Annotated in this window: 73 protein-coding genes and 2 pseudogenes (1 of these 75 running past the window's edge); 6 read left to right on the top strand and 69 right to left on the bottom strand. The window is 39.8% G+C overall.

What is annotated here, in order from left to right; genetic code table 11:
* The 15 genes from O2942_09395 to O2942_09325 form a co-directional block, all read right to left on the bottom strand.
* Positions 1-63, bottom strand: the start of a protein-coding gene (locus O2942_09395; GenBank protein ID MDA0782462.1) for a GNAT family N-acetyltransferase. The gene continues 444 nt to the left of window position 1, outside the view; the window shows 63 of its 507 coding nt (coding positions 1-63); the start codon lies at positions 61-63; its stop codon lies off the left edge, out of view.
* On the bottom strand, positions 60-1,040 hold the full coding sequence (locus O2942_09390) for an aminoglycoside phosphotransferase family protein (GenBank protein ID MDA0782461.1): 981 nt from the start codon (positions 1,038-1,040) through the stop codon (positions 60-62). Before O2942_09390 ends, O2942_09395 begins: the two co-directional genes overlap by 4 nt.
* A gap of 8 nt (positions 1,041-1,048) precedes the next feature.
* Positions 1,049-1,252, bottom strand: coding sequence for a hypothetical protein (locus O2942_09385; protein ID MDA0782460.1), 204 nt, complete (start codon positions 1,250-1,252; stop codon positions 1,049-1,051).
* Between the two features lie 264 nt (positions 1,253-1,516).
* A protein-coding gene (locus O2942_09380; protein MDA0782459.1) for an IS3 family transposase occupies positions 1,517-2,637 on the bottom strand; the annotation gives its coding sequence in 2 pieces (ribosomal slippage) (positions 1,517-2,382 and positions 2,382-2,637; 1,122 coding nt in all).
* 37 nt (positions 2,638-2,674) lie between these two features.
* Positions 2,675-2,881 carry a nuclear transport factor 2 family protein gene (locus O2942_09375; protein ID MDA0782458.1) on the bottom strand — a complete coding sequence of 69 codons (207 nt, stop codon included), beginning with the start codon at positions 2,879-2,881 and terminating at the stop codon, positions 2,675-2,677.
* Between the two features lie 2 nt (positions 2,882-2,883).
* The gene (locus O2942_09370) at positions 2,884-3,795 is read right to left on the bottom strand and encodes an LD-carboxypeptidase (GenBank protein ID MDA0782457.1); all 912 of its coding nucleotides are present in this window, start codon (positions 3,793-3,795) and stop codon (positions 2,884-2,886) included.
* A complete protein-coding gene (locus O2942_09365; GenBank protein ID MDA0782456.1) occupies positions 3,792-4,310 on the bottom strand; it encodes a GNAT family N-acetyltransferase in 519 nt (172 codons plus the stop codon). The genes O2942_09370 and O2942_09365 overlap by 4 nt, the downstream gene beginning before the upstream one ends.
* The gene (locus O2942_09360) at positions 4,300-4,878 is read right to left on the bottom strand and encodes a GNAT family N-acetyltransferase (protein MDA0782455.1); all 579 of its coding nucleotides are present in this window, start codon (positions 4,876-4,878) and stop codon (positions 4,300-4,302) included. Before O2942_09360 ends, O2942_09365 begins: the two co-directional genes overlap by 11 nt.
* The gene (locus O2942_09355; GenBank protein MDA0782454.1) at positions 4,875-5,303 is read right to left on the bottom strand and encodes a GNAT family N-acetyltransferase; all 429 of its coding nucleotides are present in this window, start codon (positions 5,301-5,303) and stop codon (positions 4,875-4,877) included. Before O2942_09355 ends, O2942_09360 begins: the two co-directional genes overlap by 4 nt.
* Entirely contained in the window at positions 5,300-5,773 is a 474-nt protein-coding gene (locus tag O2942_09350; protein MDA0782453.1) for a GNAT family N-acetyltransferase, read from the bottom strand. Before O2942_09350 ends, O2942_09355 begins: the two co-directional genes overlap by 4 nt.
* Positions 5,774-5,787: 14 nt before the next feature.
* Positions 5,788-6,687, bottom strand: coding sequence for an EamA family transporter (locus tag O2942_09345; protein MDA0782452.1), 900 nt, complete (start codon positions 6,685-6,687; stop codon positions 5,788-5,790).
* Positions 6,688-6,996 carry an antibiotic biosynthesis monooxygenase gene (locus O2942_09340; GenBank protein ID MDA0782451.1) on the bottom strand — a complete coding sequence of 103 codons (309 nt, stop codon included), beginning with the start codon at positions 6,994-6,996 and terminating at the stop codon, positions 6,688-6,690.
* The gene (locus O2942_09335) at positions 6,993-7,778 is read right to left on the bottom strand and encodes a class I SAM-dependent methyltransferase (GenBank protein ID MDA0782450.1); all 786 of its coding nucleotides are present in this window, start codon (positions 7,776-7,778) and stop codon (positions 6,993-6,995) included. The genes O2942_09340 and O2942_09335 overlap by 4 nt, the downstream gene beginning before the upstream one ends.
* Positions 7,753-8,454: an HAD family phosphatase gene (locus O2942_09330; GenBank protein ID MDA0782449.1), complete on the bottom strand. Its 702-nt coding sequence runs from the start codon at positions 8,452-8,454 to the stop codon at positions 7,753-7,755. The genes O2942_09335 and O2942_09330 overlap by 26 nt, the downstream gene beginning before the upstream one ends.
* Positions 8,447-10,216, bottom strand: a complete 1,770-nt coding sequence (locus tag O2942_09325) for an ABC transporter ATP-binding protein (GenBank protein MDA0782448.1) — start codon at positions 10,214-10,216, stop codon at positions 8,447-8,449. Before O2942_09325 ends, O2942_09330 begins: the two co-directional genes overlap by 8 nt.
* Before the next feature lie 398 nt (positions 10,217-10,614).
* Here O2942_09325 and O2942_09320 point away from each other — a divergent pair, with 398 nt between their 5' ends.
* Genes O2942_09320 through O2942_09310 form a run of 3 tightly spaced genes read left to right on the top strand, consistent with a single transcriptional unit; the run spans position 10,615 to position 11,905 of the window.
* Positions 10,615-11,268: a YfiR family protein gene (locus O2942_09320; protein MDA0782447.1), complete on the top strand. Its 654-nt coding sequence runs from the start codon at positions 10,615-10,617 to the stop codon at positions 11,266-11,268.
* Positions 11,265-11,534 carry a hypothetical protein gene (locus O2942_09315; GenBank protein MDA0782446.1) on the top strand — a complete coding sequence of 90 codons (270 nt, stop codon included), beginning with the start codon at positions 11,265-11,267 and terminating at the stop codon, positions 11,532-11,534. Before O2942_09320 ends, O2942_09315 begins: the two co-directional genes overlap by 4 nt.
* On the top strand, positions 11,534-11,905 hold the full coding sequence (locus O2942_09310) for a hypothetical protein (GenBank protein MDA0782445.1): 372 nt from the start codon (positions 11,534-11,536) through the stop codon (positions 11,903-11,905). Before O2942_09315 ends, O2942_09310 begins: the two co-directional genes overlap by 1 nt.
* Before the next feature lie 9 nt (positions 11,906-11,914).
* On the opposite strand, the gene O2942_09305 is transcribed toward O2942_09310, so the two are convergent.
* The 11 genes from O2942_09305 to O2942_09255 form a co-directional block, all read right to left on the bottom strand.
* Positions 11,915-12,418, bottom strand: coding sequence for a lysozyme (locus tag O2942_09305; protein MDA0782444.1), 504 nt, complete (start codon positions 12,416-12,418; stop codon positions 11,915-11,917).
* Between the two features lie 2 nt (positions 12,419-12,420).
* The gene (locus O2942_09300) at positions 12,421-12,882 is read right to left on the bottom strand and encodes a hypothetical protein (GenBank protein ID MDA0782443.1); all 462 of its coding nucleotides are present in this window, start codon (positions 12,880-12,882) and stop codon (positions 12,421-12,423) included.
* Positions 12,882-13,172 (bottom strand): DUF6127 family protein, encoded by a 291-nt coding sequence (locus O2942_09295; GenBank protein MDA0782442.1) that lies wholly within the window; start codon positions 13,170-13,172, stop codon positions 12,882-12,884. The genes O2942_09300 and O2942_09295 overlap by 1 nt, the downstream gene beginning before the upstream one ends.
* Before the next feature lie 21 nt (positions 13,173-13,193).
* The gene (locus O2942_09290; GenBank protein ID MDA0782441.1) at positions 13,194-13,664 is read right to left on the bottom strand and encodes a hypothetical protein; all 471 of its coding nucleotides are present in this window, start codon (positions 13,662-13,664) and stop codon (positions 13,194-13,196) included.
* Between the two features lie 26 nt (positions 13,665-13,690).
* Positions 13,691-14,734, bottom strand: coding sequence for an IS3 family transposase (locus O2942_09285; GenBank protein ID MDA0782440.1), 1,044 nt, complete (start codon positions 14,732-14,734; stop codon positions 13,691-13,693).
* On the bottom strand, positions 14,734-15,225 hold the full coding sequence (locus O2942_09280; GenBank protein MDA0782439.1) for a hypothetical protein: 492 nt from the start codon (positions 15,223-15,225) through the stop codon (positions 14,734-14,736). Before O2942_09280 ends, O2942_09285 begins: the two co-directional genes overlap by 1 nt.
* 63 nt (positions 15,226-15,288) lie before the next feature.
* Positions 15,289-15,828, bottom strand: coding sequence for a hypothetical protein (locus O2942_09275; GenBank protein MDA0782438.1), 540 nt, complete (start codon positions 15,826-15,828; stop codon positions 15,289-15,291).
* Positions 15,829-16,038 (bottom strand): tail protein X, encoded by a 210-nt coding sequence (locus tag O2942_09270; protein MDA0782437.1) that lies wholly within the window; start codon positions 16,036-16,038, stop codon positions 15,829-15,831. It lies immediately after the preceding gene.
* Positions 16,039-16,425, bottom strand: a complete 387-nt coding sequence (locus O2942_09265; GenBank protein MDA0782436.1) for a phage tail protein — start codon at positions 16,423-16,425, stop codon at positions 16,039-16,041.
* Positions 16,422-19,073: a phage tail tape measure protein gene (locus O2942_09260; GenBank protein ID MDA0782435.1), complete on the bottom strand. Its 2,652-nt coding sequence runs from the start codon at positions 19,071-19,073 to the stop codon at positions 16,422-16,424. The genes O2942_09265 and O2942_09260 overlap by 4 nt, the downstream gene beginning before the upstream one ends.
* A 115-nt stretch (positions 19,074-19,188) precedes the next feature.
* Entirely contained in the window at positions 19,189-19,449 is a 261-nt protein-coding gene (locus O2942_09255) for a phage tail assembly protein (GenBank protein MDA0782434.1), read from the bottom strand.
* A gap of 72 nt (positions 19,450-19,521) precedes the next feature.
* On the opposite strand from O2942_09255, the gene O2942_09250 reads away from it, so the two are divergent.
* Complete coding sequence (locus tag O2942_09250) at positions 19,522-19,950, top strand: hypothetical protein (GenBank protein ID MDA0782433.1); 429 nt, start codon at positions 19,522-19,524, stop codon at positions 19,948-19,950.
* Here O2942_09250 and O2942_09245 read toward each other — a convergent pair.
* From O2942_09245 to O2942_09185, 13 genes are all read right to left on the bottom strand, one after another.
* Positions 19,947-20,447, bottom strand: coding sequence for a phage major tail tube protein (locus O2942_09245; protein MDA0782432.1), 501 nt, complete (start codon positions 20,445-20,447; stop codon positions 19,947-19,949). The genes O2942_09250 and O2942_09245 overlap by 4 nt on opposite strands.
* Complete coding sequence (locus O2942_09240) at positions 20,447-21,625, bottom strand: phage tail sheath subtilisin-like domain-containing protein (GenBank protein ID MDA0782431.1); 1,179 nt, start codon at positions 21,623-21,625, stop codon at positions 20,447-20,449. Before O2942_09240 ends, O2942_09245 begins: the two co-directional genes overlap by 1 nt.
* A gap of 91 nt (positions 21,626-21,716) precedes the next feature.
* Positions 21,717-22,199 carry a DUF4376 domain-containing protein gene (locus O2942_09235; GenBank protein ID MDA0782430.1) on the bottom strand — a complete coding sequence of 161 codons (483 nt, stop codon included), beginning with the start codon at positions 22,197-22,199 and terminating at the stop codon, positions 21,717-21,719.
* Between the two features lie 98 nt (positions 22,200-22,297).
* Positions 22,298-23,020 (bottom strand): hypothetical protein, encoded by a 723-nt coding sequence (locus O2942_09230; protein ID MDA0782429.1) that lies wholly within the window; start codon positions 23,018-23,020, stop codon positions 22,298-22,300.
* A gap of 8 nt (positions 23,021-23,028) precedes the next feature.
* On the bottom strand, positions 23,029-23,745 hold the full coding sequence (locus tag O2942_09225) for a hypothetical protein (GenBank protein ID MDA0782428.1): 717 nt from the start codon (positions 23,743-23,745) through the stop codon (positions 23,029-23,031).
* A gap of 10 nt (positions 23,746-23,755) precedes the next feature.
* Positions 23,756-24,403, bottom strand: a complete 648-nt coding sequence (locus O2942_09220; protein ID MDA0782427.1) for a hypothetical protein — start codon at positions 24,401-24,403, stop codon at positions 23,756-23,758.
* Between the two features lie 74 nt (positions 24,404-24,477).
* Entirely contained in the window at positions 24,478-26,094 is a 1,617-nt protein-coding gene (locus O2942_09215; GenBank protein MDA0782426.1) for a hypothetical protein, read from the bottom strand.
* Positions 26,095-26,184: 90 nt separating this feature from the next.
* Positions 26,185-26,580, bottom strand: coding sequence for a phage tail assembly chaperone (locus O2942_09210; protein ID MDA0782425.1), 396 nt, complete (start codon positions 26,578-26,580; stop codon positions 26,185-26,187).
* 40 nt (positions 26,581-26,620) lie between these two features.
* Positions 26,621-28,300: a hypothetical protein gene (locus tag O2942_09205; GenBank protein MDA0782424.1), complete on the bottom strand. Its 1,680-nt coding sequence runs from the start codon at positions 28,298-28,300 to the stop codon at positions 26,621-26,623.
* Entirely contained in the window at positions 28,300-28,809 is a 510-nt protein-coding gene (locus O2942_09200; GenBank protein ID MDA0782423.1) for a phage tail protein, read from the bottom strand. Before O2942_09200 ends, O2942_09205 begins: the two co-directional genes overlap by 1 nt.
* Entirely contained in the window at positions 28,810-29,802 is a 993-nt protein-coding gene (locus O2942_09195) for a phage tail protein I (GenBank protein ID MDA0782422.1), read from the bottom strand. It lies immediately after the preceding gene.
* The gene (locus O2942_09190) at positions 29,795-30,694 is read right to left on the bottom strand and encodes a baseplate J/gp47 family protein (protein ID MDA0782421.1); all 900 of its coding nucleotides are present in this window, start codon (positions 30,692-30,694) and stop codon (positions 29,795-29,797) included. The genes O2942_09195 and O2942_09190 overlap by 8 nt, the downstream gene beginning before the upstream one ends.
* 10 nt (positions 30,695-30,704) lie before the next feature.
* Positions 30,705-31,046, bottom strand: a complete 342-nt coding sequence (locus tag O2942_09185; GenBank protein MDA0782420.1) for a GPW/gp25 family protein — start codon at positions 31,044-31,046, stop codon at positions 30,705-30,707.
* A 111-nt stretch (positions 31,047-31,157) separates the two neighbouring features.
* Between O2942_09185 and O2942_09180 the strand changes: the two genes are divergently transcribed.
* On the top strand, positions 31,158-31,430 hold the full coding sequence (locus O2942_09180) for an HU family DNA-binding protein (protein MDA0782419.1): 273 nt from the start codon (positions 31,158-31,160) through the stop codon (positions 31,428-31,430).
* Here the strand turns inward: O2942_09180 and O2942_09175 are convergent.
* The 15 genes from O2942_09175 to O2942_09105 all read right to left on the bottom strand — a co-directional run bounded on the left by O2942_09175 (position 31,427) and on the right by O2942_09105 (position 43,112).
* Positions 31,427-31,711 carry a PAAR domain-containing protein gene (locus tag O2942_09175; protein MDA0782418.1) on the bottom strand — a complete coding sequence of 95 codons (285 nt, stop codon included), beginning with the start codon at positions 31,709-31,711 and terminating at the stop codon, positions 31,427-31,429. The genes O2942_09180 and O2942_09175 overlap by 4 nt on opposite strands.
* Before the next feature lie 15 nt (positions 31,712-31,726).
* On the bottom strand, positions 31,727-32,275 hold the full coding sequence (locus O2942_09170) for a DUF924 domain-containing protein (protein MDA0782417.1): 549 nt from the start codon (positions 32,273-32,275) through the stop codon (positions 31,727-31,729).
* 11 nt (positions 32,276-32,286) lie between these two features.
* Positions 32,287-32,802 carry a phage baseplate assembly protein V gene (locus O2942_09165; GenBank protein ID MDA0782416.1) on the bottom strand — a complete coding sequence of 172 codons (516 nt, stop codon included), beginning with the start codon at positions 32,800-32,802 and terminating at the stop codon, positions 32,287-32,289.
* Positions 32,799-33,329, bottom strand: a complete 531-nt coding sequence (locus O2942_09160; GenBank protein ID MDA0782415.1) for a hypothetical protein — start codon at positions 33,327-33,329, stop codon at positions 32,799-32,801. The genes O2942_09165 and O2942_09160 overlap by 4 nt, the downstream gene beginning before the upstream one ends.
* Before the next feature lie 13 nt (positions 33,330-33,342).
* Positions 33,343-33,969 carry an Abi family protein gene (locus O2942_09155; protein ID MDA0782414.1) on the bottom strand — a complete coding sequence of 209 codons (627 nt, stop codon included), beginning with the start codon at positions 33,967-33,969 and terminating at the stop codon, positions 33,343-33,345.
* 100 nt (positions 33,970-34,069) lie between these two features.
* A complete protein-coding gene (locus O2942_09150) occupies positions 34,070-34,603 on the bottom strand; it encodes a phage tail protein (GenBank protein MDA0782413.1) in 534 nt (177 codons plus the stop codon).
* Positions 34,600-34,914 (bottom strand): hypothetical protein, encoded by a 315-nt coding sequence (locus O2942_09145; GenBank protein ID MDA0782412.1) that lies wholly within the window; start codon positions 34,912-34,914, stop codon positions 34,600-34,602. The genes O2942_09150 and O2942_09145 overlap by 4 nt, the downstream gene beginning before the upstream one ends.
* 3 nt (positions 34,915-34,917) lie before the next feature.
* Positions 34,918-35,922, bottom strand: coding sequence for a major capsid protein (locus tag O2942_09140; protein ID MDA0782411.1), 1,005 nt, complete (start codon positions 35,920-35,922; stop codon positions 34,918-34,920).
* A gap of 61 nt (positions 35,923-35,983) precedes the next feature.
* On the bottom strand, positions 35,984-36,358 hold the full coding sequence (locus tag O2942_09135; GenBank protein ID MDA0782410.1) for a head decoration protein: 375 nt from the start codon (positions 36,356-36,358) through the stop codon (positions 35,984-35,986).
* A 51-nt stretch (positions 36,359-36,409) separates the two neighbouring features.
* Positions 36,410-37,708, bottom strand: coding sequence for a S49 family peptidase (locus O2942_09130; protein MDA0782409.1), 1,299 nt, complete (start codon positions 37,706-37,708; stop codon positions 36,410-36,412).
* A gap of 35 nt (positions 37,709-37,743) precedes the next feature.
* Positions 37,744-39,150: a phage portal protein gene (locus O2942_09125; protein MDA0782408.1), complete on the bottom strand. Its 1,407-nt coding sequence runs from the start codon at positions 39,148-39,150 to the stop codon at positions 37,744-37,746.
* 80 nt (positions 39,151-39,230) lie between these two features.
* Complete coding sequence (gpW, locus tag O2942_09120) at positions 39,231-39,458, bottom strand: gpW family head-tail joining protein (GenBank protein MDA0782407.1); 228 nt, start codon at positions 39,456-39,458, stop codon at positions 39,231-39,233.
* Positions 39,459-39,461: 3 nt separating this feature from the next.
* Positions 39,462-41,381: a phage terminase large subunit family protein gene (locus tag O2942_09115; GenBank protein ID MDA0782406.1), complete on the bottom strand. Its 1,920-nt coding sequence runs from the start codon at positions 41,379-41,381 to the stop codon at positions 39,462-39,464.
* Positions 41,382-41,388: 7 nt separating this feature from the next.
* Positions 41,389-41,895 carry a hypothetical protein gene (locus O2942_09110; protein MDA0782405.1) on the bottom strand — a complete coding sequence of 169 codons (507 nt, stop codon included), beginning with the start codon at positions 41,893-41,895 and terminating at the stop codon, positions 41,389-41,391.
* Positions 41,886-43,112 (bottom strand): DNA cytosine methyltransferase, encoded by a 1,227-nt coding sequence (locus O2942_09105; GenBank protein MDA0782404.1) that lies wholly within the window; start codon positions 43,110-43,112, stop codon positions 41,886-41,888. Before O2942_09105 ends, O2942_09110 begins: the two co-directional genes overlap by 10 nt.
* A 119-nt stretch (positions 43,113-43,231) precedes the next feature.
* Here O2942_09105 and O2942_09100 point away from each other — a divergent pair, with 119 nt between their 5' ends.
* Entirely contained in the window at positions 43,232-43,492 is a 261-nt protein-coding gene (locus O2942_09100; GenBank protein MDA0782403.1) for a hypothetical protein, read from the top strand.
* Positions 43,493-43,567: 75 nt separating this feature from the next.
* On the opposite strand, the gene O2942_09095 is transcribed toward O2942_09100, so the two are convergent.
* The 15 genes and pseudogenes from O2942_09095 to O2942_09025 all read right to left on the bottom strand — a co-directional run bounded on the left by O2942_09095 (position 43,568) and on the right by O2942_09025 (position 55,825).
* Positions 43,568-44,044, bottom strand: coding sequence for an NYN domain-containing protein (locus O2942_09095; protein MDA0782402.1), 477 nt, complete (start codon positions 44,042-44,044; stop codon positions 43,568-43,570).
* 10 nt (positions 44,045-44,054) lie between these two features.
* Positions 44,055-44,660, bottom strand: coding sequence for a hypothetical protein (locus O2942_09090; GenBank protein ID MDA0782401.1), 606 nt, complete (start codon positions 44,658-44,660; stop codon positions 44,055-44,057).
* A 57-nt stretch (positions 44,661-44,717) separates the two neighbouring features.
* Positions 44,718-45,956, bottom strand: coding sequence for a DNA modification methylase (locus tag O2942_09085; GenBank protein MDA0782400.1), 1,239 nt, complete (start codon positions 45,954-45,956; stop codon positions 44,718-44,720).
* A gap of 270 nt (positions 45,957-46,226) precedes the next feature.
* Positions 46,227-46,616, bottom strand: coding sequence for a DUF6362 family protein (locus O2942_09080; GenBank protein MDA0782399.1), 390 nt, complete (start codon positions 46,614-46,616; stop codon positions 46,227-46,229).
* Positions 46,606-46,833, bottom strand: a complete 228-nt coding sequence (locus O2942_09075; protein MDA0782398.1) for a hypothetical protein — start codon at positions 46,831-46,833, stop codon at positions 46,606-46,608. The genes O2942_09080 and O2942_09075 overlap by 11 nt, the downstream gene beginning before the upstream one ends.
* A gap of 3 nt (positions 46,834-46,836) precedes the next feature.
* Positions 46,837-47,172, bottom strand: a complete 336-nt coding sequence (locus O2942_09070; protein ID MDA0782397.1) for a hypothetical protein — start codon at positions 47,170-47,172, stop codon at positions 46,837-46,839.
* Positions 47,169-47,642 (bottom strand): hypothetical protein, encoded by a 474-nt coding sequence (locus tag O2942_09065; protein ID MDA0782396.1) that lies wholly within the window; start codon positions 47,640-47,642, stop codon positions 47,169-47,171. Before O2942_09065 ends, O2942_09070 begins: the two co-directional genes overlap by 4 nt.
* Before the next feature lie 409 nt (positions 47,643-48,051).
* Positions 48,052-50,211, bottom strand: a complete 2,160-nt coding sequence (locus O2942_09060) for an AAA family ATPase (protein MDA0782395.1) — start codon at positions 50,209-50,211, stop codon at positions 48,052-48,054.
* Positions 50,208-50,966, bottom strand: coding sequence for a hypothetical protein (locus O2942_09055; protein ID MDA0782394.1), 759 nt, complete (start codon positions 50,964-50,966; stop codon positions 50,208-50,210). Before O2942_09055 ends, O2942_09060 begins: the two co-directional genes overlap by 4 nt.
* A complete protein-coding gene (locus tag O2942_09050) occupies positions 50,960-51,310 on the bottom strand; it encodes a DUF6511 domain-containing protein (GenBank protein ID MDA0782393.1) in 351 nt (116 codons plus the stop codon). The genes O2942_09055 and O2942_09050 overlap by 7 nt, the downstream gene beginning before the upstream one ends.
* A 17-nt stretch (positions 51,311-51,327) precedes the next feature.
* Positions 51,328-52,905 (bottom strand): annotated as a pseudogene (locus O2942_09045) (DEAD/DEAH box helicase).
* A 231-nt stretch (positions 52,906-53,136) separates the two neighbouring features.
* Positions 53,137-54,030, bottom strand: a pseudogene (locus tag O2942_09040) (helicase).
* A 15-nt stretch (positions 54,031-54,045) separates the two neighbouring features.
* Positions 54,046-54,690: a hypothetical protein gene (locus O2942_09035; protein MDA0782392.1), complete on the bottom strand. Its 645-nt coding sequence runs from the start codon at positions 54,688-54,690 to the stop codon at positions 54,046-54,048.
* Positions 54,684-55,598: an ATP-binding protein gene (locus O2942_09030; GenBank protein MDA0782391.1), complete on the bottom strand. Its 915-nt coding sequence runs from the start codon at positions 55,596-55,598 to the stop codon at positions 54,684-54,686. The genes O2942_09035 and O2942_09030 overlap by 7 nt, the downstream gene beginning before the upstream one ends.
* Positions 55,598-55,825, bottom strand: coding sequence for a hypothetical protein (locus O2942_09025; protein MDA0782390.1), 228 nt, complete (start codon positions 55,823-55,825; stop codon positions 55,598-55,600). Before O2942_09025 ends, O2942_09030 begins: the two co-directional genes overlap by 1 nt.
* Positions 55,826-55,934 lie beyond the last annotated feature (109 nt).

Here is a 55,934-nt window from a genome sequence, read left to right as displayed (position 1 = left end):
AGCTAACAATCTTAATTTTTTCCATGCAGTGATGTCTTGCTCATTAAGTAACCTTATTTTCATGATACCTCCAATTGATCTACAATATGTCCAATCAACTCCTTTATATCCTTACATTGGTTTGGTCTATTTTTAGGATCGGATCGTACCAGACAGTCGAGCAAAGATAGTAAATTCAGCAAGTGAATTGTGATACGCCAATTATTCGGTAATTTTATGCCAGCATCTTGCAAACCTTGTAAAAATGACTGCTCGTATGAATCCGGCAACTGGTGTGCATAACGCAGCATATTTGCTACGTCACATAAATAAGAACCAGAAAAGGCAAACTCCCAATCCAGAATGGCCGTCACTTTCCATTTACCGTTTTGCTTGTTTACCAAAATATTAGACGGGTCGTAATCCGCATGGACAAGTGTATGTTCTGAGTTATTAGGAAAGTAGGATGCATATTGATCCGCAATTTCAGCTATATGCTTTACAAGATTGCTTCCTAACTCACTAGAAACTGTTGAGCTTTCTAAGCATTCATGTAAAAAATCTACACAAAAATTTTGCTCTAACCTATCTTGTACCTTGAGATTCTGGTCAAAAAATCCAGAACAAGGGAAGGTATAATTTTGGAGTTTGGCTAAGAGTGAACCAGTTTCATAAATAGCATCGGATAGTTCTTCTGCATTTTCATGCAAGATGGTATCACGCAATGTTATTCCAGATACAAAATTAGTAAGCGCATATCGATAACTTCCTGTATTACCAACGCATAAAACCTCCGGCACAGGAATTTTATCACCAACCATTTTATAGATATTTTGCTCCTTTAATGCGGCTTCCTTATCACGTAGATACAGGCGCAAAAGAAAAGGATCGTTGCTATCTTTAAATCTGATTTTAACGTTCAAATTGGCACAACCACCAGATATGATACTGTATGAGGCAAGCGTTTTTTCAGGGCATGCATTTTGGATAGCCTGCTTGATGATTTTTTCATCTACATCCGTATATTCATTTGTTTTTTCCCAATTACTTTTAAGTACCATATTATGCCCTAAATTTTAGTCCCTTGGTGGAAAATCATTTGCCAACTATCACCTTCTTTTTTCCATATTGATGACCTAAGCGAAATATGCTTGCCATCACGATTTAGTTTGTAGGTAGCAAGCCCAGCTTCTTCAGACAAATTAGTCACTTTAAAATCTTCTATTGCACATTCTTGTCTTGGCTCGTTAGGCAACTCTGAAGTGTACCCCATTGTTTGAACCAAAATACTGAACTTTTAAAGTCCAATTTTGAGCTGTAAAAGAGCAAAAGAAACTCTCTGTTTTTTTATTTTTCTTCGTTTTACAATCATCGGGACCTCTCCCTGTACTGCATCACAAATTATATATAAAATCTCCTAAACTTGCAAGAATACTTTTGTTTTTTCTTTGTTTTTTTAAATACCTATTAATCCATGAAAAGTCTCTATGACCTGGAGTTTTGGAGCTATATTATCCATTGTTTTATTGTCACAACATTATTCCGCCTCCTTAATTATTTTATTATAGCAATTAATAGGGGTACTAGATTGTAAAGCCTGATGAGGCCGCTTATTATTATAAAAATTAATATAAGCTGCAATGTTATCATATGCCGTTTTAACTGTATTGTAATCTTTCAAATAAACATCTTCGTATTTTAAGGAACGCCAAAATCGTTCAATAACCATATTGTCTATGCACCTGCCTTTACCATTCATACTAATGTTGATCTGTTTATTTTTCAATATATTGGTAAAAGCACAGGAAGTAAACTGCGCCCCTTGATCAGTATTAAAAATAGTTGGTGTTGCAGTTTCTAAAGCTTGATTTAATGCCTCCAGACAGAATGTTACATCCATTGTATTAGAAAGTTGCCATGATAAAATATAGCGACTATACCAATCTATTACTGCGACCAAATATAAAAAGCCTTTCTCCATACGAATATAGGTAATATCGGTTGCCCAAACATGATTGGGATGGGTAATTTTTATGCCTCTTAAAAGATACGGATACACTTTATGTTCAGTATTTGCTATACTAGTTTTAGGCTTTGGATAAATAGCAACTAGCCCCATTTTTTGCATTAAACGCCTTACCTTCTTGCGATTGATAGACAATTTATCATCTTTTTTCAAAGTATCAGTAATGCGTCTATGTCCGTAGAAAGGGGATTGGGTATAAATTTCATCAATACGGCACATAATATTATGTTCACTTTCGGATATATCAACTGGCTGATAATAGAAAGTTGAGCGAGATATACCCAGTAAATCCGCCTGATATCTAACGCTTAAATCTGGATGATCAGTCTCTATCATGGACATGCGTTCACTCCTGCCTACTGATTTAATTTTTTTTTAAGAAAAGAATTTTCTATTTTTAGCCGACCTATTGTTTCGTAAAGGTCAGCTTCCGCTACTTCGTCTTTCTTCTTTCTGCGTATTTTTGCTGATGAAAAAAGGGAAGACATAGATTCTTTAGCTAGCTTTTTCCAGTCCTTTATTTGTGTCGGATGAACCTCAAACTCAGACGCTAATTCAGAAATTGTTTTGTCGCCTTTTAGTGCAGCAAGTGTAACCTTCGCCTTAAAATCATTACTGTAGTTCTTCTTCATAACTGTCTCCAATCTAATTCAAAATGTTAACCTCATTTTAACTCAAATTGGACTCTTGTAAATGGTCCAGTTTTTGGGGTACACTTTCCTCCTCAATTACCATACTTTTATTATAAGTTTTTCCTGAAGCACCAAACTCTATAAAATCATCATGCAATAGGCCGTCCAAGGCATTGACAGATTGCCTAGTTTCATAGGTGAGTAGTGATAATTCCAGTTCATAAATACGGTTAGTTAAGGTCATAGTTACTCACCATCAAATGATATGTTCACTGTACAATTTGTAGCATCCAGTGTGACTTTATGCCCCAAAGGTAAGACGCAACGACTATCCGTATGTCCATAAGGAAAATCTCTGATGCAAGGAACCTTAATCTTATGACTCCAGTCATTTATGATATCATCAATTGTTCCACTATCTTCAGGAAAAAGCTTTGACTCACAACCCGTAAAACTGCCGATGATGATGCCGGACACTTGTTCAAATACACCGGATACATACAATTGTGATAGCATGCCCTCAATAATATAGGGCTCAATCAAGACTTCTTCAAAAAGAAGGATTGTATCTCGAAATTTTGGTTGAAATGGCGTTCCCATTAAATTAACAAAACTCATCAGATTACCACCAATTAACGGAGCAGTGACAGTACCTGGATTAACAGTACTTCCTTGTAATATTGTATAATTTTCCTGATTCAAACATTTATTAAGTGTTTCACTAAGAAATGCATCGACAAAAGGCTCTTCTTTTTGGATATCGCTACCACCAAATCCTGTAATAGATACCGATTGCGTTTTTGCATGTATCCCCAATTGTAAAGCTGTGGTGTCACTAAAGCCGATAATTGGTTTTGGGTTATGATAGATAGCATCAAAGTCTAGTAATGGTAAGATTGTGATGGAACCAACGCCTCCACGGGTTACCATTAACGCATCCACTTCCGTATCTAAAAAGAACCTCATAACATCTTCAGCTCTTTCTTGATCTGAACCTGCTGAGAATAGACCTTCTTTCGTAATATGTCGGCCTAATTTTACTTTAAACCCTTGCTGCTTGAGGAATCCTGTAACTATTTCAATTGCCCCCAAGTCAGGAGGGCTTGAAGGCGAGATTAAGCCTATTGTTGAGCCTTTGGTAATTCTTTTATATTTCATTTGTTACACCTCATCATTATATGCTCTTGGCCTGCAAAACTTCCCGTCTCAGGGGTGAATCGTTCAACTTCTTTAAATCCTGCTTGTGTGTAAACATGCACTGCGCGTTTATTATGACTTGCAGGGTCAATAAGAAATCGTTTCACTTTTGCTGGTGCAAAATCCATAAAAGCTTTGAGCGTAGGGGCTGCCAAACCTTGCCTCAAGTGCTTATCACAGCCAATCATAAAATCCATAGACCAGCTATCACCGTCCTGGATGCAATTTCTGCCATAGATATCTTTTTGTGTAGGGTCTATAAACGAACTCATAACTAAGGAAAAAGGAACATCACTCTTATATCCAATCCAGTAATCAAAAAGATCAATAATGCCTTTATCCAGGTAATTCTCCACATTTTGCCACATTTCGGGGCTGTTATCCCAGAACTCCATAACATGTGGTTTATTCCACCATTCTTTGATTAACGGTTTATCTGAGGCTACTGCCTTTTTGAATGTGATGTTATTTGTCATTTTGTTTTACCCATTTTTTATTAATCAAGCTTGTTAGTACATGCCCTTCCCATTTACCATTGATATATAAATAATCCTCGGCAACGCCTTCTTTCTTAAACTCACATTTTTCTAAAACTCTGGCACTTGCCTTATTACTTGGCATATAGTTGGCGCTGATGCGGTGCAAGTTCAGTTCATCAAACACATAAGCGATAGAGACTTGCAGGCACTCTGTGATAATTCCTTTTCTCTGCATATCTTCGGATATTTTGAAGCCTAAAAAACAGGAGTGAAAACAGCCACGGACAAAATTGCTGTAGTTGACAATACCGATTAACCGGTTATCTTCTTTTGTGTAGATATTCAGGCAGCATGATTTGTCGGAAAGAAAATCATCGTGGATTTGGGTGGTTTTATTCTGCCAGTATTCTTCTGTGTAATAGCTACCTTCTTGCAGTGGTTCCCATTTTGATAGATGTTGCTTGTTGCTGGCAACAAAATCATACATTAAACCAGCTTCTGCCAGTTCAGGAAGGCGTAATATGCAGCGCATTGTTTGTATCAATGGAAAATTTTGATCAGTCATAATATTTTTCTCATATAAAACCGCTTATTACCCATTGCTGGAGAGTTTTCCAATACTGCAAACTCTTCATAGCCACATTTCGCATAAAACTCTCTTGCCTGAAAATCAAATGTATCAAGATGTATCAAGGCGGCACCTGATTTTTTAGCCTCTGTTTCCACATGTCCTAAAAGCTGTGAACCGTAATCATGCCCTCTATGCTCCTCTTCAACCCATAAAATATCGATCTTGACTGTCGATTTGTACAGCATAATGGAATTGATCCCGGCAATAATCATTTTATCCTGACTTAGAATGTGAAAGTTGAGAGGAATGAGATCTTTTTTCTCTGGGGTAGAGGGCAAAAACTTTCTGTTAAAAGCAATAAGTTGCTCCATTACCCACTCTTTATCCTCAGGTGAGGATGCTATTATTTTTTGCTTCATAGCATTTTCTCCATAACGAAGTTAGTCATTTCTACGCCACGCAATGTCACTGTTTGTTCTTTTACGGTTTTAAATCCCTTTGCCTCAAAGAACGGCTTAGCGGTAATGCTAACCTCAGAAAAAATACGAGATATATTTTGCACCGCTGCTTTCTCAAAAATAGCCGCCATCAACTTTGAGCCAATGCCTTTGCCATTCCATTCATGATGCACATAAAAACAATCAATATGGCCATATTCTTCAAATTCAGCGAAACCTACAGGCAGCTCATCAATCACTGCAACAAACGGCTTAACCTTTGCTAATTTTCTCTGCCAACCACTATAATCTTCCACTGAGTCATAAGGAGCCCAGGCGTTTACTTGCTCCTCTGTATAATCCTGAATATTGATATTATGGATGGTATGATAATATATTAAGGCTAAGCTTTTCGCATCATCTGGTTTATATTGTCTAATCTTAATTTTCACTTCTGTAAGCCTTTTTATTTATAAAACGACAATAGCCCAATACTGCCTATTAACACTATGATTCCTATCATTTCTTGTTTATTCACTTTTTCCTTAAAGCACTTGTGTGTAATCATAATTGAAAACACAACACCCACTTGAGTCACTGTTTTTACATAGGCTGCCTCGGCCATTGCTAATGCTGTAAATAATCCTATAGAACCTAAAACGCTTGTGAAGCCGATCAAGGCGGAGATTTTTATGTTTGCTATAATAGCAAAAAAATCCTGTTGTTTTTTATAGGAGATCCACGCCCCCAATATAGCAACTTGAATGATAATGGTCACCGTTAACGTCATTGCGGCTTGCATCATAGGGCTTGTCCCATCAAGTGCCAAACTTGCGTTACGAATAAACAGCCCTGACAATGCAAAGCTAAATCCAGCTCCTATCCCTATTAATGCTGACTTTTTAGACGCGCTTGAAGTAATCTGACTTAAATCAATTTGTTTTTCGCCTACGGAAATTATTACAATCCCAACAACACCTAATATTATAGCTACCATTCCTATCAGGCTTATTGTTTCTTGAAATAGAATCAGGCCGATAAGCGCAGTTTGTACGGCTTCTGTTTTTGAATAGGTTACCCCGATAGCAAAGTTACGATGCTTAAAAAGTGTTACCAGTAACATTGTTCCTAAAATCTGGGTGATGCCTCCCAACGTGCAGTATAGCAAAAATCCATTGTTTATTTCAGGGATGTCAGAGTGAATCTGACTCACAAATAATAAATATAACAAAACAAATGGTAGCCCAAAGCTATACCTAACCCATGTTACGACTGCGGTAGAAAGGTCATTATTAAGATGCTTCTGCAATCCTAGCCGTATTGCATTCATTAATGCACCGAATATAGTTAATGCTACCCATAACATTTATATAACCTCCTCTTCAAACTCAACCATCTCATAATGCTCAACAGTCGGAAATGGATCATAAAAATGATGCAATGATTTTTTCCATTCCTGGTATTCTTCAGACTGTCTGAAGCCAACAGTATGATTCTCAAGAGTTTGCCATTTTACTAGAAGGATATAGCGATTTTTTTGCTCAATACATTTTTGCAATTCATGAGAAATATAGCCATCCATAGAGCTGATTATTTTTTGTGCTTTGGCAAAGGCTTGTTCAAATTCGGCTGTTTTTGTTGGTATTACGTCTAATGTTGCCGTTTCAAGTATCATATTTTCCTCGCAACTGTCAGGATATTCAGGCTTTTATCTGCTATAAAATCATTACCTTCCAAATCATACTGATGGAGTGTTGCAAAGCCATTTTGCGCCAGCATTTCTTTTAATTCCTTTGCTGTATAAATTTGCAAGCTAAAGCTGTTAGTATAAATTTCTGGCTCACGCTCTTCTTTAGTGATGGTATAATGGTCATGGGAGGTTAGCAGTCTGTTTGCTCTATCAACTTCGGAATACTGCTGATTTCGGATTTTAGTGCCATTTTGTGTGGTCTGGATATTCATATTAAAACCATGGATCACCTCGTCAGTGATAGCTTGGAGATTGAAGATATCAAAAATATAGATGCCGCCATCTTGAAGGTTGCCATGAATGTTCTGCATGGTTTTTTCAAAATCTGATTTTGATACATGGCCGATGGCGTTAAACATGGTGATTACTGCATCAAACTGGCCGACTTTTAGATCACGCATATCACCATCGATAAAAGCAATTTCTTTTCCTTGTGCTTTGGCTTTATTTTTTGCCTGTTCTATTAAAGCAGGGCTAAAATCACTGCCTGTAACTTCATAACCTCGCTGCTGTAGATAAAACACCTGAGAACCTGTACCACAGGTCATATCCAATACAGTTTTAACACTCTGCTCTTTAAGCAGTCGTTCGATGACAGCATTCTTTGCATCCGTCTCTTCGCTTACATTATGCGCATCGAAATATTCCGGCATTTGCTGGTATTCGAGGGGAAGGCCTAAATTAGTTTTTTCCACTTTTTTCTCCATTTTTATTCTCCGATAAAACTCCACTTGTTTGCAAATATTTATTCACCTCAGATAATGAATCATAAATATTTAGCGCAATACTGGCTGTCTTAGGAGAGGGCTGTTTAATATCTGGTATTACAATCACTTTAATACCAGCGATATATGCTGACATAGCGCCATTATCAGAATCCTCAAGTGCTAAACAATTATCAACATGAACACCTAGTTTATCTGCAGCTTTTAAATATGGATCTGGTGCAGGCTTACCTTTTTCTACTTGATCTCCGCCAATTATCACTTCAAAACGATCTATAATTCCAGCCAATTTAAGTTTCTTTAATGCCAAGCTATGTTTGGTAGACGTAGCAACTGCTCGTCTTATGTTGTTTTTTTCTAATAAATCAATTAATTCAATTAGACCTTCTTTGATAGGGACTCCATTTTCGGCTATTGCTTTTTCATAATCATCATGAAAAGCATCTGCAAATTCCTTTTTTGGTATAGATATTCCTAACTTTTTTTCCATAGCTACATGGGAATCATCTTCATTAAGGCCATTCATTTCTATTAGAATATCATCAGTAAGATTAATGCCAAGAACCGTACCAGCCCTCTTGATTGAAGGAATTGCCAACCGCTCTGTATCCAGCATTAGCCCATCCATATCAAAAATCACTGCCTCTAATTTATTCATCTTCTACCTCCGGCAAGAACCCACCAGCTTGCATCTTCCACATACGGGCATAATGGCCTTTGTTTTTTAGCAGTTTTTCGTGGCTGCCATCTTCTATTATATGCCCTTTATCAAATACCAGGATTCTATCCATTTCTGATAGGGTAGAAAGGCGATGGGCGATAACAATTGTTGTTCGGCCTTTCATTAAGCTATGTAGGCTCTCTTGAATATGTTTTTCGGTAACAGAATCTAACGCAGAAGTTGCCTCGTCCAATATCAAAATAGGTGCGTCTTTTAGCATTGCACGGGCAATAGCTATCCTCTGCCGCTGCCCGCCAGAAAGCTTAATGCCGCGCTCACCAACTAATGCTTCATATCTTTCTGGTAGCTTCTCAATAAACTCATGGCAATGCGCCTGTTTGGAGGCTTCAATCACTTCTTCATCACTAGCATCAATTTTGCCATAACGGATATTATCCATTAATGAACGATGAAAAAGCGAAGTATCCTGCGGAATCATAGAGATGTTCTCACGCAAAGAATCCTGTGTGACTTCGGTGATATTTTGTCCGTCAATCATTATTTTCCCCGACTCAACATCAAAGAAGCGTAATATCAAATTTACAAACGTAGTTTTACCGCTGCCTGAAAAGCCTATCAAACCAACCTTTTGACCTGCTTCAATAGCCACATCTTTATTTTCAAAAACATTTGTGTCTTTATTGTAATGGAAGGTTACGTTGTCGAATTTAATTTGTCCCTCGGTTACGCTAAGTTGTTTTGCATCTGATACGTCTACAATTTCATGCGCTGTTGTGATAATCGTAAGTGCCTGGGAACATTTTCCAAGTTCCTCAGCAAATTCAACAAGCTGACTTACCAGCCACCATAAAGCCATAAAAATATTTACAACCAACATCATTATAAAAGCAAAATCACCAATGGTAACATCACCTGTTCCATGTAAGTAAATCAGATTCCATACCATCAACCCAATCATAGTAAGGATGGTAATATCAAAACCAATATGCATGAATAAAATGGAGCGTTGCACCTTCCTATCTTTTTCCACCGTATCGTTTACGGCTTTATCTAGATATTTATGCTCAAATGACCTGCGTGCAAAACTACGAACTATAATCATATTACTTATGCCATCAACTATCTTGCCAATCATAGAAGTTCTAGAAGAAGAAAAATCATGTGACAGTTTGTGTATTTTTTTACTAAAGAAAAAGCCTACACTTAAAAATGCAACTGCCCAACCAAACAACAAAAAAGCGAAACTAGGATGCACAAATAGCATTGCAGAGAAGGCTATTATCAAACCAACCACTTGAGCAAACCCATCATCAATCTTTCGTAAAATTGATACCGAGCCGCCGGTTATGTCACTAATTTTATTTTGTAAACTGCCTGCAAAATTATTTTGAAAAAAGTTGTAAGAATGTCCACTCAAATAGCCATACATACTATTAATTATATCTCGGCGTATATTAGGTAGCATTCTGAGCCATATCCAATCTACTAAACGGTGATTACACGCCTGCCATATCCACAGAGCCATATAAATAGCAAATAATTGCATAGCATCTAAAGGTAAGTTAGATACTCCGGCTAACTTATCTATTAATAACTTAAGCGTATATGGTGTGGCTGAAGTTAAAAAGCCCCATAAAACACCGGTTGTAAGTAATACTATAAAATACCAACAATATGGTCTTACAAAATGCCAGAAGAATGCCGGCAGGGTTTTTGGTAATGTAGTATCGTTTTGCATATTATAATCGTCATTTATCTTTTAAGGCTCCCAAACATAGAGCATTTTGTGCTAAATAGCCAGAATTAGAGTGCTTAATGTCATGCTCAGTATTGATTTGCAGGGCTTTATTACGCCTACTTTATAGCTATCAGTAGCGTATTTTATTAAAGCTGGGATTTCGTCTTACTAGAAGCGTTGTATAATGATACCAACACTTGTCTCGATTATTAGGTGCTACAGGCGCAGAAGCTTATATTCCTGACAAATTCAAATCTGACATCCATACAAGTTAGCACAAGTCAACTCCTGATCTAACATATTGAAATATAACTATAATTACTCATCATTAACTTGATGTCTCTTGCTTTGTATGGCTTCATTGGACATGTAATAACAATTGTACAAAGGAGGGTAAAATGTCTGATGAATCACGAATACCAAAAATAGTTGATTATAGTGCTAAAAATATCAGAAGAACTGTAATAGTTTTGTCGCTAATAACTATAGCAGGGTGCACATCAACGCCATCAGTATTGCAGCAAAGCAAAACACTGGATGAATACTGGAAAAACGCCACTTATACAGAGCAAGACGGCTCAAAAATCCATGACCAATATGTTTATAAGGCATTTCTTATCAAAGATATTATTACCGCTACAACGTGGCCTGACGGCAAAAAGGAAAAACTAAGAATATGTCTGGTGGGGGATGATGACTTTCATGGAAAATTAGACAAAATGGCTAATCTTGTGCAGCAAGAAGAAGGGCATCAATGGGAGATAAAGAGAGGAGTTGGGGAATCTGACGTAAAATACTGTGACGTACTTTTTATCAGCTATATGTATAGCCGCCGGGAGCTTGATGGCTTTCTAAACCGCGCATCGGGCAAACCAATATTAACCATAGGGGACGACAAATACTTTTTTCATGACGGAGGAATGGTGAGTTTGCGTGAAAAAAATAACTATATCGTTATGAAAGTCAGCTCAGGGAAAGCTGCGAAATCCGGACTTAAATTTGATCCTGAGCTTATTGAGGCAGCGCATCAGGTAACAGGAGTAAATCAATGAAAGATCTAGCACATAGCAACAATGTTATCGATTTACGCTTATGGCAAAAAGAACGCGCCTCACATGATTTTAGAAAATTAGCAATGCAAATGCGAGGGGATATGGGATTGCCTTATACTAGTGAAACTCTAAAACCTAGATCGATAAAAAAGGAATTATCTGAATTAAAGCTATTATTGGAAAAGAGCTATCAAAACGAAGAAAAATACTTACTTGTTACAACCCCTATTGCACAATTTTTTACCAACCAAAAGGAGCACCAATAATGCTTTACTCCACTAAACGATACAGTGAATTTAAACAATATATCGGTAATAATATCCGTATTCACCGTGAAGATAACGGCCTGACTCAAGAGGCACTGGCAAAAGCCAGTTATCTTACAACGGCAGAAATTATAACTCTTGAAGGTGGGAAAGAAGATCAAATGCTAAATGCAGTGCTAAAGGTATCATACGGCCTTGAAATTGAACCATATATGCTACTTGATGATATTTATGGTGAAGATGAAAATGGCAAAAGAATATGTTTATCGCATTTCAGTGCATATGACGATAATCTTTCAAAGGAAGAAAAGCAGAAAATTTATGATGAAATGGTAGCATCAGGCAAATATACTCCGCCCCACAAACGCTGATTATCAAAACTAGCCATTTGCATACACCTCCGCCTCTTCATTTCTACGCCTGATTAATCCTTTAAGTTTGCGTCCTCCGGCAAATACCCATTTTCTAAATTCATGTGGAACGTCTGAATGCTCTTCACGGTTCACCTTTCTACGGAGAGTAGATCTCTGCAACGCTGCCGGCCCTAAATTATAGGTAAAAGATACAAGGGCATCGAACTGACCATCATCTAGCGGCACATTTATATAGCGTAAAACAGCATGTTCAAATTTGCACGCATCCTGAAAGAGCAATTCTTTAGCGTCTTGCCTTGTCATCCGACAAGCATGTTTCGCAGCCTTTAGGCCAGAGTTTTTGTAAATATCCAGCAATTCTGCACCAGTGATATTTCCAAAATTATCGCTTGGTAAAATCACATGACCATATCCGATTGTAGGGTATCCGGCGGCACAAATATATAAATGTGGTACAAACCCTTCCCAGCGTTTGATAAGATCTGCACCTCTATGGGTTATATGGCGCATGGCTACTTTCCTCCAAGTGCTTTTTTCCAAGCTCTCTGGCCGAACCAGAACATCATGACAGTTGCAAACAATGCCTTGGTTTCTGCATCCCAGATTTGGGTTAAGGCTTCGGAAACATCAATTCCGTTAGTATTAACAAGGATATAAAGCCCAGCACCTTTGACAGTTGCAAACAGAATAAAAAAAGCATAGGTGATAACGGGCCGTACAGAGGCACGAAGCCCTTCAATCCATTTTACGCCTGAATCTCTGCCTGCGTGTTTATATAATGCCTTGCTCTCGGCAATATCGGCTCCTACGTTTATTTCTTCTAACCGTTGAGCGTGATTTAATTTGTCCTGTTCCATCTGTCTGTCGAGGATAGCAAGCTCGTGTTTGCGGTCTTGTTTATCTCGATATATTTTTAAAATATCCGGAAATGCGCTGCCAAAAAATCCAAGTAGACTTCCAAGTAATGTTAGCATTATTTTACTCCAAAAAGTTTAAGTTTAATTGCAATGCCAGCCATGATAGCCAGCATAATTCCGCTAGTGACAATGCGAATGAACGTTTGCCATGCTGTTTTTTTGGCAAGTTGCAGAGCTGACATTAGCGAACGTAATTCTCGTATATCGTTAGCGGCATCCTCTCCGTCTAGCCCAACATCTGCTAATGCGCACCTGGCACCTTTTTCAGCTGCCCTGCAAAGCATTGCCTCAAATTCGTCTTTTGGCAGGCATATTTTATCGTTCTGCTCTTTGTTAGGCTTTGCCATGGTTTTTCTCTGATTTTATTATTAGGTTTGTGGTATCTCCGCGCTTATGCGTGATATATAACCGCTATTATCAAGTGAATGTTCAACACGAGTAATATTCCACTGCCCATCAACGCCAGCTCGAACACCCATCAGATTTAATTTACCTTCTGCTGCAAGCCTGGGGTCACCAGGAGTGGTTATGCTTAAACTGCCTGTACCACGCTCAAGTTGCTTTAATTTAGCATCGGCTGCAGCTATCAATAGTTCTGGCGTGTCGAACGTGTGGCGAAGGATAAACACCGGTTCATCTTCACCTACTTTTATCTTCTTTTTTTCCGAGTCACCTTTATCATGCCACGTTCCTTCAACAGCTCCATATTTTGCTCGATCTGCAAAAGTTACGTTCCAGCTTGTAATTTGTTTGCGCATTATAGTAATTGGTGGAATATTGCGACCACTTACAGATTTTGCTTCCCCTTTAGGTGCAAATAGCAAATCGGAATGTGTCAAGAGAAATGAGACAAATAAAATTGTAATTAATTGTCTAATTCGGTTTTATTATTCATATTATCATTCACAATATGTTTACAATACTGGTCTGTATTATCTGGCTTATTAATCCATACAGATTTCGGTATATTTTTATGTTGCGGCATTTTATTTTTAAATCGTGCTGGTTTTTTGTTAAAAGCATTTTGTAGCGTAATATTTCTTTGTTGGATAATTTTCTTGTCCAGCTTGAAATGTACCATTTTTGCTGTTAGCAGAGCGATGCCGGTATGGTGGTGTTCGTTATTATACCAGTCGAAAAATGTTCGGCAAAAACTCCTGGCATCCTGTATTGATCCAAACTTCTCTGGAAATTCAGGGTTATATTTCAATGTCTTAAAGTTAGATTCCGAGTAAGGATTGTCATTGCTGACATAAGGTCTATTATGCGATTTCATTACATTTAGGTCGCTTAACATTTGTGCGACAGTTTTGGATTTCATGCTTGAACCACGGTCAGCATGAACGGTTAGCTGATCTGGGTTTATTTCATATTTATCAATAGTTTGCTGCAGAAAGTCCTTGGCCAGGACGGCAGTTTCACGCTCCTCTACCATCCAGCCAGTAACATAGCGACTAAAAATATCCATAATGACATATAAATAATAATAATTCCATTTGGTATCAGATTTTAATTTGGTAATATCCCAACTCCAGACTTGGTTTGGAGCTGTTGCAAGTAGTTCCGGCTTGACATAATTATGTTGCCTATGGCCACGCCGTCTCTCGCAAACTTCTCCTTCCTCGTTTAAAATTCGGTACATGGTGCTAATGGAACAAAAGTACTTATTTTCATCCAATAATGTTGCATAAACTTCATATGGAGTCTTGTCAATAAAGCGTTCGCTATGCAACATATCAAGTACATTTTGTTTTTCAATCTGGCTTAAAGCCAGGGCATTTTGTGGCCCTTTTTTTGGCTTGTTTTCTTGTGGTTTCATCGATCTGTAAAAGCTCGAACGTGGCACAGAAAAACTGTAACATGCTGATTTTGTGTCTGTTATTAGGCTTAGTTCGTATGTTGCATTCATTATATCTTCTCGTCTTGTTGGTTGATCATCTGCAATATTGCATAAGTTTTTTTTTGAAAATCAATGATAATCTGAGCCTTCTCAAGCTGCTTTTTAAGCTTGTCATTTTCACGTTTTAACTGTTTGTTTTCATTACATGTGGCGGTGGAATCTTTAGCTTTAACACCAGGTTTTTTTGACGATAATCCTTCAAATTCTCCATGTTTTCTTTGCTTGCGCCAGCAGGTTAAGTGTGACGAATATAAGCCTTCTTGTCTAAGCAGGATAGCTATATCACCGCTTTTAGAACAATTATCAGCTGCTTGTAAAATTTTCATTTTATATGAGGCTGTAAATCTACGATGTTTCTTAGCGGGCTTAACCTCGGTGGGGGGAGCTTTAATATCCGACGCAAATTTTCCCCCCTCAAAGACTTCCGGCCTACGGCCTACAGTCTTTTCAGGGGGAAAATTTGCCTCAATAGCTTCGCTGACATTTTGTAAATCTTCCATAACTTTTCTCCTAGGTGTAAAATAGAACTTAGACAATTAATTAGATACTAAAAAATGTCTCATCTAATCTGACACAGAGGGATTTCCATTTATAGGTTTACTTATTGCATCATGCGTGAGTGCTAGCCTGGTCAGCAAGTGTAGATCACTTTCTTCAGTTTGCACCAAGTGAGGAATCTCAAAAGCGGATAATTCATCTGTTATACGTGGCGTTAAACCATGTTTGCCGGCAATATTGTTCACCAAATCTCCAAGAGTTATTTTACCCCATGTTTTTGTTACCGGAGCTTTTAATACTTGCCCCATATCAGCTGCATGAGCGCGTATACTCATACTTTGTGGAGGACTTTCAACGCTTATCTCATCGACAATATACAATCCCATTCTGATCAGCAATGTCTCGACGTAGCCAAGTGATATATCCAACGTTGCGCCTGTATTTGGCAAAGCTATTTTGCCATCACGGTCATCAAGCTTTATGGTAGCTTTATCGCTTTGGAAGCCCGCTTCGTCAGTGACACGCAGTGATAATAAGCCCTTGCGTATAGCAGCTGTAATGTCATTGCTGTCTGCAATTACTTGAAAATCTGGTGTAATGGTCATTTAATCCCACAATCTGATTATGGTGTCGGTTTCAGGCAGAGCAATATCAGGCAATATTATGAGGACACCGGCAGGAAACTGCTCACCGTAATCGGCAAGTTTTGGATTAGCCTCTAATATTTTTTCAACTGCACCGGACTGTTTGCTGTAATGTTTCCAGGCGATAAAATCCAGCATATCACCTTCTTTTGTGCGATATTGAACTGCCATTTAATCTTCCCCGTAACGTACAATAGAAAGTCTAAAGGTGATTTTGCGAGGAACACCATCTTTTAAAAATACTTCTCTGGTTTCTTCAATCTGCGTAATCACCCATTTTCTCCAAACTTGACCTAATCCATCTACCAGTAAAAGTGGTTTGCCATTATCGGCAGCAGATTTCATTCCTTCGATCTGACCAAGGCCGCCCTTAAAGTGTGGATATATAACACCCTCAAGGTTTATTTGCTCTGCACCTGTGCCAACAAATTGCATAGCAGGATCGTTGCCAATTCTGTCTTGCGATTGCCAACGATAGGCAATCGTTCTTTGCAGTTGTTGGTAGGCCGAAGTTGCAATAGAGAAACGATAGTCACCAAGTGCCATCATTATACTCATAACGTTGCTCCTGCCGTATCAAATAATGCTCCTCGGGATGCATCTTTGATTTGCCGCATTACTTTTTCTGCAATGCTTTCTTCATCTTGTCCCGGAGTAGTATGAACATCAATTTTAAAATTATTCGTAATCGTTCTCGAATCAACTGACCTCTGATTAGTAATGATGCCTCCTACAATAGATTCCTGTAAACTTGCGGTTTTTTGAGGGATGGTATTATCCCCTAACTTTTGCAAATTAGTTGATTCTTGAGTGGTTGCATTATCACTGTTAAAATCACTGGGCGTACTTGACTTGGTTGTTGATGTGATATTAGCCTGAACTTTATTGCCTGAACCGAATAAAATTCCGAACACTCTGCCTATAGCTGTAAGTGGGCTACTGATAATTTTCCAAAATCCACCAACCCAATCAGCAAAAGTTTGCCAGACCGATTGTATTGGCTCCCATAAACCACCGAAAAACCCTTTCACCTTACCCCAATTAGCTATTAGCAACCCGGCGGCAATAGAAATGCCACCAATAATTAAGCCAATAGGATTTGTCAGGAAAGCAATCGTTAAAGCCCTGAGTCCACCTATAACTAAAGGAATAGCACGACTGGCAAGGGCAATTAACCCACCTGCAAATGCTTTTATTGCGCCACCAAAAGCAAGTAATCTTATGCGTCCGGCAGTGATAAGGGATACAATATTAAAGGTTGTCAGCTTGGTGGTTGCTAAAGATACAGCTCCGCCCAATACTCCAAACAAGGCCATTATACTTTGGCCAATAGCAAGTGCCTTCATTCTTACAAAGGTAATTGCGGATACCAAATTAAATGCTAAAAACCGTGTTTTAACAAATGTTGCTGCTAATCCTAAATTTGTCCAAGTGCCCGATACAAAAGTAGCAACTGCTAAAGCTTTAGTTTTTATCGCAGTAATCAATGCTATTTTATTGAATGCCTGAAATTTAATTCCAGTCAGGGCTATCTCTACGCCCAGTTTTGCCAAACCTATTCTTACAAGAGCTGCTCCTCCTGTTACAAATGTCCACAAAAAATTTAAAGCCACAAAAGCAATTTTCAAACCAATTAAGCTAAATGTAACTCCAAACACTACTCCACTCAGTAGAGGTATCTTTGTAACAAAATCTGCAATACCTGATGTAAACGAGCGAATTCCATCTACAACAACTTTCAATGGAGGTATTATTGTTTCTCCAATATTTATTCCAATTTCAGTTATAGAGTTTTTCAGTAATTGTAATCTATTTGCTAGTGTTGTTGCTCGGTTAGCAAATTCACGCTGCATAGAATTTTGTCTTTTAGCGTTTCCAAGTAGATCCAAAGCCTTTTTATACTGATTCACATTACCTGCTAATAATGATACATCATCAGAAAATTCTAAACCGAATAAATCGGATAATATTCCGGCTCGCTGTTGTTTTTCTACTTTAGAGACTGTTTGCAAGAATGATAATAATGCCCCTTGAGCATCATTTTTTATAGATTTTTTTAATTCAGTAGCCTCAACTCCTAATTCGCTTAAGCCTCTTTGAAATTTTGCACTTTGCTTATCTGCAGTATTAAGTCGAAGTAACATAGCATTAATGGCAGTTGCAGCTATTTGTGGTGGCTTGCCAAGAGCTATAAAACTGTCAGCAAGTGCTGCTGTTTGCTCTGCAGAAAGGCCAAAATCTTGCGCTTGTGCACCAACCCTAGCTAAAACAGGGATTATGTCCCTTGCTTTTGCTGCGGTGTTATCCGAGAGGAAATTTATTGCATCTCCTAACTTGGTCATTTCATTAATGGGAACACCAAAAATGTTGGATAATTTAGCTATAGCATCACCGGCTTCTTCAGGTAAGAGGTCAAAAGCCGTTGACATTTTTGCTACGACATCCACAAAATCAGGTAATTCTGTTTCACTAATACCTAACGTACCTCCAGCTGCTGCAATTTGTGCAAGTCCTTCAGCTGAGATAGGAATATCACGAGATATTTGCTTGATAATATTCCCAAAATTTCTCAGACCACTTACTTTATCCTTAAAATCTACAACCTTTCTAACATCAGCCATGACGCTCTCAAAATCAATTGCAGCTTTTAAAGGTGCGCCAATAGCTATACCAAGTGCTACCATGTCAAACAATTGACCACGTATTGCAGAACGTCGCGCTTTGATTGCTTCACTTCGTTTTAATGTAGAGTCTAATGCTCTATACCGTGACTGTAATTTTATAACAGATGCACCAAGTTTTGTTTGTTGAGAAGTAAGGTTTCTAGTGCTTTGACCGGTTTTAGCCATCTCACCACGAACTTTTTGCAGTGAATCTCGTTGCTTAATGTAAGCAGTTTTTGTACGGTTGGAAGCATTCTTAGCTTTTTCAAACTCACGCTGCATTGTTTGCGTAGGGTTTTTAGTATTTCTCATTGCTGTGGATAGCTGTTTAACCTGTTCTTCTGCAGAATCCCATGCACTTTTAGCGGATTGCACTTGCGTTTTGAGTGTTCTAAATGAGGTTATCCTTTTGCTATCACCGTCTAATTTTTTTATAGCACTACCAAGCTTGGTAATTTGGCTTCCTCCTTTACTGAGGGTAGAACCAAAACTACCTTTTAATGCAGCACCAATTGTTACAGCTACTGTATGTTGTTTAGACATTGTCACTTCTTTGATAAAATATTGGCAGCTTCAAGCCATAAGGTAAATTCGTCTAGTTCCATATCAAGCCATACGTCTATGCCTCCACCAGCAAAAGAGGCAAGCGATAAAACCGCTAATCGGATATCGCTGGGCTTAGTTCCAAAAAATTTTGTAGCACCTCTTGTATTTTTGCGTAGTCAGCAAGATCAAGCTCTTCGATAACATCAACTGTTACTTCTGCTAAGTTAGCTATCATTACTATTTCTTTCTCAGCATCAGTTTTTTTTATGCGCTCTACTGCAAGCCGATCACGAACTTTAGGTCGCCGAACAATTAATGTTTCATGAGTATTGTTATTAATTGTAATTGGCACAGTTAACTTTATAGTTTCCATGATTTTTCCTTATATCTTGATTTTTATAAATTAATAATTACTATTGGCGTTATAGAAAATGACGGAATTTTTATGAATAAAATCGTATTATTTTTGGTTGTAGCTGTTACATGTATTTCGATGCTGTCATCATGCTCAGACGACGAGGCTAAAGAGGCCGATAAAGCGAATGCTTCTCCTGAGTCTCTTGCTGTTTATCCACCAGATATTGGAGTAAAATCTATTTACCTTGAGTCTCTGGAGCTTCTTAAAAAAGGTGAAGAGATGGTTGAGCTTGATGAAAGTGGCAATAAGAGTATCTGTATTAACGCATTTAAAATACACAACCCAAAGGTAAAAGAGTTACGCAAAATAGTTGATGCTAAATTTGCAAAAAGCCATCCTCCGTTAGGAGCTGCATTTAGCAATTTAGTTAATTGCACCAGTTGCCTTAACTCAAGGGAACAGTGCGAAGGTGCTAAAGAAAATTTACAGACTGTAAAAAAACTTTATGACTTTTAGATCCCTATAGCGCCTCTAATAGTAGCCATCTCATCAACTCCGTTAATAATGCGAATCATATTTTCGGCATCAATTTCAATAATTGCATTGCCAGCCATAGTGAGCTTATAGTAACGAACGGCTACCATACATTTCAAAGTAGCTTTATCGCCAGCCTTCCATGTTCCTGAATCTACTTCGCGGAATGAACCTCGTAAATTTATAACAATCGACTCAGCATCGCCATCAGATTGCATTGCGCCACGCAGGGTAATAGCAACAGAATTGCCATCTATCAAACCAAATAACCTGAACAATTCAATATCATATTCAGCAAAAGTTAGTTCGCATTCTAATTTTTCCATTCCCATATCAATTTCTATCGCGACATCCATGCCACCAGCACGATGCTCCTCTGTTTTGACGGTGAGTTTCGGTAATACCACTTCATCAACACGCCCTGCATAGCCGCGGCCATCAACAAAGGCATTAAAGTTTTTTAGAATTTTAGGTATCATTATAAAATCTCCTCAATGAAATCGTTAACCAGGTGAGAGCGGAAAGTGATATGTTCAGCCGGAAATGGTGGGGTAAACTCAAAATCAAAAAATACCTTGCCATCTGCAATATTGAGCGGAGTATTTAGTTCCGGATCAGCAAATGCACGTCCGCCAAGAATTGCTCCTTGGGCTTTTAAACTGGCAAGAAAAGCATTCACACCTTCCAACACATCTTCGATGTAAGTTTTTGTTATATTGCGATCTACCGCCCATAAATGTGCTCGAAGCAAGCTATCATTGATGATATCAGCGGTTCTGCGCACAGATAAAAACGCCCATTTAGGATCAGTTGAGGTTGTTCTATTTCCCCATAGCCTGTAACCATCCTGACGGATAATCGTTGCTACTTCACTTTCGTTAAGTAGATTTGCTCTCGAATTGGCATCACCTAAAGTAAAATCAATAGTTCGGCTTGTACCGACAACACCACCCATAACTTTGTTAGATGGTGACCACCAGAAACCATTGTCATTATCAACTTTGGCAATAATACCGGCTACTCTTGCACTTGCAGGTTCAACAACTACCGTACTTGTTACAGTATCAAATACTTTTACATGTGGGTCTACAACGTAAACTCGATCGCTTCCCCAATCGCCACGATAAGTAATTGCGTCTGCATCATTTGTGTCAGGGCCATCGGCAATAATAACCGCACGTAGGCGATCTGCAATTCCTATCAGCTCTGCAACTACAGGATTTGCATTACCTAAATGCCGCCTGTGAGTAAAACCAGGTGCGATAAGAATGCGCGGACTGACATGTACCACAGATTCAGCACCAAGGAAGGCTTGCACACCTTCATAGCTACCTGTTCCAGCATCAACACCACCAATAATATTAGCTATTGTTTCATCTTCATCCACGCCTTCATCAGTACGCACTACCACAATAACAGCTCCTGCCTGATCGAATATTCCATCTATTGCACCGGGCAAAGTTCCGGTATCACCGAGCAAGGCAGCTTCAGTTCTGTTTCCTGCAATTAGCACAGGTGTATTAAGTGGAAAGGCATCAACATCGGCGTCTGGTGCAGTGCCAATAAGTCCGATAACAGATGATCTTACGGTACGAATTGGTCTTGCGCCTGTATCTATCTGAATTACCTCAACGCCATGCAAAAATTGTCCGGGCATATTTTTTCTCCAATATTTTAGGACTATTCCTAAAGACATAAAAAAACCCACCTAAAATCAGCAGGTCGAGCAGGTTAAATTTTGGCTAATATTACCATCCGGCTCTAACATCATAGTTTTCTACATCTACAACATCTGTAAGTGCCATAATCTCAGCATATTTAATTGCTTCAGTTACATATGCAGATTTTTGTGCAGCAAGAATAGTATCAAACAATCCCTGAAATTCTGCTTCGGTAAGGGTTACTTGAGCATTATTTATATCCAACCAAATATCTTCAGTCTTTGTACTAAAATTAAATGATGTCACCATTGCGGTAAGGTTATTACTGGCAACTTTTCCTGCATTGTATGTAACTGAGTTAAAAACCACATCAGCATACTGATTTTCATGCCTCACGGCCTCTAATTCGATAACTTTTCGTGCCTGTGCTTCAGGTAATGCATTTGCAGCAGCATCTGCCAGTCTTTGGTTATAATCAGTTAAATCATCGCCAGATAGAGGATAAACACCGTGTCCTTCCAGTGGTGTTTTTCTATCTGTATCAAGCCGTGAATACTGGCCTGTGTTCATTCCTACAGGCGTTCCATCAGCAACAGTAGTTCCATCATGTATTGTAATAGGCATGTTAAATACTCCATATAATAAGTTAAGGTAAAAGAAATGGTTGTTTAAGAGATTCCGTATAGTTTGAATGTTCCTGAAGCTATGTCGCCACTGCTGAAGAAAAAACGCAGGGCATTTATCGGACTTGTTGTGCCGTTGTAATGACCACCGCCAATAATTCTGTTGTAACCGCTGTCAATGCTTGCACCTTCCCATAGAAAAACCTTCTTGTTTCCTGTGAAAAACGGACGATATAGTAGTATGTCTACAGATACGACTTCACCAGTTGCCAGCGTTCTGACAGAAACATCTAAACTGGCAGATGAAAGGTTGCCTTGCATATTCCATGATGGCGAGTTACCGCCACGCAACTCGGCATTGCTCCAATGATAATTTCCATCGCCTCTATAAGAAGCCCCACCACTAGTGCTTACCTGTAATCGCAATGAACCAGATGCGAGAGGTTCAGCATTTATCACCCTGATTAAATGAGCCTCGTATGTCGGGCCAATTCCAGTGGTAAAATCTACATTGACAGAATTGTTGGCTATTTGCGTTTCAATAAGATGCAACGAGCCTGAACCACCAATAGAGCCAGGAAGATTTGTAAGTAAACTGGCATCTATAGCCGGTAATCTCGCAGAGCCATCCAATTGTAAAAACTTATTTGCGCCAACACCTGCATCAATAAGAAAATTTGGCAGTTTGTTTCCTGCTCCAATCACAGGAATATCCCCTGCGATAGCTCCTATATTGAGCATATCGTTATCTATGCGAGGAAATGGCATAATGCCTCCTATAAAATTCCGTAAAGTTTAAAGAGTCCCGATGCAAAATTCCCTTGAGATGGAAAAAAGCGAACAACATCTATAGCTCCGCTTGATCCTTTATAATAACCGCCACCAACTTGGCGATTATATGCTGAATCTATAGTGGCGGTATCCCACCAAAAGGCTTTCTTTATTGAGGTCTGGGATGGATCAATAAGAACTACGCGCCCAGATGCTGGTTCAGCAACTCCTACACTGCCCCTAGTTAATACTAAGTTTCCAGTAGTAGAATCACCAGACAAACCCCATGATGGAGAAGCAGAAGCCCTTAATTCAGCGTTTACAACTTCAAAACCTGTAGTTTTAAAACTAACACCAGCATCTTGGCTAATTGTCATTCTTACGGCTGCGTTTATAGAATGTACTACGTTTATAAATTCAAAAATGTAGGCTTTATATGTGCTGTCAAGTCCACTAAAATCTATCTGCGCCGAATTACTTGCTGATTGCGATTGAATTAACTTCATCGCACCAACACCGCCACCAGGAACAGGAAGATTAGTAAGTAAGCTTCCGTTTATTGCTGGAAGCCTTGCAGAACCATCCAATTGTACAAGTTGGTTTGCCGCTACACCCGCATCAATCAATGAGCTCGGTAACTTATCACCTGCGCCAACTATAGGAACCTGTCCATCTACGATTCCAGTATTGAGCATGTCGTTATCAACGGTTGGGAATGGCATTTGCTATCTCCTATAAAAGTCCGTAAAGTTTGAAAGTTCCCTGCACAAAACTTCCGGCAGATAACGTGAATTTAATTGCATTTATTATATGTGAGCCACTAAGTTCAGCATAAAATGCACCACCTGCGCTATCTGCACCAGATTTTAGATAAGCTAAATGTCCTGATATAGTATGGTTTTGAACAGCTGAAGGATCATGTAAAATTATGTGGCCATGACATGATCCGGTTCCATAAGCTCCTATTCCAATCGCCATATTTATCGTAGAATCAGCTGAACCAACCTGCGCGTTATATCCAACTGATGTGTGAGTTAATATCTGCGTATGCTGGTCATATCCTGTTAAATATGTAGAGCCACCATCATTACTAACTTGAGCATGAACATCTACATTACTTGTAGAAGGTTGTATTGAAGTCATCTCAACGAGATAGTTTTTATAAATGCCGTCAATAAAATTGCTAAATACAATTTCTGCATTATTGCTAGCATTGACAGTATCAAGTAATACTCTTCCTCCAACACCACCAGCATTAGGCAGATTTGTCAGTAAACTACCGTCTATTGCAGGAAGTCTAGCAGAGCCATCAAGCTGAATAATTTTACCGGCAACAACTCCTGTATCAATTAAGTCGCTGTCTATTTTTGGAAATGGCATAATTTTTCTCCGTTACGCAAAAGAAAAGGGCTGCAGAGTTGCAGCCCTTGATTATTAAGTTTTATGATCTGGTTTTATTTCAGTCCGTAGACATCAATATTTCCGCCAGTGGTATTATCATTTGCAAAGAAGAACCGTAACCCTTGCAATGGTAAAGTAGTATGAGTTTCATAAATGCCAGCGGTAGTAGAGTTTCCTGACTGTCCACCATCATTAGTTTGGTTGCCCAAAGTCATAAACGTTGGCCTTGGAAGCGTTGTAGATGCTGGGTTTGTTATGATTGTTTTGAAATCATACCAATGACTATGACTACTCCATGTAGGAACTATTAATATTGCAGAATTGTCAGAATAAACATTGTGACCACCATTATTAGGTGCGTCATGACCCGACGATCTGTAATTACCATCAGAACGATAAACGCCTTGTGTTTTTACCCTACAATAAACATGTCCAGCAGAACTTTGTGTTACAGGGCGAATGCCAGAACCAATAACCATTAACTGCTTATAAGTACCATCAAATAAAGAAGCATCTTCAATATCCACCTGTGCAACAGAGCTTGATACTGTTGTGCGCGTAACATGCACCATGCCTCCACTAATGCCAGCAATATCTACTTCCTCAATAACTCCTGTGCTTTCGTTAAATTTAAGGAGCTTTCCAGGAGTTCCGTCGGCTATTTTTCCGAGAGTAACAGCTTTGTTAAATAGCTTCGATGTTACAATTGCATTATCAGGTACAACAATATCGGTTTCTTCAATAACACCAGTGCTATCATTGTATTTTAATGATTTGCCAGGTGTGCCGTCTGCTAATTTTGGCAAAGTAATGTTTTTATCAATCACTTTTGTTGTACTGATGGTATTATCGCCAACAGTACCGACCGTAGGGTCGCCTTCCTCAATCACTCCAGTTGAGTCATTATATTTGAGAAACTTGCCTGGCGTTCCGTCTGCCATTTTAGTCAGAGTGACAGCCTTATTAGCTATTTTTATGGTGAGAATGCTATTATCATCAATGGCTGCAACCGTACCAAGATGACGAACGACAATTGCATTTGTATCCGTCACCGGTGGTGCATCGTTAAATGTTAGTGTAGTGCCAGCAACATTATAAATTGCAGGATCAATGCTCATTCCTCCAACGGAAATACCTAGTGCGTTTGCATCTGCCGGAGATTGTGACAAAGTGAATGCCGCCGTAGAGTTATCACCTGTAAAATGATCAACAACTATACTGGTTGGCAAAGTTCCACCACCACCTGTAGGTGCGGTGATTATTTCATAGCCGTCACCAGTAGCATTCACAGCAATTATCTGTCCTGCAAGACCAGTCAAGGATGCAGGTAATGTTCCAAGTGCTGTCAATACTGCTGTGGCCGGTAATGCGCTAATCTGTGCAACTGGCAAAGTAGCTAAAGCCACAAGTGCTGCTTCGGTTGGAAGGGCTGCAATCTGGTTAAGCTGTGCTTGTGGTAGCCCACCTCCAGCCTCACCACTTGCTCCTAACATATTTCTGTTTTTAAAAAATGCGACTGTCGGTACAGTATTATTATCAGGATTTGTCTCGCTTGAAAGCTTGATAAGCCCTGAATTGGCTGTGCTCGCTTCGCCAATAGCGGTAACATCACTTGCCAGTTGTGCTATTTCTACAGAGACATCGCTCAAAGTGTCCTCGATTGTAGGCATGTCAAAAGCTCCAATATTCAAATAAGAAGGGCTGCCAAACGACAGCCCTCAAAATGTATTACAATGGTGAAATGGTTTTAAACCCACTATTTATTTTTCTGGTTTATCAGGCCAGATAACATCGGCAGGACTTTCAAAATCACTCTTAAGATTTTCTAGCTGCTTGCGATATTTATCAAACGCTGCTTTTTTCTTTTTTGAAAGATTGGCATTCTCATCGTTTACCCATTCTATGGCTGTGAGCAGTTCATCACGCTTTTTGCCGATTTCTTCCCATTGTCTTTCTGTTTCAGGTATGAGTGCATCAGTTGTATTAGACTCTTTTTCTTGTTTAGCCTGAAATTTTGCCAGTTCATCGCCTTCCAAAATATAATAACCATGTCCCGGAAGTGGCTTGCCATGTTTATTCAGACGTGGATATTTACGTGGATCGTGACCACAAACGGTATTGTTAAGCACTTTCGTGCCATCATGTATAATTTTCATAATGAATTTTCCTGTTATGGGTTAATGACAAAATTATAAATTAGTTTTTACCTTCAAGTATAAATCTACCAGCAGAGAAGCTATCCGCATTAGCAAAGAAGAGTTTAAAACCGTTGATCGCAGCAAAGTCACTCTTGCCATAAAATCCAACTCCCTCATTCCATATAGTATTAGGATTACGTGGGCTAATAAGAGAAAATCTGAATGGTTTTTCTAATGTTATTGAGCTTGGCTCATAAAACTCAATTTCAATTATACCTGTCGCTGTATCTTCATGATGACCAATATCAATCAGGTTTGTGGATGTAGTTCCAGTAGGAGTAGTATTTGGCCCATTTGCAAATGATTCTTGTCTTATATAGGCATACTCATTGCCTGTTTCGTAAGATACGCCGCCATTTTTGGTAACTCTGAACTGAATATTCGAGCCAGAACCTCCAGCCCTCTCCATGCCATGCGCACGCATACGATATATTTTATATGTAGAGTTAATGGCAGTAGTAAAAGCAACTTCAGTGGTGTTTGAAGAAATAATTTGCTCTTCTATAAAGTTCCAAGTACCAACCGCTCCAGCTGCACCATCAGCCTCTTCGATTACACCCGTGCTATCATTGAATTTTAAAAACTTTCCAGGCGTGCCATCTGCAATTTTTCCAAGAGTGACGGTCTTGCTAAATAGCTTGGATGTCACAATAGAGTTATCCGGTACGATAATATCGGTTTCTTCAATAACGCCAGTGCTATCATTATATTTCAGTGATTTGCCAGGAGTGCCATCAGCTAACTTTTGCAAAGTAACGTTTTTGTTTATTAGCTTTAACGTGTTTATACTGTTATCTGCAACCGTTCCAACGATTGGATCACCTTCTTCAATAACACCTGTACTATCGTTGTATTTTAGGAATTTTCCAGCTGTGCCATCAGCCATTTTACCCAAGGTGACAGCTTTATCAGCAAGTTTTATGGTAATAATGCTGGCATCACCAACTGCTGCGACTGTTCCTAAATGACGAACCACTATCGCATTTGCATCAGTGATTGGTGGCGCATCATTAAATGTTAGGGTAGTTCCGGAAACATTATATATTGCTGGGTCTATGCTGATTCCACTCACTGTAATATCAAGTGCATTTGAATCTGCAGGGGATTGAGATAAGGTAAATGCTACTGTAGAGCCATCACCTGTAAATCTGTTAACAACAATACTGGTTGGTAATGTTCCGCCACCACCGCCTGTAGGAGCGGTGACTATCTCATAACCATCACCTGTAGCATTTACAGCAATAACTTTTCCTGCCTGACCTGTAAGCGAAACCGGTAAAGCTCCAAGGGCTGTGAGTATTGCCGTTGTTGGTAATGCGCTAATTTGTGCTGCCGGCAATGCCGCAAGCGCAGCTAAAATAGTTTCAGAAGGCAAAGCATTTATTTGAGCCACAGGCAATGTAGATAATGCTGCAAGTGCTGCCTCACTTGGAAGCGCAGCAATTTGATCAAGTTGTGCTTGTGGTAATCCGCCGGCAGCTTCACCGCCAGCTCCAAGAATATTCCTATTCTTAAAAAAGGCTACTGTTGGAACAGAATTGTCCAAAGGTGTTGTGTTATCTGATATTGCGACAAGCCCGGCCTTGGTAGAAGTAGCCGCATCAATATCTGATATGTCAGCACCTATTTGAGATACTTCATTGCTGATGTTACTTAATGTTTCTTCGAGTGTCGGCATTACAATACTCCTACATTTGTCAGATGATTTTGTACAATTATTCGGCTATTACGGATATTGGCTAACGCTTGCCCGGCAAAAGGTTTTAAAAGCGATAAATTATTATTTATTGTGGCATCAATAGTTACAGACCCTGGAGGGAAAGCAGCAAAGTGCAAAAGCAATTCCAAAGGAACGCGCTGGTTTGAAGGTTTCCACTGGATGGCATTGATATCTGCAGCCACTGCCAACAAAACGTCTGTCCCGTTATGGCTGGCTATAACTCCTATTTCATGAATAAAAAATTCTTCTACACCTTCAGCAAAAGCCGATACTTTATGAATATTATTTTCAATTTGCTGCGCTCCTAAAACCTGAGTTCTAATACGCTCATTATTGAGTGCTGTTGCATTTTCATCCGGCGTCCAGATGCCATCACCCAAAGCAATATGGGTAACTTGAACAGTTCCGCCGTTAGCTACAGCATCTGCGACAGCCGCCATTCCAACCAGGGTTGCTACTGTTTCCATTTATAAAATCTCCATATTTATGTTTACTCTGGCAATTACAGGAAGATAATTGAGCATTCCTATATCTGCGTTTGTAGTATTTGCGTAAGCTGTTACCTCAATATTTTCACCAGCCCTTGAGGTAACAAAAGAGTCATACCCAGTTCCAACAACTGAATTTGATCGGCTCAAATAAGGTACTATTTCATTACTATCACTTAGCCTTGCTACTACCAGCGGATTAAATTTGCCACCGGCATTTGAGCTTGAGCTGTTTGGGTAAGGTACAACTTCATTGGTGTCATTTATTCTTGTTGCTACTAAGGGGTCATATTTACCGCCAACACTTGAATCTGAACGATTCGTGTAAGGTATAATCTCGTTAATATCACTTACTCGTGCGTCCACAAAAGAATCAAATTTCCCTCCTGCTGTAGAGTTAGAACGATTTGGATATGGTACAATTTCATTCTTTTCATTTATGCGGCCGGTAGCATTTCCATCTGCAATAAGTCCAATATCCGATGGAATACGACTGCCAAACATCAATTCAAAATGCGCACGAACAGGTTTCGTTGCATTTACACCGCTTATTGTCTCTGCATGTGCTTTTGGCAAAAGCCGGGTAGTGCCATCTGTATTTCTATTATCATTAGACCATGCGGTTATAGAAAATGTATGCGGCGTTCCTCCATTTTCAAACCACTCAAAAAATTCGACATCTATTCCTGTTGCTGCAATTGCTTTTTTTACTGCTCCAACAGTTCCTTTTTTTCTGTGAACTTCTACCGAGCTAGCTATAACCAGTCGCTTTATTTCATCTGACCAATCATCTTCCCATGTATCAACTGATAATGCCCAGGCAAGGTAGGGAAGTATTTTTGCCGGAACAGATTCTGGGTTCCATAATGTTCCTACAGGGTTTTCGACTGCATCAATACGTTTTTTTCCGCCTAATTCCTCAATGTCTCTTTCAAGTTTGGAAGAATTAGGTGGTAAAATTGAATCAGCCATTAGTAACCGTTATGTCTATATTTGTATTCCATGCAGCTTCATTTGAAGCCGTTATAATTTGCATCGTTGGTGTAAGTAACTCTACTCTTCGAACTCCTGCAACATGCATTGCTGCATAAAGTCCCGACAAAGCAATATTGCGGTCAATTTTATGCTGTTCAGCCACATAGCCTTGCGTATTTGCAATAGCAAAGTCCTTCACCACCTGACTATCCGGCCCATCGAATACATGGATAATAGCCTGAATACCATATGTAACAATTTGGGCTGATTGCACAGTTACCAAATCAGTTAATGGTCTTACAAATTCATCAGTGAGGGCAGCTTCTACAATATCCAGTAACTCCTGACTGGCTTCACCCGTTCCTTCTTGCGATAATATTGTAACTACAACCTCTCCCGGATTAGGTGATTCCACCGATACATCTTTCACCCTTGGGTCAGCATTCAAGCTATGCGAAATATATGAACCAGCAGGGCCAGCAGTTGTTGCAGCTTCCAGTGATACCGCAACTCGTAATCTGAACCTCGTATCATCTTCTAATATTTCTATAACCGGTGGCCTGGTTTGTAGATTTTCTTCCTGAACTACTTGTCGTAAAAGTCCATAAAAAGCTGCCAGATTATCTAAATCCGTACCTTTTGCGTAAGGTAGCATCACCGATCTTGCTGCATCATTTACGCGTTGCCTGATTCCAAGCTCACGAAAGGCAAATGCTTCCAGCAGCTTGTTAACAGGATCACTTTCAATTCCACTGTCAAAGAGTTGTGCGATATCAGAGTTGCGCAAGCGCAAATCTTCTACTATCTCGCCAAGTATGGCCTCAAAGTTAAGCGTTTCTACTACGTCAGGTGCAGGCAGTTTCTCGAGATTAATAGAATCAAACTTCATATGATCACTCCTAGAGTGCTATTTCCAAATCAGATAATGTGACCTCAGAACCATCCAGTAAAAATACGCCTCTAAGCTCTAAAATCAGCTTACCGGGTTCAACCTCAATCAGCGTTGTTTTCTGTAATTTAAAACGTGGTTCCCATTTATCTAAACTTTCTGCAACTGCTGCATATATTTCTGTTTTCTGGTCTTCATTTGTCGGGCTATCAATTATTTCAAAAATCTTCGAGCCATAATCACGTCGCATAACACGACTACCAATCGGCGTAGTTAAAATATCCCGGATAGATTGCTTCAGGTGATTAATCTGTCCTAAGCCTTTACCTGTGTTGGCACTCATTCCATACATATTGCGTCCATAAAAAAACAGGTCAAAATAACCCGCTTAAAATCTGTTGTCTTAAAGGGTATTCCAATTTATTGTGAAGTTGTTACCAACCCCCAATAAAAGGAGTATCCTGTGAATAAATCTGAACTTATAGAAGCAATTGCCAAAGCAACCGACTCTACCAAAATTGATGCGGCAAAACATGTTGATGCATTTATCAGTGCCGTTACTGACAGCGTTAAAAATGGAAGCAAAGTAACTCTTCCTGGCTTTGCTACTTTTGAGAAAATAGCGCGGCCTGCAAGAGATGGACGCAATCCATCCACCGGCGAAACAATTAAAATTGCAGCTAAAAATGTTGTAAAAATCAAAGCAGGAAAAACTCTGCAAGATGCAGTTAATTAATTTGCAAAAACATTTGGGCTTCCCTCGAAAACGGTTGACCCACAATCTACCGGATCGCCAACTCTGCCTAACGGTTTTCCGTTAACAAAGACAGTTGGTGATCCAGCCGCTAATTTTCCATCGTGACAAACAGGGCCGCAACAATGCGTACCCCAAGCGTCATCCTGCCTATGCGCTGGTTTGCCATTTATAAAAACGTCAGGGCTTCCTTCAGTGGATGGCCGTGCCGGAAAACAGCCATGACCGCTTCCTGCGTCACCTTTTCGTGTGGCTGCTGGCATAATAATATCCTGAGTTTAAAAACTAGAATTAGGCTGGGTCAAAAATTTCAATTCTTCATCAGTAGATTTACGCCCTAGGATTTCATTGCGGTGAGGAAACCGAGAAAAACGTAATATAATTTCCTTGTGCTTCAATGCATAATCTACACTTTGCTGATCTTTAATTCTGTTAAAAAGAGCAACACAAGTGCGTTGATCTCTAATATCCTCACTATGCATAAATGGCATATAAAGAAATTTTCTTTGTTCATTAGTTAGTTTTTTATCATAATTTTTCTTGATAGCATCATTTGCAGCCTTTAGTGCAATATTATCGGCAGCGAATGCTTCCTTCTTATCACGGAATATATTTCTTGGAAATTGATCAAGAGTAATAACAAGTGCTAACAGGCCTTCTGGCGAACCTTCAAATGCATTTTCTTTATCAAGTTTTGCTTTTTTATAGGTTGCAAGAAACAGTTTTTTGATTTCATTATCAAATGATTCATCCTTAATAAACCACTTATCTCGAGCATTATCTGAAAACCAAAAATTTAATATTTCCTGTGTTGTTGCTATATTCATATTTTTATCTGTTAATTTAAATCAATCCTCGGAGTTGATAATTTAATATTTGAATCTGTAATCAATATCGAAGAGCCACCATTTTTAAGCTCTATATTAGTATTTGTCATTGTTATTGTCGATGCGCCTATTATTATTTCGACCTTACCATCTTTGTTTACATCTACCGTCAATACGTGAGTATCGCGATTATACCTGGTGATAGTACCATCTTTATAAACTGTTTTGCTTACATCATCATTATCATCAATTGCAGGATGTGCATTTTGATAAATAGCCGATAATATTACAGCCTGTTTTAATTCCCCTGAAGGAGCTAAAACCATAACTTGTTCGCCAATTTCAGGCGACCACCACGTGGTATCATTGCTAGCTCGCATGGTTAACCAGGGAAGCCAATCAGTAGTAATATCTCCAATTTTTACTTTTAGTTTTGCATTTGGATAATCAGCCTCTAAAACAGTTCCAACCTGAATCAGATTGGAAAGTCGTCTGTCTAATTCTGTTACTTCAAAACCCTGCATCATGGCAATCCTAAAGGTGGATGTGTTGGTATCTCAAAATAGTCATCCTCATGTGGGACTCCTACCTTTGGCACGTAGCCAAGTAAAATTTCAGTAGGCACAATACCAGTACCATCCCACACAGACAGCCCAATATCAAATTCTTGTTCCCATTCAACAATCCACACATCATAAGCATCAAGCTCTGGACTAAAACTATCCGGCCCGATAGATACCAACCTTGAAAGCCTAGTCTTCATACCAAAGTTTTTGTTATGAATAATTTTGGCAACCTCGACCGCAAGCTCTCTTACTTTCATCAAACCATTATCAGCAGAATTTACAATTACCCTTGCTTCAAACCTTGCCACAAGTGCGACCTGTTCAGTTCCGGGATTATCACCAGGCTCTAGTGATGAAAGGTCAACAAAAACAGCAGGAACGCTAACCGCAGTTTGCAACTTTGGATATGCACCGGATGTCTGAATTCCAGCAATACTAGTTGTTATCTCAGCAAGTATTGCCGAGTGCAAATCTTCAATAAAGGACATGTTTTTCTGTTAATTATGGCTTTTGGGAGTAAACTTCATCAAAAGTAGAGTTACTGATAAGCCATTGTTTTGTATCCTCGCACATCCATCCAAGCGTTTCTAATAAGGTAGAATGCATTTCTGGAAGGTTACGATTATAAACAGGCTCATGATGTGCTATACGATTACGTAAGTCTTTTATTACTGATAATTTCTTGGCTGCCGCACTTCGTGTAAAAGGCTTTGGTGCATTTGGAAAAGCATTATAAATACACGGCCTCCATAATTTTGTTTCATAATGTCGCCAAAGTAACCCTACCCAAAATCCCATACTTAATGTTGCAACTATATCATCAGTGTTTAATTCTTTCTTTTTACTCAAAAAACGCTTTTTTACTTCTTCAATTTTTGAGATGTCTTTTTCAAGAAGGTTATCTTTAATGTCATCATACCAATGACTTCCATAAACTTCAGAAAGTTTATCATGAAAATTATTCCGCAGAGAGACCTCTAATATATGAATAGGCGTATACAAAGATTCGCACAAACGACAATTCCATAAATATAGCTCCAGAGCTTTGTCAGCATCACCATCGGTATCCAACAAATAGGTCGCAAAACGAGGTTCTGATATTGATTTCTGGATATTTTTAGTATTCATTTGATTTGACACTTAGCCTTTTATTCTGGTATAATATAGTTGTTGACCCCGGGTAAGCCTCTTAACAATGCTTCCGGGGCTTTTTTTATACCATAAACACCTATCTTTGCACCAAAAACTTCAATTCACGCCTGAATATAGTTTCAAACCGCTCCTTAACCCCGTTATCAAGAAAACTTTCGATAATATCTGAGCTTTCCGGCTCTAAAGGTATGCTTAATTCGCGAATAGGCAGACGTGTTTTGCGTTTTCTTTTATAAATACCTGTATGTCCACTGGGCATTGTAGCTATAAATGCACCTGGAAAATTATATTGCTTTACCTTTGCACCGGTTCTGGTTTGCCTTGGTTTCCCAACCTTTGTAGCTGTTACGCCGCCAAGGCTAGCAAGAACATGTGATTTTAATTGGCTTCGACTAGCTTTTAATACTCGTAAACGCTGCCTTATAATTTTCTGAGTAATCCGCTTATTCTTACTGATTTTACGAGTGGCCTGCGTCCGAAGCCATAAAGCCGTTTTGTTCAGTGACCGCATGGATGCAATCAAAGCATGTTTTTCAGTAGCTTTCATATCAGCAATAATAGCACTGATATTGTCAACGCCGTTTATATCGACTGAAAATAAGTTACTCATGGTATCACCAGCCCTTCAACATCCCAGCTTTTTCTGTCTAAATTACGTAAGGGCAGCCCTATAATCTGATATATAGTGCCATCTATGTTAATGGTGTCATCGGCTATAGGGTTTGCCACGTCTTGTATCAAAATTTCAAACTTGGCTTTTTCACCAACCATGTTTACATCACCAGTCTCATATTCAACATCGGATGCAAATTTTAAAACTCTGATATTAATAGGAGACAATCCCTGACCGGTATAGACAGCATCAACACCCAAATGGATAAGCATATCATCCATTGCCCTTGCTATAATTTCTCTACTCATAATTTAAGTATTTGTAAGTTTTACAAGTACGCCCGGACGGTGGCACATAGGCAGGGGATTTGACTGAGTATGAATGTCAGTGCCTCTTTCAAATTTACGTGATTCCTGTTTTACATAAATCGGCCTGCCAAGTGTATTAACCGTTTCGTTAAAGTCGGCAGGAGAAAAATACGTCTTGAAGGTTTCCATTGTTCCCATTGGAAATGCATGGCCTTCATTTGCAGCAATAAAGCGTCTGATATTACCATCGCCATCGCTGGCTTCACCCAGATATTCTCTGAAAGTTAATCCACCAAATGTAAAGCCATCACGTAAATCCTCACGTAACGCTCTACCTTCCTGCCAGCGCTCATACGCCACTTTTACTTTATCGTGAGAAGTAAGGGCATCAAAGAATTCCGGAGAAACAAGAACGCTAACATTGATCATAACTTCACCAAGAAGGTTCTTTTCAATATGGCGTTTTACTTCCAAACATTTCTTTTTTACGTCCGTTGTAGGAGTTCCCAGCGCAAAATTGACAGATTTTGGCGTAATTTCAAATTCACTAAACAAGTCAAGTAAAGTTGAACCGTCAGCATCTAGAATCACGCCTTTTAATGCGCCCATACGCAGATGTTCGAGGGTAATTGCGTGTTTATTACGCATTGATTGCAAATGCTCTGTTATAATATCAGAAAGTGCCTGTAATTGACTTTCTGATCCAAAGGATCTGACACCTTGCACCTCTTCAGGTAATACCACATCATCATGCGGAATATGTGGAACGCTAAAGCTACGCAATTTTCTTTTTCCACGTTTGCCAACAGTTCCGGGACTACCCGGAGATTGAGTAGGCAACAGATTCAAAACACCATTATTTTCTTCAATAGCTATTTGACGTGTTCTTACAGGCTTGGGTCTAAATAGCCCGATCTGGCCAACAAGACCGTAATTATTAGGTAAAATATTAATGGCAGCGGTTAATTCAGTCATTGAAAAAGCCGCATCATCAAATGGATTGTTCATAGGCATGGTAAAATCTCCAAATTTGTGAATAGGTTTAAAGGGGCTATAGAAAAATCAACAATTAGATATCTTTTCTAATAATGATTCCCAGGGCTCTTAACTCCTCGATAGCACTTTTGAGCTGGTTTGCTGAAATGCCGGAAGGCCAAATTACAGAATCCTCAGCGACAAGAGCATGACGAGCTATGATCCATGTTTTTACAGTGGCGGTGGACGTATCCACTTCTTCTGTCACAATGCCATAAGCATTACCTTGGCCGCTTCCTGCTCCGGGATTTAACTCAACAATTTCGTCGGTGGCATTATGCAAAGCTACTACAGAGCCGGCAACTAAAGTCTGTCCGGTTTCAACTATAACCTCATCTCTTGAATAAAGATTTGGTGCTTCATATTTTAAAAGATCACCAAGGCGATCCTGTTCGGTTAATGCGGGCATGGTTTTCCTCATTTATTAGTGGTTATAATTTAGAATGAAGGGGGAAATAATTTACTTGGCTTCTGCAGCTTTTGCTTTAGCAGCGGCAACTACAGGACTTTCCTTTGGTTTTCCTGTTTCCAACGGAACTACGGATGAACTGATTTCAGTTTCTCCACTAGTGGATTCAGCGCTAAGGGATTTTCCATACTGATTTTGTGCAACAAGCATCTGCATCAATTCATCTTTTGCAGCTTGTACTCCAACATTGCGTTCAACCAGATCAGCCAGCATTGAGGGCATTTGTGCAGCCGTGCATGTCTTCGCCAGTTCCAGAATTTCTGTACGATATGCAGCACGTCCTTTGGCTGCCGCTTCTTTTGTAATGGTGTCTATATCAATAATTGGGTCTGAGGCCGGTATTTCTGCATTTGCAGTAACTGCATCAGTTTGGGATTTTAGTTCCACTTTTTCTGCAATTGATTCTTTCTCAAGTGTAGGTGCGTTTTTGGTCATGGTTTTACTCATTAATTTAGGTTGAAATTTATGGGTCATCAGTTCTAGGACTTGTGGCATTGTTAAAATGTCATCTGCTAGCCCCATGCTTATTCCATCTGATCCAAAGAATAGACCTGCCTCAGTATTTCTTACATTGGCAGACGTTATTTTCCGATTACGTGAAACTAGCCCGATAAACATTTCATAAAGGCGGTTAACTTCGTCCTGTAGGACTTTGGCGGCATCCGTGGTTAAAGACTCGTGGGGATTAAGATCATTTTTGCGATCCCCTGCAAAAATGGTGGTAACTTTTATACCTTGCTTTTCATCAAATGATGACTGATCAACATGAGTAGCAAGTACTCCAATACTGCCAATACCACCCGTTCTGCTGACAAATATTTTGCTCGCAGATGACGCTATTGCATAAGCTGCAGAAAATGCTTCCTCATTGGCAACTGCCCATATTGGCTTTTTAGTTCTTGCTGTAAAGATTTCATCAGCAAAATCAAACAACCCTGCAACTTCACCACCTGGACTATCAACATCCAGCAATATTGCGTTTACCTCTGAATTATCCAGCGCCTGACCCAGTAATTCAGATAATAATTCGTAGCTGGTAAAGCCAAAAAATGCATCGAAGATCCCCGATCTTTTACTAAGCGGACCATGTACAGGAATAATAGCAACGCCATTTATAAGCTCAAATGGCTTGGGATTATTATTACCACCAAAGTCAAACGCTTTGATATCTGCCATCGGCTCATTTGATTTTGACAGCAAATAGTCAAATGCTTTTCTCTCAAGCATCATAGGACGCCCACTAATGGGGTGACCTGAGATCAGGCCGTATAAAGGCTGTGATTTATCCATGTGATTTTCTCAAATATTAGTTTTTAGATGTAAGGTTAGGCTTCTTCGTCTTCATCAATGTCTTCAGGAACTTTTGATTCCTTCACTAATCGAGGGTCAGTGTTGTAAACCAAACCAAGCTCATCGGCGCGAGCGTTATCTGCTGCAATCTCACGATCGATTTCCTCCGAATCACCACCAAGCTTAGATACCGCCTCAGATCTACTTCTAAATCCGCTTTTTACCGCTAATTCCTGTGCTTTTTGATCTTTTAACGGATCTACCCATTCGAACCCTTGCGGAATCCATTTCACTCTTTGATGCTTTTTTTTATCATCGGGCAAGTCAATTGCCCCTGATAAAACCGCAAGCTGCAGCCATTTCTTCCAAACAGGACGACATAGCTGAAATATTATAACATGTCGCTGCAACATTTCACATCTGCGCCTGAACTCAATAAGTCCGGCTCTGATAGATGAAAAATTTACCTGCGTAAGATCGCCGGTTAATTGTTCATAAGTAATCCCCATACCCATTGCTACAAAACGTAACTGCTGACGCATAAACGGTTCATAGCTACCGCCAACATCTGATGGCTGAGAAAATTTTATATCCTCACCAGGCTCTAAAAGCTGAACAGTACCAGGCTCAAGATCAGCAATAGATAAGCCATCGCTATCTGCTTCGCCTTCACCCATCATATTAGATTCAGGATCAAGCCGTGTAATAAATGCAGCAAATAACGCTGCTGTTTTTTTACGTACCAACTCAGCATCATCATATTGATCAAGCTCGTACAGCTTCAGTAAAACTCTGCTGAGCCATGGAACACCTCGTATCTGCCCAATCCGCAATGGTTTATAAATATGCAATATTTCCGATGCGGCAATACGGATAGAATCATTAACACCTGTTGCTGAATCTTCCCCGGGATGCGTTGGAAATAAATGGTAAGCAACACGCTTGCCATGTTTATTAAACTCAATCCCTGAACGAACGATATTGCCGTTTGACAATACTTCGTTCTTTGAACTGTCTAAATGCTCCGATTCTAATGCCTGCAATTGTAGAGGAACACTTAAGTCTTCTCTTGGATTTGCTATTTTGAATCTTACGAAGCATTCGCCCCCTTCCAAAATTGATGCGCATATTAAAGCCTGCAATCCATAAAAATCATTAACACCGTAAAAATCTGCTTCATCCTTCCAATCTAGCCATAATTCTTGCACCTCTTCTTTAAAGGCAGAGTCGGTGGATCGTGACTGCGGCTTAATACCAGTACCAATGCAATTTGACACAATCGTATCTATAGCGCTAAACGCTACAGGGTTATTAAGCACAATTTTGCGTGAACGCCTGCGTAAAATATCCAGCGACCCAAGCAATAAGCTATTGATTGATTCACTGCTGGCCTGCCAGTTTTTTAGACGCACAGCTTGTCCGGCACCATCCCAAGCATTCATTATAATATGACGAATCCTACTGGTTGGGGGTGCTTTTAAATTATGTCTAGGCTTTTTTGTTTTTTTAGAAAACAAGCCCATTACAAAACCCCTTTGTTAGAAATAATCTGTATTCTACGTTTATGTTTTTGCCCTGCAATTTTCACTACAGTTTTTATTTGATTGCGAAGTGCGAGTAACTCGTCTAATTCCACTCCGGCATATTTTACTACATGGCCGTCATGTGCTACCTGAACAACGCGCTCACCATTTTGTAATTTCGTTATTGCATCCTGTACTGCCTGTAAATCTGTCTCTGTATAAGTCATACCTTACCCCATAAAACCGCTTCTGGATTTACGTTTTCGTGATTTGTTTGCCAAATAATTGGAGCTTCTTTTCTGTGATGCGGGTTGTTCCATAATCGGTGCTTCTATTGTTTCACCACTAGTGGGTTTTAAACCAATATTGCCAATTATTTTCTGCCATTTCTGTTCCGACCAATGCTCAACACCCAGTGCAATAGCTGCAGACCGTGCATATACTCTACAATCCAATGCCTCGTTGCGGTCACGAACTTTCTGCCATTCACGCTTCGGATAGCCTTTAACCATTCTTGTTACAAGCTGTTCAGCTGTCAGCTGCTTAAAGAATTCAGGGTTATATTTTGGAAAATGACAATATCCGTTTGGATATGTTTCATCTTCGTTGCGAGTCAATTTCAGCCAATGGTAAAATTCCGATTTTAAAATCGAAACGCCAACAGGCCACATACGCAATCCTCTGCGCAGTTTTTTACCACGGCAAGTAACATCAACTTTTGTCGGACTACCAAGAGGTGCTACGCTACGAGACACGCCCTTTATCGCCATAACCCGTGATGCCGGTTGTTTGCGCACCCAATTATAAACTTCCTGTGTGGCATAGCCTGAATCGATAGCAAGCATCATTATAGGCAACCCCACTCGTGGGAGATCAACGCCACTTGCATGTATAAATGTTTCCTGTAAAAGATCCGATAATTGTTTCCACAATTCAGGTCTCGCAGGATCACCATAAAATATCCTATACTCTACAGACCAACTCTGCTTATCTTGACCCCAAGCAACAATTTCAACTTCTATACGATCTTTTTGTACATCAGCGCCAGCAGTAAGAAGCAAACCACCTGTCGGAACTTCACCAATTTTATAATCTTCTGCACGTTCGCTGAGCCGCTCCCAATCAGGGGCTTCACCTTTATCAACCCATGTTTCACCAAGTACGGTATTGACCCATACTTTTAGAAGTTCATCATTTTTCTTGGCTACTAAAAAACTAGATACCGCATCTTCCCAAGCAAACCAGCCGACAGGAGAGTATAGGCTTGATAAATGGAAGCCTGCAAATTTAGTTATTTCAGGATTTCTTGCTCGCCACTCACCACGTTCTAACATCCATGTTTTTTGGTGGTTTTTAATTCCGTAACCACAATGCTCACATTCATATCGTGTGGTTTTAGGATCATCATTATCGTATTTTATTTGTATCCATTTTAGTATCTGAGGTTCTTTGCACGTCGGACATGGAATCCAAAAAAACCTCTGATCTGAATTATCAAAATCCCTTTCAATTCGGCTTAAGCCTTGGATAGTAGGAGTAGATACTTTTAAAATTTTGCGTCTTGCAAATGTGCTGGTGCGCCGTATTGCTAGCGATATTGGATCACCTTCACCATTTACATCTAAAGGATAAGCATCCTCCTCATCTAAAAACAAATAGCGTACAGGCATAGAACGCAAGCCCACAGCGCTATTTGCACCGGTGATTACAACAATTCCACCGGGGAATTCTTTGCTTTGAACGGTATTACCGGAATCCCTTGATCTTGGGTCTTTTACTTTTCCATCCAGGCATGGTGTATCGCTAATAAGTGGAGCAAGTCGCCCTTTGCTCCAGCGTTTTGCCATCTCTACTGTTGGCTGAACCACTAACATTGGCCCCGGAGCCTGATCAATTACAAAACCAACCCAATTATTCCCCGCCTCAGTGCCGCCAATTTGTGCGCCTTTCATAAATATCACCTCTTCAACATCTGAAGAAGGTGACAGGCAATCCATCAATTCCTTTAAATATGGCGTGCGCGACGTTCTAAATCTTCCAGGTTCACTGGAGGATATTTGTGATAATACTCTATACTTATCTGCCCACTGTGATACCAACAACAATGGATCGGGACGCAGTCCTGCATTGAAGTTCTCATTGTAAATCAGAGCAACATCATTCATTTGATAATGCCTCCAAAACCATGCGAGTTTCTTTCATTATCGTTTCATGGTTTTTCTTCTCGTCATTACATGCTGTTACAACCGATGCTAAACGGTCAGCAAAATTAAGAATTCCATCACGAACAACTCTTGCTTTATTAAATGCCGCAACCCTTACTTCTTCTGCATCAAGCAGCTCTCCAAGCTCAGATTGTACTTTTGATTGCAGTAACTTACCTTTTTCAATTTCATTTTTGATACGTGTTCTGAGTAATATTTCAGAAAGGTCAGTATTATCAATCTTACTTTTAGGAGCATTGGTAACTGTTGCTTGTTGCTGTTCACTCACACGTTTTTGCGTATGGGCAGGATTACGCATAGCCTCTAACGCCTTATCCGCTTGGACAGGGTTTATTTTTCCGTCATAATTTCTTACAGTTCCGTTTTTTACTAACTGGCTGGCATATTGTCGTGAAAAACCGGAGCGTTTTGCCCACTGGGATTGTGTAATTAGTTCCATTTAGCAATACCAAATCCAATTAGTTCAGGAATAAATGGAACAACAGCATTACCAAGAGCAACCAGCCTTTGTTTTCGCGTTCCGCCAGTAGTCCAACCAATAGGAAAACCCATCAGCCACTCTACCCAATCAGGATTTAATCTTCCGTCTTTAAGTCTTGGAACTGTGTCTGGTTCAGTTCCCCATTGTTCAATTCCTCTGCTGCGACAGAACAAGCCAATCTCTTCTTGTGTGAGTATTTGGCAAGTTTCTTCAAATTGCCTGTATCCTTGTAATCCCTGGCCGTTGGTGTAGGCCATTTTTTCATTCTCGCCGGCGTTATGCTGCCCTCTATCATTGCTTCGGCTTCTTCCACCGTCAGTTCTTTTGCATCCACCTTTTTGCGAAGCTTTGTTATCTGTCCTTCCGATGCCCATCGTCCTTGTGCTGTCGGAGTTGGCCAGAATTGTTTTGCTATTTTGTAATTCTGTTGGTTTTGTTTCTTTTTCAGGTCTTGTTTTGTGTAAGGAAAGTCCTTCTCCTGTAGCAATGTTTCTGCCAGAGATGGAGTCCGCAGAACATTCCTGCCATCCTTTCGGATCATTTTCTTCGGTGGACGTGCCTTTGTTATTGTTGCATCCCGCGCTGTTGGAGTCGGAAATATTTTTACTGCCGATTCCAGACATGGCGTGTGTCGTCTTCTCTCTGCAGGGCAATCCGATGTTGCTCTTGCTGTTGGGGTAGGCCACGATCCATATGCGATCCCGTCTGTGAGGAGCGCCAACGGAGGCAGCCGGTATGCAATGCCACTGTGCATCATACCCGATCTGCCATAGATCTTGCAGGACGGTGATAAGTCCACGACTTCGAAGGTTTGCCACGTTTTCGATAATTGCGTAATCTGGGCGAAGTTCATCTATTAGCCTCTTGAATTCTTTCCACAGCCCTGATCTATTACCGTCTATGCCGGCTTGTTTTCCTGCGCATGAAATATCCTGGCAAGGAAAACCACCGGCTATAATATTTATTTCTGCTATCCCACTTTTAAGTAAAGTATCACTATTCAAAATACGGATATCAGTAAACACTCTGGTATGCGGCCAATGTTTATTTAATATATCTTGCGCAAATGGTTCAATTTCACAAAACGCTACTGTCTCCATTCCTGCATTTTCTAAACCAATGCTAAAGCCTCCAATGCCAGAAAAAATATCCAGCACTTTTAAAGGCTTTTTCATCCGCACAATCCATTTATATTAGCTGCTTATTTATCATAACATGACTTGATAGACGCCACTTTCCAGGGCATCATATTGATATAACTTAAGGTCAAGAAATGGATAACAAAATAGAGAAAATGCTATACTCATCTTATGGGCAAAAGAAACTTCATAGCTTTATCGAAGTTTTTACCAACACGTTTATCGGGTATTTAATAGCTGTTTTTACGCAAATGATCGTTTTTCCATTATTTGAAATCAAAGTGAGCGTAAGTGAAAATATGCTAATCGCCGTGATATTCACTGTTGTCAGCATTATACGCAGCTATGTATTACGGCGCGTATTTAATCATTTCACGGTTAAAAATAATAAAAACTCAGTTACGGTTGAACAATAGCGTTTTGCCCACGCTGACTGCGAAATAAGTTTTATATAAAGTCATGTTGTATTTACTAAAAGATTTTTTGACGAATTACTTCAATAGTAAATCACCTTCAATTGGAATAAATTTAGATGCGGAATTGATTAGAGAGTTTGATGTAAGTGCTCTAACTCCATATATTTCAGATAAAGTATTATGTCTTGTTTTGATATTTTGTATCAAGAGATCAAAATCTCCATCTCCAGACGCTAAAACTATTACATCTGATTCTTGAGCGCATTCCATTATATCAATAGTAATGCCAACATCCCAATCTCCTTTGCTCGATCCATCTTTTCTACTGATAAATGGCTTAAGCTTAACTTCAAATCCAATTCCTCTAAGTATATTTTGAAATTGTTTTTGTTTTTCATCACCACGATCAATAGCGTAGGCAATTGCTTTTACAACCGTCCTACCGGAAGTCACTGTCTTCCAAAAAATGTTGTAATTGAAGTTACACCCATATTCTTGTTTAGTAGTATAGAAAATATTTTGGACATCAACGAAGACTGATACTGTTTGCATGATTTACCTTTTAATGAATGCTGTCCTTGGTGGGCATTTGCATAAAATCAATTGCCGTTTTTCTAGAGTCCAAGGATTCATGTATTATATCATCCAGGCAAAAAGGTATTGTATATTTTACATCGTTCATAAATTGATTGAGTCCATCAATTTGTTTTGCTTTTTTGTTATTAAGAAGTTCCAGGTATTTTCCTATTTTTTCAATCATATTATTAAGCGTATCTATGCCTTCTTGTGCCTTTTTAGAAATTAGCGATTCATCAATATCGGAAAGGTATTCTCCAAGAAAAGCTTGGACTTCTTTACGCCTGATTTCAAGGCGGAGTTTTAATAGAATGTTATTGTCACCAACTTTACATGGATGCATTCTTACTCCATTAAATTGATAATCCACCATTTTATTCCATAGGTTCGTTAGGCCAGCATACAAATCATGCGCATCTTTTTCGCTATTAAATATAATCTCTTTATTATTAAAAAGACGTTTATTGATTTCTGACGTTGACCTTTGTAACGAAAGGTGTGCAATATTGCCTAGCATCATCATTCTCACAACATATGCTGGAAATTCACAACCGTAGCGCTTTAGTAGAATTTGTAATTTTTTATCTGACAAAATGCTTCTCCAATCTTTATGGGCATTTGCTAATACTAAGTATTTTATAATAATACTTCAATCACTTTCCAAGTGCGCTTCCCCACCAGAATAATCCTCCCATCTTTTTACAATTACATCACAATATTTAGGATCTAACTCAACAAGCCTTGCCGACCTGTCGGTTTTTTCACAAGCAATAATAGTAGATCCCGAACCACCAAATGGATCGAGAATAATATCACGGCTTTTGCTATTATTTTCAACGGCCTTTTGTACAAGCTCTACCGGCTTCATAGTGGGGTGTAAATCGTTAGTATGTGGGCGCTTAATATTCCACACATCGCTTTGATTACGATCTCCACACCAGTAGTGCTTTTGACCTTCAGGCCAGCCATAAAGTATTGGCTCATACTGTCTTTGATAATCAGCTTTACCCATCGTAAAATGGTTTTTCGACCAGATTATGAATGTTGACCAGTGGCCTCCAGCCTCTGTAAAGGCTTTATGCAAATTATGTAATTCAGAAGATGACATGCAAATATATAATGCGCCTTTGCACACTTTAATCATATTTTGGCATGTGCTAAGAAGAAAATTGTAGAACTCATCGCCAAGATTATCGTTCATAATTGTGCGGCCGGGCTGGCTTCCTGCGTAATTTTTATGCCCATCGTTACCACGCAAAGAGTCTTTCATACTTTGACCATAATTTACGTTATATGGAGGATCAGTAAATACCATGTCAGCTAACGAGCCGGCCATCAGTTTTTCGATTACATCTAGCGATGTTGAATCTCCGCATATCAGGCGATGGTCACCCATCACCCAGATATCACCGGGTTTTGAGATAGGTGCATTTTTATTATCAACTTCAGGGGTAGCATCATCGTCAACCAAACCATCTTGTGGCTTAGCCTCAAGTAATTGTTCGATTGTCTCAAGGTCAAAGCCTGTAAGATCAAGGTCAAAATCTAGATCTTGTAAATCCTTTATTTCCAGCTTTAGAAGATCATCATCCCAGTCAGCCCAATTAGCAGATTGATTAGCCAGAAGCCTGAATGCCTTTATTTGAGTGTCTGTCAAGTCATCAGCTAAAACTACCGGCACTGTGTCAAGTGCCAGTTGACAAGCTGCTTTGAGTCTCAAATGACCATCAACAATCGTGCCGTCACTTCTTGCAACTATCGGAATTCTGAATCCAAATTCACGAATTGCGCCGCACATTTTTTCTACGACATCATCGTTCTTCCTTGGGTTTCGTGCGTAAGGCACAAATTTATCCAGCTTCCAATTTTCAATTGTAAGTGCAGTCATTTTTATAATTTTCTGAGTAAGTTTATAGTAATACGGCTTGCTGCGACGTGTCGTCTGCAGCATTTTTTGTTAATGGGCTGTCAAGGAAGTTAAAAACTCTACCGCTAGGCAAGTTTCGGGGTTTAGTCACCCGTAATATTTTTATGCCACGGAGTAACTATTTTTTATTGGTTAACAAACCATGTAACGTACATCTCTCCCGATTGTATGTACCAATATAACCGATCTTGTCAAATCTGTTCAGTAAAAAAGTGTTCGCGAACAATATTTTTATAACCTATTGAGTTTTATAACTATTTTATTTAACGCATTTTGGTAGATTTCCCAACCATGAGTGCGACCACATCCGATCACCGGAAGTATGGTTTTCCAGCGTTTTTTCTCTGCTTTCATCACGATAACTTTGCGCTCATCAACTCTATCAAGATAACAAAGCCACCTGAATGTTTCATCCATGCGATCTATCTCACCAGCCGGAGGTGCTCCACGGCGAAGCGGCAGTTTATCCTGCATTTCTCTTTCCCATGCGGTATAAACAATCTCAGGCCAACCAACAAAGTAACCTTTTGGTTTTGTTCCCGGTACATGCCAACGTTTCAGTGTTCTGACAGCTTCCTCAAAACGCTCTATCACAATTTCTTTTGTCCAATCATTTGTCATTTAAGTTCTCCTGTTTGCGGTTGTCACTAGCGGGTTTGCCATAAAGCTTTGTTCCGATCTGAGTTATAAACTCACGCTCCGGCCAACTTAGGCGGTGATCATTCTTGGCAATTACCAGTATGCCGTCATCACGCCAGCCTTTGCGCTTTACATCTTCGGGATCTATTTTGTTTGGAATCATTCCTGCAAGGTTTGATCTGTATGGGGTGTGATTCATTTTTTAGCGCCTCCCAACAGAATATGTTGAATAATCTCTATCCATAATTTGTATGCAGCGTTCCCGAAGTTGGTCAGGGCAAATCATTGCCATGTCACAGATAGCTTCTCGTGATTCTCTCCAAGCACCAGAATTGGCAGTAAGGAAATTTATCCCCTGATCCATATGGATTGCCCTGAGAGATTTTTTATCCTTTTGGTGTTTTTTGCTGGCTTTCAAAACTGGTCTAACGTACCTGACACCGCCATTTTTATCGTATTGAAATCCTGCGTCTTTCATGGCCAGTTTAATTACTTCCTGCCATAATTCACCTTCAGGTGTTTTGTTAAAACTAATCATAATTTTTCTCCTAAGATTAAATTGAGCAAAGCTATGCTATCTGCTTCATTGTCATCGATCGGGTTAAAGCCAAGAGCCTTAACAGCATTGATGACATCTTGTTTGTTGGCATTGCCTTTGCCTGCGATATGGCGTTTTATTGTTCCAACCGGAATACCTTGATATGGAATCTGGTGATGTTCACACCAGCAAGTGAGATGTGCCATAAATCCACCATAAGCGTGAGCTGCATCAACACCCAGATGCCTGCGAACTTCTTCAAAATAAACCTCATCAATACCATCGAGAGATTGTTTAATCTCAGTTAGCCAGCGTTTGAATTTAAGGTAACGCATGCCACCGCCCTCAAATCTGTTAGTTTTGAAGTGTATCGTGCCCGATGTGGTGGAGCCTGTTTCATCACAAGCTGCCCATCCGGTGTTAGTACCAAGATCAAGTGCTAAAATTGTTGGGTGAGTTTTTTGTTTCATGCTGACCTCCTGGTTTGAAAAAAAATGAGGCCAGTTTTAAAACTTAAATATGTATGGAGGTGTAAACCTTCATATATATATTTATATATAACCTCTGGAAATTGGAAACGCCCGTGTAATAAGGGCTGTAGCTGGAAATGCGTTTTGGAAATTGGAAACGTAACGAAAATCTTCTTAAGCAGTAAAACCAAGGGTTCTAGCGTTTTGATTTGCGTTTCCAACCTCTGCGTTTCCAATGGAAACGTTGGAAACTGGAAACGTAAAAAATCGCTACAGCCCTTTATACACAAGGGTTTTATCATTTGTGATACACGACTACGTTTCCAAAACTTTTGGAACTGGCTGGAAAGCCAATAACCACAAGGGTTTTCATAGGTTTTTGAGCGATAAATAGAATGCGTATAATTTCTCATATTTCCACCTCATCTGCACCATGTTGAAATTCTCCTTCACCTCGTGCGAACGGCCCATCAGGAATGTCCAGCCACTTATCTTCTGTAGAGCCTGAAGCCTTGCCTTTTACTATCTGTGGAGGGCGTTCATTCATGAGTGACTGCACCAGTTTTTCAAGCTTGTGACGACCAACGCCATGCAAAACTTGTGTGAGACGGTTACGCTGCTTAAATACGCCTGAACCGCCTGTGTGGGTAAATGGGTGACCATTACGTGCGGCACGAGCAATACTGAAAATCAGCATTTCCTTTAACGCCTCATCAGGTGTTTTGACCTCCGCAAGTCTTTGGGTAACATCAACCAGCAGCCCTGTTTTATTCCTTAAATATGTGCGTATGGTTCTGTCTGCAGGAGAGTTGGCTTTGACAACTGCACCCTGATAAACAGCGTTACGTTCTGATTTTTCTTCTAATAATTTAAAAATCATCATCTGTACTTCTTCAGGAGCAGGCCATAATGCGTAAGCCAGCCTTACACCATCAACCAATGCGCTTGTGCCACGGATTGCATCTCTGGCTTGTTCTGCTGTTGTAATAGATTTTCCGCCGGTAGGTTTTCGCATATGATGCGGAATAATAAGTGATGCACCTGTCTCATATGCAAGCGCTGCCAATATTCCTGTTGCGAAACTTCCTGCCGCCGGATCGCTATTCACATCAGCATGGATAAATGAAGAAAGGGGATCGAAAACTACCAGTTTAAGATCAGGTATTTGAACAAGTTGATTATAAATCTCCTGATATTGCTTTGTAATCTCCGAGCCTTCTTTGGTGCTGTTAACTATAGGAAATACGCCACCTGCACTCGGAAGTGGGATGATTAGCAATTTCTTTCTGTTTTCTTTACGACTACGTATTCTGTGAGGATCTAATCGTTCCAGCCTGCGATGAACTTCATTTTTATCATCCTCGGCAGTAAATATAACCGCTGTGCCGAACTCTTTTACTGAATTGCCAAATGCATGTGGTGATGGACTTACACTTGTTGCAGGAGCCGTTCCTGTTGCCACTTGCAATGCTAAATTCAAGGTAAGCATACCTTTTCCTGTATCACCCATCGCAGCCAGTAGTGACACCATGCCCATTGGAAATGTATCCTGCACCAAAAATGTCTGTTCAGGTGCATCACCATCGTATTTATCTGCAATCCAGTCGTATAGATTGATGGATGTTGAACTAGCGGTTTTGATTTCAGATCGTGTAACACTGCCAAGAAATTGGTTTATATCTAAACCTTCGGAGACGGCATCGGCTGCATCCCATTTTTCAGGTTTATCATCGGGGGGGTGTAAAATAGAAATACTAGAAATTCCTGAATGCTGTAAATGCATTGCCACATTCTCTGCATACTCCCAGCCTGCCTTGTCTTTATCAGGCCAGATAACAACGTCTTTACCGGTTAGTGGCTTCCAGTTAGTTTTATCAATTGGAGCTTTTGCACCATTCATTGCTGTTGTTGCGCATACTCCGATGTTATTGAGTGCCTGCGCCGCTTTTTCACCTTCAACGAGAATAACTTGCTTGGCAGTTACCATTTGAGGCTGGTTATAAAGAGGGCGTGGTATTGGCGCTTTATATTTTCGTAGCTTTGCATCCCAAGGACGGAACTGCTTCTTCCCATCTTCAGGATCGTAGCGATAAACGCATGCAATCAGTTTTCCTTGCGAATCAAAATAATCCCACTTACCTGTAAAAGCTCCAAGCTCATCAATGGGAGGTATAGGTTTTGTATCTGCTGTCTTTGTATATTTGTCTTTGTAATCACCACCGATCCAACCTTCTATATCCTGCAGCACTTCACTAAAATTCTGCTTGGCATCAAGACCATAAATATTCGCCCATAATGTGAATAGATCACCGCACTCGCCGGTAGAAAAATCCTGCCACAGCCCAGCCTTATCGCCCGATACTGTAATAACAAGGCTTTTACCGGAATTGCCCTGCAGATCTCCAACAACGAATCTATCGGCTTGAAAAACACCTTTTGGCAATAAATAGCGTAAAATAGCATGGATATTAGTCAGCATGCGTGACCTGATATCCTCTACATTATATTTTTTGCCGGAAGATGTTTGTTGCTCCACTGCCTGATTAAAATCACCCCAATCATTTGTCATGCATTTGCCTCCCAGCATCTGTCCTGCCAGGAACACCATTTGCATTCAAAAAATGATTTGCTGTTTGCTATACGTGGTAATAATTCACCTGCATCACATGCTTGTAAGATAGTAACGGCTTTATCTGTGAGCTTTTGTGCGAGTTCGCAATCGAATGGAACGAGTTCATGGTATATCTCTGCTGTATCCTTATTTATTGCTGTAAAAAGTGCTGAATTTTTTGAAATACCAGGAATGGAACTTTCCATATATGCCTGATAGGTTGCTATTTGACCTGCATACACAGGCTTTGATAAGGTAACTCCTCGCTTAACCGTATCCTTCCAGTTTTTATGATTCATGGTTTTACATTCCCAAAGAGCAGGAAAACCCATGTCTAATTCTTCAGGAGCGTTATTGATAATACCGTCAACATGACCACGTATGCGCCCCTTCGCCACCGAGAAGCCGAATTGATTACCATCTTTCTTTGTCGTATAAAGTTCAAAGCCAGCTGCGCGCAACCATTTGATAACCAGATCTTCGAATAAATGACCGGCTGCAAAAATCCGTAATGTTTGCCCATTAAAATCACGCCCATCATCTTTTGGAGTATTCATATATTCAAACTGCAAAGCACGTTTGCACTCAACACCCAGACGTGAACCACCAAGGTAATCTCTAGGTTTTTGCTTTTTGTTTTCGCACCGGAGCGCAAGATCGATAAAACTGTTCACCCTATCAGCAAATTTTTTTGAGCTGTTAAAATCTAGCATGACAACCCCACTTCAAATTCATCTTTGACAGCTTCTCTTAAGTAGTCGTGATAGGCGGTAACCGTCACCTCAACGAGCGTTAGGATTTCTTCTTTGGTGTAATTTGCTAGCCCACGATGCATACCGATGGATGCTACATATTCACCAAGTGGTTTTAGTGTTGCCGCCATTGCCTCAATTTCATGTTTTGTAGGATCGATCACTGTTTGGTCTCCTTTTGTTTTTTTGATTTGCGCATAAATGTCCTGACAGTATTTTGAGCAGAACTTGCGATAGGTTTTCTGTCCCCACTGGCTGGAAACTTTGTAGGGTGGTTGGACATAGCCAAAACCGTGATCCATCATTAAACACACTGCACATCTCATGCCGCCCTCCTGCTATTAAAAACAAGGTTACGAATGTTCTTTTTATTAAATTGGAACGTGAGAAGCGCCGATGCCTGATAACGGGTCAGTCCATGATCATTTTTTAAATGAGTCGGTAGGTATCTAAGCTGCTTGTATGTTGCAGGCTGGTTCAGCCATTGATTAGTTTTATGCGCACTGTCAGATGTTTCATTATCATTTAACCAGTCATCGGCCGCAGCTAAACAAACGGTTCTTTCTCCAATAGATAGAAGGGATGTTTTTAAATCTTTGCCACCACCAACAGAGTGCCACCTGCCTTCTAAAAAGAATATTCCTGCCCAAGCGTTGAATCCTTGAGCGATAAGGGCTGCATCATCGCTGAATATATCGCACCATTTAAAAGAGGAGCGTGCCAGCAAATCGATTTCTGACATGATAAAATCAGATAGACGGTCATCTTCTGTTTCTTCACTTTCTTTTTGCTCCCATACATAACCACACAATGAACATTCCCTGACACTCATGGGTACGACAGCATTGCATTCAGGGCAATCTTTCTTGGGTGCTTCGCTATCTGTTTCTTTAACATCTAATGTTACAGATTGTTCCAGCGACCCATGCATTAGCGATGATGTGCCAAAATCAAGAATAATACAGTCGGTTTTTATAATGCCTGGATATTCGGCTGGGTCTATTGTTCTAAGCCCACGCCCAACCATTTGAATCATTGTGGATCGATAGGAAGATGGACGCAGTAAAACCACGCATGATGTCGGAGTATAATCATATCCCTCCGTCAGAACTGCAATATTTACAATTACCTGTGTATCACCTTCTTCGTAGGATTTAAGTGCAGCTTCACGATCAGATTTTGAAAGCCCACCATGAATTAAAACAGCCGTTACACCTTCATCTGTAAATGTTTGGCAGACATTTCTGGCATGATCTACAGTAGAACAAAAAACAATGGTTTTACGGTCCCCGGCTTTCTCCTTCCAATGCTTTACAACCGCATTAGTGATAGGCCGTTTGTTCATTATTTTATCGACTTCACCCATATCGAAGTCAGCAGCTACTTTTTTTACATTTGTAAGTTCTTCCCTAACACCAACATCAACGACAAAAGTGCGTGGTGGCACAAGGTGACCGGAGGCGATTAATTCTTCCAGGGTGATTTGATCAGATACATTGGAAAAAATAGGACGCAAACCCTTTTTATCACCACGCATTGGAGTCGCTGTTACCCCATAGACCATGCACTCAGGATTTAATTCTTTTATTTTATCAATTATTCTCATATAGCCATTAGCTATGGCGTGATGCGCTTCATCTATTACCAGTAAATCCAATTCCGGCATTAAATTGATGCTGTTATCACGAGATAGCGTTTGCACCATTGCGAAGGTAACATCACCGCAGAATGATTTATTTGCCGCATCAAAAATGGAGGTGGTAAGAGTAGGACTGACCTTGTTGAATTTTTGACAATTTTGCGCAGTTAATTCATCACGGTGAGCAAGTACGCAAGCCTTTCTGCTGTTGTCCTTTAACAATTCACCTATAACGCCAGACAGCATTATAGTCTTGCCAGAATTGTGTGTAACAGTAAAGTCACCCATTACATAAAGATTATCAGAGTCTACAGTAAAGCCGTAATATTCACCTTTGCCCATCTGATGTACTGTAAAACCGGTACGCAGAGGGTTTTTCTTTTGCCTGCGCTCACCAGGAATTTTGCGGCTTACACGTAAAGGAATGTTTGTAAAGTCACCACAAATACAAAAACGATAATAAATAACTCCGTTTACAATCTTTTCTTTTGGAAGAGCCATAAATCCAAGGCTTCTGGAAATGAAGGCAACATCCTGTGCAAGCTGGTATGAAGCTGTAGAGTATTCGATTATATTACTTTGCAGATGACCATCTGTGTCTAGCAATCCTGCTAATAATGAAGCGCGTTCTTTAGATGAAGAAGTTTTATATAGTTGCGGTAAAAATTTTTCAGACGATTTTTTCCCGTATATTGCAAGTGTGCGTAATATTTCTGTTAAAGGGTTCTTTCGATTCTTTCCTTTTACAAAAAAATATGTATTTGCTTCGTTATCATTAAGTTGGTCAATGCGTAGGGTTAAACCTAACGAGTCTGCTGTATGCTGACAGTATGTAATAATTTCGGGATCAGGGGTAGTAATATTAGGAGTTCCATGCGCTAACCCTCCATCTCCCAGCAGCAATCCAAAGAAATAAGGGTCAAGCGGCAATAACCCTGACTCCATGAAATCTACTTTTGCTCTGTATAACTTGTGTAGATGTTTAAAATTGTGGCTTGTTTGTATATAACTATTTACTGATATATTTGTTATCGTGCCACTAGGACTAGACCATGCATGAGAACCTTTTATTCCTTCGTTTGTTTTTACCAATGATAAAATATGACCACCATTGACAACAAACGATGTACCTTTAATTGGACGGATTTCATACATTTCATCCTGTCCATGATGAAGCTCCAGTACCGTGCGGGAGGTGCTATCTGGCCCCATTAACAGATCGCCAGTTTGTACTTCCTCAACTTTCTTGACTGTGCCATCAAACATAAGTATTGGCGCGCCTGGAGCATGACACCCTGTCGGCGCAACACCAAGAGTGTTGCCATGCTCTTTTAAAGCGGCAACACTCTTTTCAACAAATATCTTCTGGCGCGGACGCAATAACATCTTAAATCCTTTTACTTATTGTGCCCAGCTAGGTTTGCCGGTTGGATTAGACGCAGAAACAGCAGGGGTTGCTGCCGGTGCAGCAGGTTGATAATTTGCAGATAGTGGTGGTGCGGGTGCAGCACTTGTTGGGTTTGATACAGTAGCTGCAACTCCCATAATAGCAGCGTACTCTTTGTGATCTGGAGTGATAGCCAGTTGGATTTCGTTTTTATCAGAACCATTCTGATCTTTACCAATGCCTATACTTGCGATAAATTCAATGCCATCAAGGTCGGCAAGACCATTAATCTTTCTGGCAGTTTGAGCATTTGGTGATTCATCTTTAGGGAGAACTCCACGAGCAGAATTGAGGATAGCGCGGATAAACGAGCGCCCCATATTGCCCCAATTGTTATTGTTTTTCTGACTATATAGACCGATGTTGCTCCATACTTTGCGTTTGGCATATTCACCTGCTAGGATTACAAACTCACATGCTAAATAAACAGCACCTGAGTCATTGTTGCGTGTCGCATAACCACCAGTCCATCCATTATTAGGATCGTCAAAGGCTCCGGGCTTTATTGTCATTCTAACTTTTACAAGTGTACCTTTTGGTATGACATCAAAATTTGTCTGCTCATCGGCAGAGTTAAAATCATTCCATGTATTCATGATAGTTCTCCTTCAGTTTTAGGTTGGGTATTAGTGTTGGTAGATTCAGAATCAACATCAGTCTTTGGCTGCTCATAAACCAAGCGCATCGATGCCGGTTTTACAGGCCCCTTGATTTTCTCCATTAAACGGCCAAGATGAGGCTCTTCCAGCAGATCAAGACGACCTGAACGATCTTTTGCCGGATATCCATAAAGATTCAGAGTGTGGTTGATAAACGCTCGGAAAGTAGAGCCATCTTGCTTAGGATCACTGGTGGGTATTTCAGCCATTGTAATGATTTGATCAAATATGCCTGGCAGCTCTAATCCTGTTTTACTGCCATCAATCTGTATTTCGTAATAAACACGATTAAAATCATCGGTTTTTTTATCTAGAATGCCGACAACCCAGACATTTTTATTACGCGCATGTTGAAGCTGAGTAAGCCAGTTCACCATTTCCTGACCCATCAAACCATATGCACCACGCATGTCAGGTTTGCCTGTTTTATCAGAATATGCCTGTGGTTGACCTTTACACCATTGGAAACAAAGACGGCCTGCTACTGTTATAGAATCGATAAATACAGTTTCATATTTATCCAAAGATTTAGGATCACCATATTCTTTGCAGACAGCATTATAATGCGCTTCGCTATATGGCTGATCATCACGCAAAGAAGGATTGAAGCCGCCAATAAATAGAGCAAAATCACGACATTCTTCCCATTTGCGAGGGCGGAATGTATCTCCCTTCCAACCCTCAACAGCTAAATCACCGGCTTCAAGATCTATAAATAGGGTGCTTTTAGGATCAAGCGTCCAGAGTTGCGATGTTTTCCCAATTCCGGAAACGCCTATAATACAACCCTTGATGCCTTTTTTTTCTTTCATGCGCTCATCAGCGCTTATAATTGGTAATCCTGACATTATGCTACCTCCTGATTTATTGGAGTTAGCGAGTAGGTTGGATTGCCTGTTTTTAAGGTTCTTGCCGGTTCAAACTCTTTTTTAATGAGATTGGGCCATGCTTTATATTTGTTTTCAGAAACCTTGTAGGAGATATCTACATACTCGAGTGGGTCATCACCTTCATTTTGAATTCTGGTGACTATTTCTGCGAGAATTTTTTGATCCCATATAGCTTTTTTAGGCACATCACTGGTGAGTTTAAAGCCGTCATCTTCAATATGAATACGGAATGTGTCAAGAGAAATGAGACAAATAAAATTGTAATTAATTGTCTAATTCGGTTTTATTATTCAT

The sequence above is a fragment of the Pseudomonadota bacterium genome (assembly GCA_027620075.1).
Taxonomy (GTDB): domain Bacteria; phylum Pseudomonadota; class Alphaproteobacteria; order Rickettsiales; family UBA6187; genus 1-14-0-20-39-49.
This window is presented reverse-complemented; position numbering and strand designations above follow the sequence as displayed.

Coding starts and splice junctions, on each gene's coding strand:
- O2942_09390 (MDA0782461.1), bottom strand. CDS start 1,040: ATGGTACTTAAAAGTAATTGGGAAAAAACAAATGAATATACGGATGTA.
- O2942_09385 (MDA0782460.1), bottom strand. CDS start 1,252: ATGGGGTACACTTCAGAGTTGCCTAACGAGCCAAGACAAGAATGTGCA.
- O2942_09375 (MDA0782458.1), bottom strand. CDS start 2,881: ATGACCTTAACTAACCGTATTTATGAACTGGAATTATCACTACTCACC.
- O2942_09370 (MDA0782457.1), bottom strand. CDS start 3,795: ATGAAATATAAAAGAATTACCAAAGGCTCAACAATAGGCTTAATCTCG.
- O2942_09365 (MDA0782456.1), bottom strand. CDS start 4,310: ATGACAAATAACATCACATTCAAAAAGGCAGTAGCCTCAGATAAACCG.
- O2942_09360 (MDA0782455.1), bottom strand. CDS start 4,878: ATGACTGATCAAAATTTTCCATTGATACAAACAATGCGCTGCATATTA.
- O2942_09355 (MDA0782454.1), bottom strand. CDS start 5,303: ATGAAGCAAAAAATAATAGCATCCTCACCTGAGGATAAAGAGTGGGTA.
- O2942_09345 (MDA0782452.1), bottom strand. CDS start 6,687: ATGTTATGGGTAGCATTAACTATATTCGGTGCATTAATGAATGCAATA.
- O2942_09340 (MDA0782451.1), bottom strand. CDS start 6,996: ATGATACTTGAAACGGCAACATTAGACGTAATACCAACAAAAACAGCC.
- O2942_09335 (MDA0782450.1), bottom strand. CDS start 7,778: ATGGAGAAAAAAGTGGAAAAAACTAATTTAGGCCTTCCCCTCGAATAC.
- O2942_09330 (MDA0782449.1), bottom strand. CDS start 8,454: ATGAATAAATTAGAGGCAGTGATTTTTGATATGGATGGGCTAATGCTG.
- O2942_09325 (MDA0782448.1), bottom strand. CDS start 10,216: ATGCAAAACGATACTACATTACCAAAAACCCTGCCGGCATTCTTCTGG.
- O2942_09320 (MDA0782447.1), top strand. CDS start 10,615: ATGTCTGATGAATCACGAATACCAAAAATAGTTGATTATAGTGCTAAA.
- O2942_09315 (MDA0782446.1), top strand. CDS start 11,265: ATGAAAGATCTAGCACATAGCAACAATGTTATCGATTTACGCTTATGG.
- O2942_09310 (MDA0782445.1), top strand. CDS start 11,534: ATGCTTTACTCCACTAAACGATACAGTGAATTTAAACAATATATCGGT.
- O2942_09305 (MDA0782444.1), bottom strand. CDS start 12,418: ATGCGCCATATAACCCATAGAGGTGCAGATCTTATCAAACGCTGGGAA.
- O2942_09300 (MDA0782443.1), bottom strand. CDS start 12,882: ATGCTAACATTACTTGGAAGTCTACTTGGATTTTTTGGCAGCGCATTT.
- O2942_09295 (MDA0782442.1), bottom strand. CDS start 13,172: ATGGCAAAGCCTAACAAAGAGCAGAACGATAAAATATGCCTGCCAAAA.
- O2942_09285 (MDA0782440.1), bottom strand. CDS start 14,734: ATGAATGCAACATACGAACTAAGCCTAATAACAGACACAAAATCAGCA.
- O2942_09280 (MDA0782439.1), bottom strand. CDS start 15,225: ATGGAAGATTTACAAAATGTCAGCGAAGCTATTGAGGCAAATTTTCCC.
- O2942_09275 (MDA0782438.1), bottom strand. CDS start 15,828: ATGACCATTACACCAGATTTTCAAGTAATTGCAGACAGCAATGACATT.
- O2942_09270 (MDA0782437.1), bottom strand. CDS start 16,038: ATGGCAGTTCAATATCGCACAAAAGAAGGTGATATGCTGGATTTTATC.
- O2942_09265 (MDA0782436.1), bottom strand. CDS start 16,425: ATGAGTATAATGATGGCACTTGGTGACTATCGTTTCTCTATTGCAACT.
- O2942_09260 (MDA0782435.1), bottom strand. CDS start 19,073: ATGTCTAAACAACATACAGTAGCTGTAACAATTGGTGCTGCATTAAAA.
- O2942_09255 (MDA0782434.1), bottom strand. CDS start 19,449: ATGGAAACTATAAAGTTAACTGTGCCAATTACAATTAATAACAATACT.
- O2942_09250 (MDA0782433.1), top strand. CDS start 19,522: ATGAATAAAATCGTATTATTTTTGGTTGTAGCTGTTACATGTATTTCG.
- O2942_09245 (MDA0782432.1), bottom strand. CDS start 20,447: ATGATACCTAAAATTCTAAAAAACTTTAATGCCTTTGTTGATGGCCGC.
- O2942_09240 (MDA0782431.1), bottom strand. CDS start 21,625: ATGCCCGGACAATTTTTGCATGGCGTTGAGGTAATTCAGATAGATACA.
- O2942_09235 (MDA0782430.1), bottom strand. CDS start 22,199: ATGAACACAGGCCAGTATTCACGGCTTGATACAGATAGAAAAACACCA.
- O2942_09230 (MDA0782429.1), bottom strand. CDS start 23,020: ATGCCATTTCCTCGCATAGATAACGATATGCTCAATATAGGAGCTATC.
- O2942_09225 (MDA0782428.1), bottom strand. CDS start 23,745: ATGCCATTCCCAACCGTTGATAACGACATGCTCAATACTGGAATCGTA.
- O2942_09220 (MDA0782427.1), bottom strand. CDS start 24,403: ATGCCATTTCCAAAAATAGACAGCGACTTAATTGATACAGGAGTTGTT.
- O2942_09215 (MDA0782426.1), bottom strand. CDS start 26,094: ATGCCTACAATCGAGGACACTTTGAGCGATGTCTCTGTAGAAATAGCA.
- O2942_09210 (MDA0782425.1), bottom strand. CDS start 26,580: ATGAAAATTATACATGATGGCACGAAAGTGCTTAACAATACCGTTTGT.
- O2942_09205 (MDA0782424.1), bottom strand. CDS start 28,300: ATGCCGACACTCGAAGAAACATTAAGTAACATCAGCAATGAAGTATCT.
- O2942_09200 (MDA0782423.1), bottom strand. CDS start 28,809: ATGGAAACAGTAGCAACCCTGGTTGGAATGGCGGCTGTCGCAGATGCT.
- O2942_09195 (MDA0782422.1), bottom strand. CDS start 29,802: ATGGCTGATTCAATTTTACCACCTAATTCTTCCAAACTTGAAAGAGAC.
- O2942_09190 (MDA0782421.1), bottom strand. CDS start 30,694: ATGAAGTTTGATTCTATTAATCTCGAGAAACTGCCTGCACCTGACGTA.
- O2942_09185 (MDA0782420.1), bottom strand. CDS start 31,046: ATGTATGGAATGAGTGCCAACACAGGTAAAGGCTTAGGACAGATTAAT.
- O2942_09175 (MDA0782418.1), bottom strand. CDS start 31,711: ATGCCAGCAGCCACACGAAAAGGTGACGCAGGAAGCGGTCATGGCTGT.
- O2942_09170 (MDA0782417.1), bottom strand. CDS start 32,275: ATGAATATAGCAACAACACAGGAAATATTAAATTTTTGGTTTTCAGAT.
- O2942_09165 (MDA0782416.1), bottom strand. CDS start 32,802: ATGATGCAGGGTTTTGAAGTAACAGAATTAGACAGACGACTTTCCAAT.
- O2942_09160 (MDA0782415.1), bottom strand. CDS start 33,329: ATGTCCTTTATTGAAGATTTGCACTCGGCAATACTTGCTGAGATAACA.
- O2942_09155 (MDA0782414.1), bottom strand. CDS start 33,969: ATGAATACTAAAAATATCCAGAAATCAATATCAGAACCTCGTTTTGCG.
- O2942_09150 (MDA0782413.1), bottom strand. CDS start 34,603: ATGAGTAACTTATTTTCAGTCGATATAAACGGCGTTGACAATATCAGT.
- O2942_09145 (MDA0782412.1), bottom strand. CDS start 34,914: ATGAGTAGAGAAATTATAGCAAGGGCAATGGATGATATGCTTATCCAT.
- O2942_09140 (MDA0782411.1), bottom strand. CDS start 35,922: ATGAACAATCCATTTGATGATGCGGCTTTTTCAATGACTGAATTAACC.
- O2942_09135 (MDA0782410.1), bottom strand. CDS start 36,358: ATGCCCGCATTAACCGAACAGGATCGCCTTGGTGATCTTTTAAAATAT.
- O2942_09130 (MDA0782409.1), bottom strand. CDS start 37,708: ATGGATAAATCACAGCCTTTATACGGCCTGATCTCAGGTCACCCCATT.
- O2942_09125 (MDA0782408.1), bottom strand. CDS start 39,150: ATGAATGCTTGGGATGGTGCCGGACAAGCTGTGCGTCTAAAAAACTGG.
- gpW (MDA0782407.1), bottom strand. CDS start 39,458: ATGACTTATACAGAGACAGATTTACAGGCAGTACAGGATGCAATAACG.
- O2942_09110 (MDA0782405.1), bottom strand. CDS start 41,895: ATGGAACTAATTACACAATCCCAGTGGGCAAAACGCTCCGGTTTTTCA.
- O2942_09105 (MDA0782404.1), bottom strand. CDS start 43,112: ATGAAAAAGCCTTTAAAAGTGCTGGATATTTTTTCTGGCATTGGAGGC.
- O2942_09100 (MDA0782403.1), top strand. CDS start 43,232: ATGCTATACTCATCTTATGGGCAAAAGAAACTTCATAGCTTTATCGAA.
- O2942_09095 (MDA0782402.1), bottom strand. CDS start 44,044: ATGCAAACAGTATCAGTCTTCGTTGATGTCCAAAATATTTTCTATACT.
- O2942_09085 (MDA0782400.1), bottom strand. CDS start 45,956: ATGACTGCACTTACAATTGAAAATTGGAAGCTGGATAAATTTGTGCCT.
- O2942_09080 (MDA0782399.1), bottom strand. CDS start 46,616: ATGACAAATGATTGGACAAAAGAAATTGTGATAGAGCGTTTTGAGGAA.
- O2942_09075 (MDA0782398.1), bottom strand. CDS start 46,833: ATGAATCACACCCCATACAGATCAAACCTTGCAGGAATGATTCCAAAC.
- O2942_09070 (MDA0782397.1), bottom strand. CDS start 47,172: ATGATTAGTTTTAACAAAACACCTGAAGGTGAATTATGGCAGGAAGTA.
- O2942_09065 (MDA0782396.1), bottom strand. CDS start 47,642: ATGAAACAAAAAACTCACCCAACAATTTTAGCACTTGATCTTGGTACT.
- O2942_09060 (MDA0782395.1), bottom strand. CDS start 50,211: ATGACAAATGATTGGGGTGATTTTAATCAGGCAGTGGAGCAACAAACA.
- O2942_09055 (MDA0782394.1), bottom strand. CDS start 50,966: ATGCTAGATTTTAACAGCTCAAAAAAATTTGCTGATAGGGTGAACAGT.
- O2942_09050 (MDA0782393.1), bottom strand. CDS start 51,310: ATGATGGATCACGGTTTTGGCTATGTCCAACCACCCTACAAAGTTTCC.
- O2942_09030 (MDA0782391.1), bottom strand. CDS start 55,598: ATGTCAGGATTACCAATTATAAGCGCTGATGAGCGCATGAAAGAAAAA.